This is a genomic window from Prosthecobacter algae (assembly GCF_039542385.1).
Classification (GTDB): domain Bacteria; phylum Verrucomicrobiota; class Verrucomicrobiia; order Verrucomicrobiales; family Verrucomicrobiaceae; genus Prosthecobacter; species Prosthecobacter algae.
Window position 1 is genome coordinate 286,195 of the sequence record NZ_BAABIA010000005.1, and the last position, 56,465, is coordinate 342,659.

A 56,465-nucleotide genomic window follows, 5' to 3' on the forward strand; every position below is an offset into this window, starting at 1 on the left:
TCCGGGCCAGACCGAAATGAGCCCTATCCCGCCGGATCTGCTGAGCCACACCGAGACAGAGGCCAGCCGCATCGCCGCCACTCCGCCTGCCCGACTGCGCGCCGCCGAACTCATCACCGCCACCAATGACTACATCGTCGAGGCTTACCTCAACGGTAAAAAGATCCACGATTCCAAACGCAGCCTCCTGCACGAGCACTTCGGCGCCACGGTGGAACGCATCGCCGTGGACATCCGGCCGGGCGACTGGCTAGTCTTCCAGGTCGTGCACAACCGCCTGCGCTGGGAGGGCTCGCGCTACTTTGCCGTCGCCGGCCTGCTCTCGCCGGACCGCTACGGTTTTGTCTCTGATCCCACCTCGCCCGAATGGAGCGTCTGCGATGATCCCGCCCAGGCCCAGACTTTCATCCGCCAGAAAAACAGCGGCACCTCGCAGCGGGCCAGCAGCATCGCCAAACCCTGGAAGGAGGGCGACGGCTTCATGCAGAAATTCGCCGGCCCCAGCTTCCCTGGCAAAGCTCTCTGGGGCGGCAGCTCCTCCACGTGGATCAAGTATGTGGCGGCAGAAAGCACCCCGCCTCCTGTGGCCCTCGCTGCACTCACACCTACCCCAGGCGCTTGCCGCCCCATGGAAGTCGTTTTGGAAGACCTCCAAAGCCAGCCCCGCCTAACCAAACCTGTTTCAACACCTCCTGCCCCGCCCATGCTTGCGCCCACACGCTGGCCCGTGCAGATCCTCTCCGCCATCTACGGTACCGGCGGTAAAAACGCCGATGTCACCGCTGCGGTGAAAGAGCATGTGGAGGTGAAACGGCGCCTGTTTGCCGTGACCCCTCCCGATCTCGGCAACGACCCGAACCCCTACTGGAACAAGGCGCTGCACATCGTGTACATGAAGGACGGCGTGCGCCGTGAGCAACATCGCGGCGAAAACGAGCACGTGCTACCCGAGAGCTTTTACGGCCCCCAGGACCTGAGCGAGCTACGCACCTGGCTCCTGGCCACCCGCTGGAAAGGTGAAAAGGGCGAGATCCAGTTCCACGCCAGCAGCACCCTCACCGGCCCCGGCCTGGAGGGCGCCCCCACCTGGGAAACCCTGGCTAACAACAAGTTGCGCATCACCTGGTCTGCCGAGCAAAAGACGGAGTATGTCTTCGACTACACCTGGTCCAGCTTCCACCAGCCCGACAATGCCGCCGAGGCTTTCCACTTGGTGAAGTGATCTTGGCTTGACGCGCGATAGGTTCTTTTTGCAGGTTGGGGGGAAATATGCCCTTTCCTCCCATCAATATTTTCAGCCAACACCTGGACCCAGAAGGCACCCTGGCCAAGCTTCTGGAACGGGTGCCCGATGCCAAAGTCACCCGTCTTGCCGATGGCACATGGTCGGAAGTTCATCTGACGTTTAAACGGGGCTGGCTGAAAAAAGCGCTGACCATGAAGGCACGTCATGATCCCGATTATTATGGAGGCGAGGATTGGTCGCGGCAGTTGTTAGGCATGCAGGGTTACTTTCAGACTTTCCCCAATGCGATGGATCGAGCAGACCTGTTTGAATACCTACCGGGCCTACGTTTTGCCTTCAATTTCATGCTGGATGGGGAGCCTGAAGAGGGCGATCCCCGGCTGGCCTTGGTGTATGAAATGGCGAGCCAAGTCCATGGAGTCGTCTTTCTTCCTGGCCGCCTGCTAGACTCGTCAGGCCGTGTCATCTTGGATGCAGATGGCGAGCATGATCCGGAAGCTCAGTTGCCTGAGAACCACTCCCTGAGTGTGGATGAACGTGTTAAAAACATTCTAGCAGCAGCGGGTTACGATGAAGAGGAGCTCTCCGATCCCCCGACTCAGGACCAGATCTTCAAACGCTTTTTGCTGATGTGCAGTTTAACTCAGCGCGGCTTCATGGAAGGGGCTGCCGAGGCTGAAGAATACCGTCAGGAGATGATCGCTCATTTGAAAAGCAACGGTGTGTGGGAGGAGGCCGAACCGTCGGAGGCTGAGGCCCTGGAAACCCCAGTGGATGCTCTGCCTGAAAAATTGAAATGGAAGCTTCCTTGGCAATCTGAAGGGGCCATCATCCTCGCGTGGGCACTGAAGCTAGCGGAACTGCCTGCCTATGACCAGGAAGTCCAGGTGGACGGGCTCTATGAAGTCGCCCATAAAGCCGAAAATGGGCAACTCACCCCTGTACTGCGGAGTCTTGAGGAGCTGGAAGAATTGTCGTTTCAGATGCTCGCCATTCACTGGCGCATCCGGCAGTTCTCGCTGGATGGCAAGGCCATGGACTTTGTCGCCTTTGCCCCCACAGCGTGGTGCGGGCCCATGGATCTGTCTCTCGCACGTTTAAAGAACAACGACCTGGAACTGCATGGCCAAGCCATCGCCGATAGCTCCCCCGAGTCTTTCCGGCGTACGGGCGGGATCATGGAGGAACGGCGCAAAGCCTTGCATTGGGTGCTTGGGCATCATCCTGTTTATTCACAAAACGATACCAGCACCTAAAGCCTCGCCCCGCTCCCTCGATTCCGTCTTTTGAGACCGACAGCAGGCACGCAGGTTAGCGCCTGTCACAAACGGAAGATTTCTGGTTAGCACTTTCCTCCATGCCTTCCCTCAACACCCAAAACCTCAGCTTTGACCAGTTGCAACAGAGCCTCACTGGAAGCACCGACCATCAAATTCGCTCGGATCAGGCAGGTCAGGTGCGGACCAAGGACCACTCCGAAGGTTTCTTTGGTCGCTTTCTAGGCCGCAACGACAAGTTCGACAGGGCCGCTCAGGAAGTGCAGGATGCTCTCCAGCGCGCGACGGGGCAGCCCGTCAGCCCAGAACTGCAACGGCAGATCCGCGCAGGAGTGGCCGGCAAGACGGGTCTCCCCGTGGACCAAATGCTGGGGCAAATCCGCGACTCCTGGCACCAGGAGGCCACGCAAAAACACACCTCCCCGGCTGCCCTCGATACCCACTTTTCACGGGTCGCCGCCCTCGCCCTACGCCCGGAAGGCAAGCAGATGGTGGCAAACGAGGTGCGCGCCGCCATCGCCGAACAAATCTCCCATGCCAAGGCCCAAGGGATCACCCTCAGCGACAACCAAATCAAAGACGCTACCAAGCAAGCTTTTGACTCCGCCGCCCTCAAGGTGAGCCTCCTGGCCAAGAGTGTCACGGACGTGAACGAGCTCCAGGCGGGCAAACGTGGAGAGGTCTTTAAGGTGACCTATGGCGATGGGGCCTCCACCGTGGTCAAATTGCAGAACGAAAATCCTGCGGCCAACGTCGCTGCGGCGCAGATCCTCGCAGAGGCCCAAGTCAACGCACCCGCCATCGCCGCCTATGACAATCCTGCCAGGAATAGCTTGGCAGACCAAGCCGATTCCATCTCACACATCAACCCAGCGGCGCAGAAACTAGCCGAGGGGTTGAGAGCCAACATCCGCCCGCATGTGGTGGAGATGGCTTTCGCCAAAGGAGAGTCCTTGCAAGACCGCCTGGATTCCCCTGGAGCCGCAGCCATGCTGACCCAGCCTGAGTTTCAGGAACAGCTCGGCAAGATCCTCGCAGCCGATGCCTTCATGGCCAATCCAGACCGCGCCTTCGCCGTGGAAAAAAGAGGTAAGCTGGAGGGCTGGTACAATCCAGGAAACCTGATCATTGATGGCACCGGCCCGGATTTGGTGGTGACACCCATTGATAATGAATTGGTGGCTGGGTTGAATGCGAGCAGCAGCAAGCTCTTTGGCATGAAGACGGATGATTGGCAGCATAGCAGTCTGGCTGCGATGAAACCCGAAGAGTTTGAGAAGGAAGTGGCGGCAGTCTTAGACCGCATGATCCAGGAGGGTAACAAGGCCGCAACAGCCCAGGGAAGACCGCCCATCACCCTCACCGATGCTCAGAAGGCTGACTTTGTAAACACCGTCAATCAAAGCGCGCAAGCCTCCCTCGACAAGCTGCTGCAGCATGGTCAGGACAGGAAGCAAAAGCTCGCAGATGCAGGCGTGAGGCAAGACACGATTGATGGATTCGCCGACCATAAACGTGCCATGCGCCTCCTCAGAGGTGAAGGCGACAATAAGGACGTGGATAAGCCCCATATCTCCGTCAAAGAAGCCCTCACCTTGGCCAAGGATCGCGCGGCCTACCGCCAGCACATGGGCAAGGATGTCGGCGGCTCTGGCGGCGGCCAGCACCTCTGAGATCAGACCTCATCGAAGTCTCGCTCACTCCGCCTCCGCCAGCAGATGCTGGACAAGGAAGGCGGTGATGTTCGTCTTGGGCCCTTCTTGATCCTGAAGGACGATGCAGGGCACCTGGGCGGTGACGCATTGCTGATGCACGGCCCGGGCATGGTGAATGCAGTGCAGCCACTCGCCCCGGTTCGTCGGGGCCGCCACCACCTGGGAGTTGTTCACGAGCAGGGGCGGATCATCACGGGTGATCCAGGCCAGCATGTCGCACTCACGCCGGATGGCCTTGCCAGATTCCGTGGTCATCGCCTCGATGGAGGGCAGGTGGTAAAAGAGGGCGGCCTCCAGCGGGCTGGTGCCGAATTCAGGCTTCGCCGGGCCCATGAAGGACTCCCAGCGCGAGACATCGTAAGTCGCCTGCGTGGCATTGCACACGGCGCAGACGAGGCGGGTGGATTCACGCAGCACCGGGTCCTCCGCTTTCGGGTCAGCCAGGTCATCGCGGGTGGCCAGCCAGAGAGATGTGCCTGCACCTGCGGAGCTGCCCATGGAGGCAAAGCGTGTCTTGTCCAAATTCCAATCTCCAGCATGCGCGCGCAGAAACTGCACGGACCGGGCGCAGTCGCGCAGAATGTCCTGGATGGGCTTGTCCGTGAGGAAGGGGTAGTTGATGGCCGCACAGGAGATGCCCCGATTCAGCAGGGCCTGCACCGTCTTGTCACTGGCCCAGCGGCTTTTGTCACCAGCGCGAAAACCGCCACCATGGATCAGCAGCACCAGAGGCGCAGGCGTGGTCGCCTTTTTAGTTAGGTAAAGATCCAACCTGTGCCGCGCATGCGGGCCATAGGCCACATCGGCCACGTCCGGCTTCAGCGCCCCAGGTTTGTTTTCCGTCGGTGTAGGGCCGGGTTTGTTTTTTGCCAGATAGGCCTTCGCCTCCTCCAGAGAAAGAATGCCGTCCTTGTTCGTATCGGCTGCCGGATAACGCTTCAGCCCCTGCCGCAGTCGGTCATTGTTTTCAGAGGTGATCTGGGCATGACCCAGGGTCGCCAAACAGGCGACGAGCAGACAGAGAAGGCGCGGATTCATGATGCTAAAGGAACGATTTGAAACTGGGCACCGTCAGGAAAGTTGCGCGCGATCCTTCGTCCCGATCAGCGCCCCCGCATCTGCGACTGCTTCAGCAATTGCAGCCAGTCCACCAGATTGCGGATGAGTTTCTGGTTCGCCTCGATGCGTTCCGTCTGGCCCTTGTTGGTGGAAATCGCCGGGTCCATGCCCTGGTTCATCCAGCCGCTGCCACCGCCCAGGATGATCACCCAGCCAAAGCCGCGCGGCACCACGGCCAGGCACGGTTCCTTGTCCAGAAAGGCCAGCGGCACGGCCTCGCGATTGGTCAGTTTTAGCGTCGTGCCATGGCAGGGGTACAGCACCTCGATGCCCCGCACCAGGGGATGCTCCTGATCGCGCAATGTGGGCGTGAGGGCGGGGCCTGTGCGTCCTGGCCCCGGCAGCACCTCCACCCCGTAGCGGCTCATGAGGGGATTGTAGAATGGCAGGCTCACCCCTGCCCCCAGGCCGCTGCCGCCGGAAATGACCAGCAGGTAACCGCCGCTGATCACGTAGTTATCCAGCGCCTTCATCACTTCGGGTGAAAAGACGTCCGGCTGCCGCTTGCCCGAGTAACGCCCGTTCATGACCACCAAATCATAGGCTGAGAACTCCGCCTCGGTCAGCTCCTCCGCGCGCTCTAGCACGCGGTGAGATTCCTCCACTTCCGCGCCCTGCTCCTTCAGCACCTGGGCCATGATGGTCTGGCTGAAATTCCTGCCGGGGATCAGGCGCGACTGATGGTGCAGTGTCTCCAGCAGCACGCGGATGACCGGGCGCTCCTGGGTTTCTGCCGCCCAGGCCGTGCCCAGCATCCAGCCGCCGAAGAGAAGTATCGCCCAAAGCTTCATGGCGCGGTTTTATCATGGTGACCGCCTGGGATGCAAGCGCCACCGCAGGCAGATTCAGTCCTGTCATACAAGGACCGCCGCCAAGCCACCCATGCGCGTGCGCTTCCTTTCCCTCCTTGCCTTCCTCCTGGTTTCGTTCCACCCAGCTTCTGGCCAGGCCCCGGTCAAAGACATGCCACCCTTGACGTTAGGCGTGCTGCTGTTTCCCGGCTTTGAGCTGCTGGACGCCTACGGCCCGCTGGAGCTCTGGGGAAACCTGAAGCCGCAGGTCCGCATCGTCACCATCGCCGTCACGGCTGGGCCCGTGGCGAGTGCGCAGGGTCCTGAAACGGTAGCCACCCATGGCTTGCAGGATGCACCGGCCCTGGATCTCCTGCTGGTTCCTGGGGGCTTCGGTGCCTTTAAGGCCCTGAAGGATGAGCCCCTCCTCGCTTGGTTGCGCGGGCGTTCCCGCAACGCACGGGTCACCATGTCCGTCTGCAACGGAGCCTCCATCCTGGCAGCCGCCGGTCTGCTGGACGGACGCCCGGCCACCACCAACAAGGCCTACTGGAAAGCCGCCACGCGCCCGGGCCCGAAGGTGAAGTGGGTGCCCCAGGCCCGCTGGGTGGATGATGGGGACATCGTCACTTCCTCCGGTGTTTCCGCCGGTATTGACATGACGCTGCACGTCATCAGCCGTCTTTACACCCGTCGTCTGGCGGAAAAGATGGCAGATCAAATCGAGCATGAATGGCATCGCGACCCCGCCTGGGACCCCTTTGCCGCCAAGCATGGGCTGGTGCCCGCCAGTCCTTGATCCTTGGTTAGGCCAAGCCACGTTCACCGTAGCTTGCCCGGCGCAGGTTTGGCCAAACAAGTCCAATACACCCAGGCGATGAAGACGGCCTGCAGCGGCAGCCGCGCCCACAGCACCCAGCGCGGGATGTCATGGGCCGCCCAGCCATTCAGGGCCAGGTGCACATTGGCCGGGAAAATGGCGATGAGCAGGGCCACCAGGCCCCACGCGGCCAGCCAGCGCAGGCGTGGAATGAGGATGCCCACACCGCCCGCCACCTCCGCCGCGCCGCTCACCCAGTTCAGCATTTCTGGATAGGGCAGATAGGGCGGGATCATCCCCACGTACACCTGCGGATTCAAAAAATGATTCACCCCGGCAACGACGAAAAACAGGCCTAACAAAAGACGGAATAAAAGCTTCAGAAGCGGTCGGTTCATAATCCAGGGTGAGGAGAGAGGCCGGGGGTCGGCCCTGAATCTCCGCTGACAGATTACGTTTGGTTTCATGAAACCGGCCTTCTTCCTCGAAACCCTGCGGGGCCGTCTTTACCTGTGCTGACCTCACGGCCAAGGCGGATGCCCCACACGATGTAAGGGCATGAGCGACCAACCGCCTGCCGCCAGCGCAGACCCGCCGAAGAAAAACCGGCGCACCCGCCTGAAGGAAGGCTATTTCAACCTGCTGCTGCGGCGCTGGGGCAGGCTCTCCGTGCGTGGCTGGCTGGAGCTGCTGGCCGTTCTCCTCGTCGGCTTCGTCATCTACAGCATCCTCTTTGTGAGGCGGCAGGTCATGGACTACCGCCCGCCGCACACCTTTGCCGTGGCTGATCCCGCCTTCTTTGGCTCCGCCCACGCCATCGCCGATCCCGTGCCCATCGGCGGCAACAAGATCACCCTCCTGCACAATGGCATCGGCATTTTCCCCGCCATGCTGCAGGCCATCCGCAGTGCGAAGAAGACCCTGAACTTCGAGGCCTTCATCTTCCACTCTGGCAAGGTGGGCACCCAGTTCATGGACGCCTTTTGCGAACAGGCCGCCAAAGGCGTGAAGGTGCGCATCCTCCTGGATGGCATCGGCTCCGGCATCGGCCTCAAGAATGAAGAGATTGACCGCCTGCGCCACGCGGGCTGCCAGGTGGCCTACTACCACCCGGCCAAAGGCCTGCGCTTTGACCGCATCAACCGCCGCACCCACCGCCGCGTGATGGTGGTGGATGGGAAAATCGGCTTCACGGGTGGCGTCGGGTTTGCCGATGAATGGCAGGGCAATGCCGATGCGGCGGATCACTGGCGGGAGGTGCATGGCCAACTCGAAGGCCCCATCGTGGCCAAGCTACAGACCGCCTTTCAGCAACATTGGTTAGAGGCTACGGAGGAACTCCTCAGCGGGCCAGATCATTTCCCTGCACTTCCCCCAGTCGGCACGCTCATGGCCCAGGTCGTCACCTCCCGCGCTTTCACCGTGGCCCCCATGCCCGTACTCCAGGCCGTGGCCATCGCCGCTGCGAAAAAGAGCATCTACATCACCAACCCCTACTGCACGCCCAGCGACGACTTCGTGCATCTGCTGGCGGAGGCCACCCAGCGCGGTGTGGAGGTGAAGCTGCTCATTCCCGGTAAGCACAATGACCAGCCAGCGACGAAATCCGCCGGCAGCGAAAGTTATGGCAAACTGCTGGAGGCGGGCGTGAAGATCTACCAATACAGCCCCACCATGGTCCACTCCAAGACCATGGTCGTGGATGGCCACTTCTCCATGTTTGGCACTTCGAATCTTGATCCTCGGTCCTCCCAGATCAATGAGGAGATCGACATCAGCATTTACGATACCGGCTTTGGAGCCGCCATGGACCAGATCTTCCGGGACGACCTGCAAAAGTCGAAGCCCTATCTCATGGCCGATTTCGAAGCCCGGTCCTGGAAGGATCGTTTCCTGGAATGGATCATGATTCCCATCCGCTCGCAGCTTTGAGCCCCCCAGTGCTGCATCGCAATCATCGCATAAAGCGTGACAAAATACGCGCCACCTTATTTATTTCGATTTCAAAATAAATATGAAATCGTGGTGTTTATTCATGCAAATCCACTCTTCGCGCCAAATTCGTTTAGCCATCGCCTGCCTCATTGTGATGCAGACTGTTTCAGCCCCCAGCAACCTCTGGGCTGATTCTGCGTCTCTGCGCTTTTCCCTGTCTCCCACCACCGCAGACGCGGATGCCAGTGGTAAAATGAGCGGCTCCTTTGGAGTCAAAAAGTCCCTTTTCAAAGTTGAGCTCGCCAAGCTGGCTCCGAGCAGCAGTTATGACCTCAAGGTGAATGACCTGGTGCAGGCCACCTTCACCACCACCTCCAAAGGGACTGCCCGGATTGAATTCCGTGCACCGGCCAAATCGGGTCAGGACGCCCTGGATTTTGATCCTCGTGGTGCCTTGGTTTCCATCGTCAAAGAAGGAGTGCCTCACTTGGAAGGCATCTTTTCGGGTGCGGGAGAAAGCGCTGGCTCCACCGTCAACGAACAGGCCTACCTAACCAATCTGACCCAGAACCCGAAAGCGCGGGCCTCGGTCCGCTTCACTCAGGATACCAAGGGCGTGAAACGTTTCACGGTGGATGTGTCCAATGCCCCGGACGGCCTGTGCAAGCTTTTGGTGGGCGGACAAGAAGTGGCGGAAATGACGATCGCTAAAAAACGGGGGAAGCTATTTTTTGAAGCGGGTAGGACGGGCTCCAAAGCCATTCCCCTCACCTTCGATCCTCGGGGGGCCACCGTGGATCTGGTTCAGGGGGAAACGAGCCTCTTCACCGGCACCATGAAGGCCCAATCCTTCGGCGCCAACACGGACAAGAAAGCGGCCTACCTGCTGCCGATCCCTCCGGCCTCCGATGAGACTGTCGGCCAGGCCAAGGCGAAATGGACCGTCAGCGAAAAAGCGGTCCGGAAATTCTCTGTGGAGGTGGAAGGCGTGCCTGCCGGCAGTTATGAATTCAGCGTCAATGGCGCTAGCAAAGGCGTCATCGTGGTGACTGGCGAATCTGGCGAACTGGAATACAGCAATCAACCGGACGGCGAAGCCCTGCTGCTGGATTTCGATCCCCTCTTGGCCACCCTCAGCATCAGCCAGGATGAAACCGTCCTCTTCTCCGGGGTGTTTGACCCCTCCGTGCTGGCCACAAGACCCGCCCCGGAAACCGAGTCGCGTCTGGACGAAAATCTGACGTCCACGGGTCTGGTGCCAGCCGCCAGTGCCAAGGCTCGCTATGAGGTGGACAATAAGGGCTATCACCGGTTCAAGGTGGAGATGGAAGACAGTCCGGTGGGTGTTTACAGCCTGCTGGTCGGCGGAGTGCACCGCGCCTCCATCCGTGTGGTGCAGACCGTCGATGGCCCTGAGGGGGAAGTGGAGTTTGGTACCAAGACGGAACCAGGAAAGGTTTCGCTGAAATTCGATCCACGCGGTCAGCTCATTGAAATAGCCAACAGCAGCAAAGAAGTGCTGTTCTCCCACATCCTGGGCTCGGGTTCTGCCGTCGGTGGTGGCGGTGGGAGTGTCAGCACCCCCCTTCTGGTTCAGGGTTCCTTGTTTGCCTCTTCAGGCGCATCGGGCCTCGTCAGCTTCTCCTTTCAGAAGGACGAAGACGGAGGAGCCAGCTTCAAGCTGCAAGCACGCGGCCTCTCGCAAGGTTCCTACGATGTGGTCATCGGTGGTCTGGCCCGCGGTGTGCTGGTCGTGGAGGAAGACGACAGCGTGACCGAAGGAGAGATCGAATTCGACGACACTCCAAAAAAGGAAGAGGTCCTGTTGAACTTCGATGTGCTGGGCCAGGAAGTCGCCATCAAGCAGGGTGAGACCCTCTTCTTCAGCCGAGTCATTCCGCTGGAGTGACCGCAGGCCAGAGACTCATTGACAGGAAGAGCCGGCCACCCGCCGGCTCTTTTTTTTGGGTGTCTAAAGCTTCCGGCGCGACGGGCGGCTGGGGTCCTCGATGGGCAGCCTTTCACGCGACCGCAGGATTCCACAGGGCCGGGTATGCCAGGCCCTGCGTATTCCAGGGAGCTGGGCTGACGCTTCGGCCCTTGGCGTGACAAGACTCATCCCACCCCCTCATGAAACAACTCGCCGAAAATCTCTGGCTCCTGCAATACCCGCTCACCGTGCTGGGCACGCAGCATGGGCGGAATGTCACCGTCATCCGCCTGCGCTCCGCCCAGACGGTGCTGCACTCCATGGCCCCTTTTACTCCGGCAGATTTGGCCGCGCTTCAGTCGTTAGGCACGCCCGGCTGGCTGGTGGAGGCCATGCTGCTGCATGACACCTATGCTAAAGAAGGCCACGCCGCCTTCCCCGCCCTGCCCTTCCTCGGTCCGCCGGGTTTTTCAAACGTGGTGAAATTCCCCACTCTGCCGCTGCTGCCTGCACCTGCGGAATGGGCGGGCGAGCTGGAGGTCTTCCCCATCGAGGGCACGCCGAAGCTGAAGGAGCACGCCTTTCTCCATGTGCCCACGCGCACGCTCATCGTGGCGGATCTCGTCTTTAACTTTGATCCCAATGAACACGGCTGGGATCGCTTCTTCCACCGCTACATCGCGGGCTTCAAGCGCTACCCCGGCATGAGCCGCATCTTCAAACTCTGCCTTGCGGACCGCCCCGCCTTTCAGGCCTCCCTGCGGCGCATTCTGGAGCAGGATTTCGACCGCATCATCGTCGGTCATGGTCGTGTCATCGAAAGCCACGGCAAGGCCCTGCTGCTGCGCGCCCTGGAGGATGCAGGCGTTTTATAAACCCAGGCGAAGGTGCCCCCAACGTGACAATATCGTCACATGATTGCAGCCATCCTCCGTGACTGGTAGAGGGTGATTCCCGTTCACCATGGCCGAAGCTTCCGCTCCCTCTCCCCTGCATTCCAGCGCCCCTGCTCCGGTCACCGCCAGCACCCTCATCAGCTCCACTGCGGTGGATGTCACCCGGCTGCTGTACATGCTGTATCAGGATGTCGAAAGCCAGATCAACCGGGCCGATCTCAAGGCCCAGATCACCCTCAGCACCTCCGCCATCCTCGCGGCCATGGTTTCAAACATGGGCCTGGGGCTGAAATCGCCTGACATGCATCTCTGGACTGCTACCGAATGGACCCTGCTAGGCATTTACACCCTGTTCATTGCCTTCATCTGCAGCGCCATCGCCCATGCCCTGCTGGCCGCTTTTCCACGCTCGATTGGCAAATCCAAAAAGAAGCCTGAAAACGCCAATCTCTACTTCACCGCCGACATCGTGACCCTTCACCCGGAGACCTACGTGCAGTTGTTCGGTGCCCAGCTCAATTCCGACGTGCGCGAGAATGTGCTGAAGCAAATCCATGCCAAGGGCCGCGTATTGGAGGCCAAACTGGGGCATGTCCGCTGGGGCTTAAAGTTCCTCAGCCTGGGCATGCTCATCTGGCTCTGCGCCCGCGTCTTCCTCGTGGTCAGCTACGCCCGGCTTCCGGTTCATTGAGGGCCCTTTCCCGGCCATCCGTGCCACCACCTTGATGCCATCTTTGGTTAGGCAATTCGGAGCAGTATTTGCAAACGCATACAACCGCCTTTTTGAGCGGGGGCGAATACCAGTGTGCGCAGCCGGAGCCCCGTCAATACGGGCCCACCCAACCGCTGCCGCCCAATCCCCTAACCAATATTATCATCATGAAAACACTGTTCCAATCCCTCGCCTTTGCGTGCCTCAGCCTCTGCCTCGTGAACAACAGCCTCGGCGCTGACGAAAAGGAAAAAGACGCCAAGAAGGCCGAGAAGATGGCCGAGAAAAAAGCCGAGCTGAACCACATCGCCATGAAGGATGGCAAGATGTGGGTCATGAAGGACGGCAAGACCACTGAGCTGACCGAAACCGCCACCCTGATGGACGGCACCCAGGTCATGAAAGACGGCTCTTACCTGGCCAAAGGCGAGACCGAAAAGAAGATGCTCAAGGAAGGTGAAGCCATCACCTGGAAGGGCAAGGTCACCGATCATGACAAGGTCATGAAGGACCTCGAAAAGCACAAGGAAAAGAAGGCTGAGAAAGCCGCCAAGGAAACTGAAAAGGAAGTGAAGGAAACCGTCAAGGAAGCTGAAAAGAAGTAAGCTCCCTGGACTTGGCTTCATCCGCCATCACGCCTGCGTGAGCCGGGTGAAGTGACCTCCGCCAAGGGCGAAGATCGGGCTGCATTCCTGGCAACAGGCGGCGCTGATTTTCGCCCTTGGCCTTTTTGTTTTGATGATGAACCGCCTCCCGAAATCTGGGATGCGGCCTCTTGCAACCTTGGGCTTGAGTCGTCCTGCGGATGTAGAGTGCAGCAGCGACTCCAGAACTGATCAGGGTTTAAAAACCGACAGGGAGCAGCGTGGCCCTAGCCCCCGCTCGCGGGATCGCTCCAGCGGATGTTTCGCCGCAGGCCGACGACGTGGAAATGCGCGTCGGAATCCTGGAGGTAGCCCTGCGCATCCACCCGCATGCCCTCGCCCTCCAGCCGCTGCCGCTGCGTGGCCGCCAGGCTGGCCTCCATGTTCGGGCTGATGCGTGCATCCGCGCTCAGCACCCGGTGCCACGGCAGCCTCTGGGACTCCTCGGGCGTCAGCCGACTCATGACCGAGGCCACGTGCAGCGCCGCCACATTCATGTGCACGGCCAGGGAGCCATAGGTCGTGAACTTCCCCGCCGGGATGAGCCCGACGAGCCGGATCACCTCCGCCCGGATGCGGGTGCCCGCGATGGATTTGGGTTTCGGCATTGCCCCCCACCCATGAACGCCCCCCGGCCCGCAGGCAAAGAAAAGATGCCCTGGAAAGGGTAAGGGCGGGCTTGAGGGCTGTTTCGCTGAAGAGTAGCCCGCTCAGTCCCTGAGCGGAAAGCAGCCTCGAAGCCCCAAGTAGGCCTTTTTCCAGGCTCATCGCGCCGATGGCACCCTGCGCGTGCATCTTCAGTTAGGCGTAGGTCTGTGCCCCTTCGGCACTGCTATCCGCTCAGGGACTGAGCGGGCTACCTTTTGAGCGGTCGGCAGCCGTGATGACCCTGGCAGCCCTTTTCCAGGATCATTGCGCGATGGCACCCTGTGTGTGCATCTTCGGTTAGGCGCAGGTCGGTGACCCTTCGGCACGGCTATCCGCTCAGGGACTGAGCGGGCTACCTTTTGAATCGGCTACCTTTTGAGCGAGCCAGCTTCTCGATCAGGCGACTTTTTGAGCGGGCTTTATTTCCTGATTCCTCGATTCCATTTCGTTTTCCTGACCCAGGCAAAATGGAATCGAGAAACGAGGGCGGCGGCACGTGGGCAGAAAGGTGCGACAATGACACGACAGGGTGGATAAAAACACGCTTTGGGGCCGATCCACCTCCGAAAACAAAAGCAGTGTTCAGCCCGGATCCCAGCTTGCGTACTCTGACAGCATGATGGAAAATAATGTGTGGCCGCTGGCACCTGGAGGTTGGCTTTCACCCTCCCTGCTGGGCCACGCTGAATGATGGATATTCCCGGCCTTTTGGGCCGACCGAACGGCCGCGCCTGCTGCGGCTGAGAGAGAGGGTCCACACCCACCGCCCAGCCCCTTCCTGGAGGCTGCTGGGGGGACTGTGCCTGGATCCGGCCACCCTGCGATTTTTTGATCCATGAACTCTGATGCCACCCCCGACCTGTCCGTGCTGAAGGAGCAGCTCCTCATTCCTGAACTGTGGCAGCACCTGGGCCTGCCAGGGCAGCCACGGGCGAGCTGCCGCAGCCCCTTCCGCCCCGACCGCAGCCCCTCCTTTTCCATCTACGAAGGGGGCCGCAGGTGGAAGGACCACGCCACGGGCGAAGGGGGCGATGCCATTGATTTCCTGGCCCTGGCCTGCCAGGTGGATGCGGCGGAGGCCGTGGGGCGTTTTCGCGATCTGCTGGGCGCTCCTTTGCCACGGCGCTCCGGGCAGGGCCGTGGGCGCTCGTCGCACCCGCAGCAGTGGGTCCAGGCGGCGGCGGCGGTTTCCAGTCCCGGCCCGGTGCTGCATCGCGGCACGGAGGCGGATCTGCAAGCGGTGGCGCGCAGCCGGGGCCTGAGTGTGCAGGCCGTGGCCTTGGCGCAGAGCCTGCGCACGCTCGCCTTTGGCCGGGTATGCGGCCACGCCTGCTGGCTGTTGGGGGATGACTCCGGCCTGGTCACGGAGGCGCGGCGGCTGGATGGCCACCCCTTTCCCGCCCAGGGCAGCCTGGGGGAAAGAAAGGCGCACACGCTGCGCGGATCCCGCAAGGACTGGCCCTGCGGTGCCGCCGTGCTGCGGCGCTACCCGCACTTCCGCACCCTGCTGCTGGTGGAGGGCGGGCCAGACTACCTGGCTGCGCTGCATCTGCTGCTGAGGCTGCAGCGGTGGGACATCCTGCCCGTGGCCATGCTGGGCCGCAGCACGGGCAGCCTCATCTCGCCCCAGGCCCTCGCCCTCATGGCTGGTCGCCGGGTGCTGCTGGTCCCCCATGCCGATGCGGATGGCGGCGGTCTGCTGGCCGCACGGCGCTGGGCCACGCAGCTCCAGGCCGCAGGCTGCCCCTGTGAATTTTTCGACTTCCGGCCCCTCCCGCAGGCCGGGGGACGCGCCGTCAAGGACCTCAATGACGCCGTCCTCGCCACCCCTCACTTATCCAGTGAACTGAAACAAACATTGCAAAACATTATCGAATGAATCTGATCCTACCCTTTGATCCCGCCACCATGTCCGTCCCGCTGCCCGCCCAGGCCGCCCAGGCCAGCCGTGCCGCCGCCACCCCGGCCCCCAGCCGCCGTGGCCCTGCCTGGGATGTGACGGAGCTGAGTCCCCTGCCGCCGGATTTCTCGGCCGATCTGCTCAATGGACTCGAAGTCCAGGAACTGCAGCTCCCCGCCCGGCCCGCCCTCCTGGGCGACTGGCTGAAGCAGGGCGATCTGGGCTACCTCTTCGCCCCGCGTGGTGCGGGCAAAAGCTGGATGTCCATGCTCATCGCCCGCGCCGTGGCCGCCGGCAGTCCGCTGGGCGAATGGCAGGCCGGGCAGCAGCCCCGGCCCGTGTACTACTTTGATGCCGAGATGAACCTTCCCGATGTCCAGGCCCGCATGCACAGCGTGGGCCTCTTCATGCTGAACTTTCACCTCCTCAGCAACGAGGTCGTCTTCAAATCACGCGGCCACGGCATCAACATCGCCAGTGTGGAGCACCAGGTCTCCCTCAGCCAGTGCCTGCAAGACGGCAGCCTCTTCATCATTGATAACCTCTCCACCTCTCAGCTCGGCATGGCAGAAAACGACAACGACTCGTTCGATGCCATCCGCGACTGGCTGCTCTCCCTGCGTCACCGCGCCATCACCGTGCTCATCGTCCACCACGCCGGGCGCAATGGCCTGATGCGCGGCAGCAGTCGGCGGGAGGACATGGCCCACTGGATCCTCAGCCTGAAGGAAGCCGGAGATCCCGGCCAACCCGCCCACCGCACCACCTTCAGCACCGAGTTCACCAAATGCCGCAACTGCACCGGCACCCACGCCCGCCCCCTCCTGTGGACCCTGGATACCTCCACCACGCCGCTGACGCTGGGGTGTGAGTCAAACGAACCTCAGGATGCAATGCTGGGGTACATTCGCGACGGGCTGACACGATCAACCGAACTGGCCGAAGCGCTCGGCGTCCATCAGGCCACTGTTTCCAAATGGGCAGGGAAGTTGCAGCGGGAAGGAAAGATCACCATCAGCAACCGCCAGTACCATCTGGTGAATTGAGGCGGGCGATGCACCGCCTCAGCATTCCCTGGTAACTCATCCCCCCGATGCTCAATGCCCTCCTGCACAGGGGCATCGAGCATCGGGCATTTAAGTTTTACACATTGGGGCTCGTTTTGTTAAACGCTAATATTGCTTAGCCGATATGGACGTATAAACTAGTTAGCATAATCACCAGTTTAATCATGATTGAATCTTGCTATTGGAAAGAGGAACTCATTCGTATTTGCGAGTTAATTCGTCCTGTCGCTAAACCAAAAAAATGGACTGAAAAGCTTCATTGCACAGTAGAAAGAGATATTATGATCGGCTTCTTCATTACCAGGAGAATGATTGAGCTTCATAAAGTTTCCGATTCAATAAAGAACTTTGAGATGCAGGTTTTTTCCATTCCGAATAACGGCAAGAATGTTACGTTGCTGAATAGAGGATCGCCCGACATGATTTACGATATTCAGCGTGAGATAAGACAAACGAAAAAGCCTTTGTATATTTCTAATCAGTTTATTCATGCATACATGAGCTTTGTAACGCGTGACAAAGCTCGAAACTGGGATAGTATTCTTGTCGTGTCAGACTTCGACCGTAATACATGTATTTGGCGTATTCCGATTTTCGTTATCCTTGAGTTATTCAGAGCCGTGGCGAATGATTATCCACATTCGATGTCTTTTGTCTACAACCCTCAAAAAATGGATTATGATGTCACGTAATTTACGTTAGCATTTGTAGCAATTAAATAGTAATTTATATGGGAAGCTACGCTGAATTGTCTATTGATAATCATTCGATTATTTCAATGAAGTCTTATGTGGACCCGGTGGTAATGACTTTCTTTGAAGAATGCGATCGGCAATCGTACCTGCGAAAATGGGTTGAACAGGGGGAGGAATGGGAAGAACATATATTTGAATATGCTATCGCATCACAAAAGTTGAAGCAGCGTTTGGATATCATGGGGTTTAACCTTGAATCTGTTAAAGGATACTTCGACGAACATGTGAATGCTTGTTTAAAGCGGTTCGATAGTGAAGATGAATATATAGAACTACGGTGGATGAATATTCAGGCTAACAAGGATTTTTTCTCAAATTATACCTTTGATCGTTGGGTTAAAGAAGTTCAGAGTTTTTCCTTGTTGGGATTTTGCAAACACGAATTCATATGTAAGTTAGAAACATTGCCAACTTATTTCAGGTTAATCGCAGGGGGTGAAGCAGGCTATAATTGGGGGTTTCCTGAATGTGATATACGCTTGATGGTGCGAGCTTTATTGGAGGCGTTTGCGGATTCGGTAGTCAAGTTAGATTATTCTTCACTAGTATCATCAGGTTATTACGATGGAACAGAAAAGCTGGCCAAAGATGCCAAATATGATATAACACAAGAGTTCATTTGGAGCTCTAGTATTGTAATTCTCACGGAGGGATCTAGCGACGCAAAAATACTTAGGGAATCACTGAAATTACTTTATCCCCATCTTTTCCCTTCATTTTCCTTCTTGGATTTTGAAGGGCCTCGCTTATCCGGTGGGGCTAGTGGCTTAGTTCAGCTTTTAAAAGGATTCGCGGCAGCAAATATTGCTAATAGAGTTGTTGCCGTGTTTGATAATGATACAGCGGCTGAAGAGTCATTGAAAGGACTCGATATAAAATCCCTTCCTCCATCCTTCAAAGTTATTCAATATCCAAATATTGATCTGGGCAGATCTTATCCCACCGTTGGTCCACAAGGGGATGTTATAACGAACATCAATGGACTTGCTGCCAGTATAGAGCTGTATTTGGGGGAGGATGTGCTGAGAGACCCCTCTTCAGGAGAGTTAATGAGAGTCCAATGGAAGGGGTATAATCAATCTCTTCAAAAATACCAGGGCGAGCTATTGAATAAAAACTTACTTATGAAGAGATTCGATCAAAAGTTATTAAGGGCGACGACTGCTAGTGATTATCCTGAGGGGGATTGGTCTTCTTTAAAATCTATTTGGGAAGCTATTATTTCTGCGTGTATAACTGATGTCTAATAAGTGTGTGGTAAATTCAATTATATGCTTAATGCAATGATATAATTTAAATGTTACAAATTTTTCGCGGTCTTTTCGATGCTCAATTCCCGGGTCTTGGTGCGCATTCAGCATCAAGGAACTGAAGAATCACATCAACTCTCTGTGCTGATAGCGTGCCGAACAGTGGCAGATCGGTGAGTGAGTCACGGCACCTTCGCAGGATTGCGCCTCCAGTGACGTGGACAGTCTGGAAAAGGGAGACAGTTGGGGACTTCGAGGCTGCGGATCGCCCAAGGGACTGTGCAGGCTGCGGTTATTCCGGCAGTGACGGCGGAGAAGTTGCGTAGCCGCGAAGTGAGTCTCCTCGCTCCTGCTCGCTGTGGCTTGCCCGTCCCACCCCCCGTTTCCATTCCGCGCGGGTAGGGCGGGAGGAATGGAAATGGGAAACGTCCATCGCATGTCGTGCGTCAGCATCTCGCCTAATGCAAAAGCGCTTGATTCCATCGGTGCTTTCGTCATGAAAGGGGGATGCAATTGCAGGTAATTTACATGGCGGGATATGTCGTAGTGGTCGGGGGCTTTTTTGTGGGGTTCTTTCTTTGGCGGCTTGGACGGCGGACCACGAGGCATCCGCTGGGAGTGGAGGTGAAGGTGAGACGGCAGCCGGGGGAGCATTTGCGACAGCAGATGGGCAAGTCTTTGGAATCCCTGCTGCTGATTTTCCTGGGGCTGCTGATCGCGCCTGCAGGCGTGTTTTTGGCTGCCTACTCTATTTTTAGCTTTTTGCCTGAGTCGTTTTCAGGCTTGAGGGGCCTGTGCTCCCTGGCGGCAGCCGCCATTGCCCTGGGGGTTGGCATGGGGTGGCTTTACCTGGGCATGAGTCGATTCATGAACCTCAAGCTCGGCCTGTTTGGCGAGCGGGTGGTGGCGGATGAGTTGGAGGGGCTGAAGAAGCAGGGGTATGCGGTGTTCCACGATGTGCCCTGCCTGGGCGGCAGCGCGCGGTTTAATCTGGACCACGTGGTGGTGGGCCGGGGCGTGGTGGTGGTGATCGAAACCAAGACGAGACGGAAACCGAAGGGGGACAAGGAGGGCCACAAGCTGAGCTACAATGGCCAGGTGCTGACGTGGCCCGGCGGCCAAACCAGCACGGGCGAGCTGGAGCAGGCCCAGCGCAATGCGGACTGGCTGCGCAGGGAGCTGAAGAAGGAGGAGAAGGTGGATGCCGTGGTGCACCCGGTCCTGACTTTCCCCGGCTGGTATGTGAACGGCGGCCCGCCCCAGGCCCCCGTGACCGTGGTGGCGCATAAAATGCTGGCGGCCACCCTGGAAAAACGCTTCCAGCCTTCACTCACCCAGGCGCAGACGGATGCAGTGGTGCGGCACCTGAACCGGCTGTGCACGAACCTGGAGTATGCGGATGTGGAGTGAGGGAAAGGCGGGCCGGGCGGCAGGAGAGGCGCGCTCGTTTCCCTTCCGCGCAGGTAGGGCGGGCGGAATGGAAACGGGGCATGGATCTTGGGAGAGGCTCCCTTCCTCTCGTTGTTGCATGCAACGGGTATGGAAATAACTGCAACAACGAGCGCAACGAGGTGGGGGCAGGAAGGTAGCCCGCACAGTCCCTGTGCGGATGGCCGTGCCGAGGGGTGGCAGACCTGCGCCTGACCGAAGACGCATGCGCGGGGTTCCATCGGTGCGGTGAAGCTGGAAAAGGGGATGCTAGGGGCGTCGAGGCTGCTGACCGCTCAAGGGACTGAGCGGGCTACCTCTGGCGTTAAAGCGGCGAGGCAGAAAAAGGGCGGCTTCAGAGAGAGAGGCGGGGAATTCTGCGAGGGGCCGGGGAGAGTGACGAATGAAGCTGGCCCTGGGTGGAAAACGCCGGATGGCCCGCCTTGCTTGGAAGATGGGGGCGGTGGGGCTGGAAGGTAGCCCGCTCAGTCCCTGAGCGGATGGCCGTGCCGAGGGGTGGCAGAGGGGCGAGCGACGGAAGGCGTATGCGCGGGGTTCCATCGGTGAGGTGAATTTAGAAAGGGGGATACCAGGGGTTTCGAGGTTGCTGACCGCTCAGGGACTGAGCGGGCTACCTTTTGCTGACCGCCCACGGGACTGGGCGGGCTACCTTTGGCCTGCCTGTGACGGCTGGAAAGCAGCACGTACGCCCACAGCATTTCTCGTTTCCATTTTTCACGGGTCAGGGAAACGTGGATGGAATCGGGGAATTGGGGTAGCCCGCACAGTCCCTGTGCGGATGGCCGTGCCGAGGGGTGGCAGACCTGCGCCTGACCGAAGACGCATGCGCGGGGTTCCCTCGGTGCGGCGAGTTTAGAAAGGGGGCTGCCTGGGGTTTCGAGGCTGCTGACCGCTCAGGGACTGAGCGGTCTACCTTTTGCTGACCGCCCACGGGACTGGGCGGGCTACCTTTCTGAACGCTCACGGGACTGAGCGGGCTACCTTTGGCGCACGGGGCGCTTCCACCCATCACTCGACCTCGACGACGGCGCCGTAGGCGGCGCAGAGGCTGCCGGGGAGGGTGAGGGAGACGGGCCGGGAGGTCTGGCGGGCGAGGGTGGCGGCGAGGGCCAGTTGCAGGGCTCCGGCGGCACCCATGCTTTCGCCCAGGATCTGGCGCGGGTGGTAGTGGGTGGTTTGGCCAGGAGTGGCCGTGCCCGTCTCAGCGGTGGTGGGCTGGTCGGGGCTGGCTGCGGGGGCATCAAGCCGGACGCGGCGCAGCGCGTCCCTACCAGGAGTGGCGGCTTCGCCGCTGAGGTTTTGGATGCGGGCAAGAGTGCCCACGCTCCCTTCGGCTTCGGTGCGGACGGGTTGTGAAGCGGTGGTGAGCTGGTCGGAGGTAGCTTCGGAGGCATCAAGTCGGACGCGGCGCAGCGCGTCCCTACCCGGATGGGCTTCGCTTTCGGACTGGTCGAGCAGGGGGATGCCGGAGAGGCCGGTGATGTGCTGGGCCTGGTTGAACTGGGGGCGGGTGGCCAGGGTGCGGAGGTGGGCGGCTTTTTCGGCCTCGTGGTGGTAGGCGAGGGCGGGGGTGTGGGCCAGGTGCAGGTGGGGTTTCCCCTCGGGGCCGGGGGTGAGGCTGAGGAGGAGGGCCCCGGCGCCTTCGGAGGCCTGGAGGTCGGGGTGGTAGTAGCTGGTGGCCTCGGCCCCCAGCCAGTCGCATTCCTCGGCCCCGATGACGAGGACGTGATCCACCAGCCCCTGGGTGAGCCAGGTGTGGGCGAGGGAGACGGCCTCGATGATGGCGCTGGATTCGCCGATGAGGGTGGTGGCGGGGCCATCCACGCCCAGGAAGGCGGCCACGTGGGAGGCGGGGGCGTTGTAAACGGTCTCGGGGAAGATCAGCGGGCTGGCCAGGGCGGGGGTGGCGATGACTTCGTGGTAAAATTTGCCGCTGAACTGGACGCAGCCATTGAACATGAGCTGGACGATGCCGAGGCGACCGGGGGCGATGCCCTGGGCCTGGGGGTGGCCGGCTTGCTCCAGGGCCTCCAGCGCGGCGGCCATGGTGAATTTGGTGATGGGGCTGGCGCGGCGCAGGCGGGGAAATTTGGGCAGGCGATCCGCCGGGATGGCAGGGGCGGGGCGGGTGAGGCAGGGCCAGTCGCGGGTGCCGACGGTGCGCGGGCTTTCCTGGGTGGGCAGGGTGGCTTTTTCGGTGATGGCGGTGGCCAGGGCGGCGGTGCCCCAGCCTGCGGCGGAGACGGCCCCGGCCCCGAGGATGTGCAGGGGCCGATGGGCGGCGGCCAGGGGGGCGGAAAGGGGGCTGCCGGGGGGACGGGCGCTGGAGAGGCTGCCGACCTCCGTAAAGACGAGGGTGGCATTGGTGCCGCCAAAGCCGAAGCTGTTGGTGAGGGCGACCTTCACGGGGGCTTCGCGGAAGCTGTAGACGAGGTCGAAACAGACGGCGGGGTCGGTTTCGCGGATGTTCAGGCTGCCGGGCAGCCACTGGCCGCGCATGGCCATGAGGCAGATGACGGCCTCGACGGCCCCGGCCCCGCCGAGGAGGTGGCCCATGGCGGATTTGGTGGAGCTGAGGGCGATCTTGGCGGCGTCTTCCCCGGCCCAGGCCTGCACGGCGCTGGCTTCGGCCACGTCGTTGTAGGGGGTGCCGGTGCCGTGGGAATTGATGTAGCTGACCTGGCTGGGGGCGATGCCGGCCATGTGGCAGGCACCCGTCATGGTGCGGATGGCGGCTTTGCCGGCGGGATCTGGCTGGGTGAGGTGGTGGAGGTCTGTGGCGGTGGCGTACCCGGCGGCCACGGCCAGGGCCTGGGCCCCACGCTCGGCAGCGGCGGTTTCGCTTTCCAGGAGGACGAGGGCGGCACCTTCGCCCAGGGCCAGGCCATCGCGGGCGGCATCGAAGGGGCGGGGGATGCCGCTGGGGGCGAGGGCGCGGAGGGTATCAAACCCGGCATAGACCAGCTCGGCGATGGCATCGTAGCCGCCGGCGATCACGCGCCGGGCTTTGCCGGTCTGGATCATGGCCATGGCATCGCCGATGGCATTGGCCCCGCTGGCGCAGGCATTGGAGACGAGGATCATGGGCCCGCGCCAGTCGTACTCCTGGGCGATGGCATTGAGCTGGCGCTGGGGCTGGTAAAACTCCAGGCGGGAGATCTGGCCGGGCTGCTTCACGGGGCTGGCGGCGGCGTGGCGAAAGTAGTCTTGGCCGATGCCCATGGCCCCGGCGGAGGTGCCGATGATGATGGCATCCACACCTTCCAGCCCAGGCATTTTGGCCATGGCCAGGGTCTCCCGCAGGGCCAGGAGCAGCATGCTGGTGCCGCGATCAATCAGGTGCTGGCGGCGCAGCGGGGTCTTCAGGAAAAGGCGCTCGCTGGGCAGATCCACATGCGCAGCGGTCTTGGCGATGCGTTCGCTGACATCGAACATCGTCACCGGGCGAAAGGCGGTGCGATTTGCCCGGAAGGAGGCTTCATTTTCCTGCCAGTCGAGGCCGAGGGGGGAGACGATGCCGGCTCCGGTAATGAGAATGTGCTGGGAGGGAACGGGGACCACTGGAAAAAGAAACGCGGATGACGGGGATATGGATTCCCAGGCTTGAACTCACAGGGGCTGGCTGGCACACTCCTGGCTCAGTCCCTGCGCCGTCTGGTTTAGCCGTGTGCGGTGGAGAGTTCAAATGTTTGCTGATCGCTGGAAACAAATCCTGACCCGTCAGGGCGATGAGATCGCCCTCTGGCATCCTGGGGGTGCGCTGTCCTACCATGCCCTGGAGGCGGCGGCGCGTGCGCTGGTGCCGCAGAGCTGCGGGCGGCTGGGGCGGTACTACCTGGCGCAGGGAGATGGGGCGGAGGTCACCGTGGCCCTGCTGGCCGGGTTTCTCACGGGCAGGCCGGTGCAGGTGGTGGAAAAGGACCGCAGCCGCCGGATGCCCACCTGCTGCGTGCCGCGCAATACGGCGCTGGTGAAGCAGACCGTGGGCAGCAGTGGCGTGCGGCGTTGCCAGTTCTTCACCTGGGCGCAGGTGGCGGCGGATGTGGACGGGCTGCATGCGGCCCTGGGCCTGGGGCGCTGCGCCGTGGCCCTGGCCCCACTGAGTGTGGCGCACAGCTTTGGCCTGACGACGACGGTTTTGCAGACCCTCCTGCACGGCCTGCCCACGCACTGGCTGCCCACGCCCTTTCCCACCGGCATGGTGGAGGCCCTGGCCCTGCATGAGCGCGCCTTTCTCCCCGGCGTGCCCGCCATGTGGAAGGCCTGGCTGATGACCCGGCTGGACCTTTCCCGCGTGGCCCTGGCCGTGTCCGCAGGGTCGCCCCTGACGCTGGAGCTGGAGGCCGGCGTGCGCGAAACCTTCGGCCTGAAGCTGCACAATCTCTACGGCACCAGCGAGACCGGGGCCATCAGCTACGATGGGACGGAAACGCCCCGTACGCAGGCCGGGGACCTGGGCACCCTGCTGCCGGGCGTGCGCGCCACCGTGGTGGAGGGGCGCCTGCTGGTGGAAAGCGCCGCCGTGGGCCTGGGCTACGACACCGTGCAGCCTGGCGAGCTTTTTTCCCTGGGCCGCCACCGCACCTGGGACCGCGTGATGCTGGCGGGCGAGGCCCTATCCTACGTCTGCTGCGAGGGGCCGGGCATCAATGTGGCCAGCCGCAAGCTGAGCCCCGCCGCCATCGCTGAAAAGATCCGCCAGGCCACCGGCGTGCGCCACGTGCGCATCCACGGCCAGCCCAGCCGGGACCCGGAGCGCATGCAGGACGTGGTGGCCTGCATCGGCATCCCGCCGGATCAGCTCACCAGCGACTTCAAATCCCGCGCCTGCGCCGCCCTGGCCCCCTGGGAAGTGCCACGCCACTGGCGCATCGAAAACCCCGCCCGCCCCACCAGTGGAGACGACCCCGCTGGCGGCCTCGAAGGCCTCGCCGCGCAGTTGGCGTGATGAGGGGGGGCTGCTGGCCCGGTTAAGCAATGTCTCCACTGGCGGTGCACCGGATTGCGGCCTTTCAAAAAGGTTGTATTTCGCAATGTGCTAGCTGCCCCGCTTGCATGATCTTCAAAGCTCTTTCGCTGACCACCAGTCGTGCATCGTCGGTCAGTCCCAGGTCGTTTTCTCCCGGTGACCCTTCAATGTGAAGCCATAAAAAAACCGGTGCAGGGATGCCCGGACAAAAAAGGCCGAAGTCTTCGGAAATCTCGTTTTGCAAGGGGGTTAGTCGCATGCCAGTGAAACCTGCCCCTAAAAGTCTTTTCCCGAGATCTTCAGTCACCATGTAGCAGGGATAGGTCTGCACCAGGTCATCCCCTAACCAGTTCGTGAGGATGAAGTGCAGGTGTAAAACTTTCGGGGGATGGCTGCCGTTGTCCAGCAGAGTGCCCGGGCCCATTTCACCTGGCACTTCTGGATCAAGAAGGAAGTAGGTCATGGAAGAGTGGGGACGAACAGATGACCGAATTTGCGATCCATTTCAGTTGCCTTGTCCAGGAGGGACTGACGTGTCACTTTTGTTGCAGGGGTACTCCGGTAAAAGGAATCCCATTCTTTCCGCAAGATGCTTTTGTGAAGCGTACTATCCAGATTTAAGGGAATGCCCCGAAGGTTTTCCAATGAATGGATTTCTTCGCTGGAGAAGATGCCGGGATAACGGGTGAGAGTCTGTTGTTCCAAGGCGTGATGGACCACCACTTGACCTTTGAGCTGAGGGTGACTTGTAAAAAAACTCAGCCGGTAGTCTGAATGAGATGCCTTTCCGAGCTGGAGGGTGCGTTTCCATGGGCTTGGTGGCAAGGCCCTGTTCAAACGCCTGTAAGTAGATTCCATCTTCTCACCCATGTTAGGGAAGTACTGAGCTGCCCTGATCAGTGTAGCTAGATTGCGCCCGCCCCAGGTTCCGCTTGTAGAGGGCAGGAATGCTCCGCCTACCTTGGCCGCCTTGACCGCCACCTTCGCCATTTGGGCGGCCTTGCCTCCCACTTTCACCTGGGCTACGGGGATCAGCATTGTCAATATTTCAACAGAGGCTTGCCCACCAAGCTTGGTGAAGGCTTCCTTTTTAATGAGGATGAGACCCTCGCTGGTTTTCAGGTCGAAGTAGTCGACATCGTGGCTGGACGCCGCTTCAAACATGCGATTCTCTAAGAAGGCTTCCGCAAGTTCCGAAACGTCCTTTTTTATTTGAGCAGCAGGGGTGTTGCTCAAATATTGAGACAAATGAATGCTGCCGTCCTTCAGAGCAAAGGCGGTATCCAAAGGGTGTCTTGCCATTTCCCACACCCCCTCTACCAACCCGGTCACTCCATCTTGTGCACCTTTCAACGCCTCCGTGCCGAGGGAGGCTCCTTCATTGACCATCTTGACCTCTTTCACAAAGCTGTGGAGGCTCTGGGCGTCGCAGCCGAAGCGCAGATGGGTTTCGGATTCAAAACCTTCGGTGGATAGGATCTGCACCGATACTTGCGCAAGCTTGGTTTCAGGATCAAAATAAAGAGGCTCAGCGATACTGAAAAGAGTGCCTTGGCCCATCAATGTTTCCGGCGTAATTCCGGGCAAATCCTTCAAGTAAATGAAGCGGCCCTGTGTCGAGCTATGGCTATAATAAAAATACCAAGCCAGCGCCGCCAATAATCCAGCAACGAGAATGCATGAAAGCCGAAGCCACGACCATTTACTGGCTTTTTCGGAGGTGGTACGGGTAGGCATTTTCAGGAGTATAGTTAATAAATAACTGGCCACAGTTTGATGGGGCTTCTCGGGAGGTCAAGTGCCCCCTTTTTGTTGAAAGTGGTATCGCCTGTATGCCGAGATCAAGGTGGCCTCCAGGCTAGGCTCCTTCACCGTCCCCTGCCTGTCGGTGGTCACCATCTTGATCGTGCATTGGAGCCGCAGGCTTTGTTTGCTCGGGACTGTCGCGGTGAGCTTATGGCTGTTCTATTTTTCCCCACGCATCTAGGAGGAGGCATGATCTCGCAAGTCCCCTGGCGCAAAGCCTGCTTTTGACTGATAATAAAGGCTGCCCCGGCGACGTATCCCTCTCTTCACGATGTCCAAAATTCTTTCCCGTCGAACTGTCTTGCGTGGCCTGGGGGCCACGGTGGCGCTGCCTTTCCTGGATGCCATGCGGCCACGCGCGGTGCGGGCGGCCGCGGCGGTGAAGGCCCCCACGCGCATGGGCTTCCTGTTCATGCCGAACGGCGTGCGGGAAGATCGCTGGACGCCGGAGGGGCAGGGGACGGACTTTAAATTTTCGCCCATTTTGAGCCCGCTGGAGGCGCACCGGAAGGACATCACCGTGGTGACGGGCCTGGGCAACCGCGCCTCCCTGGCCGGGGACGGGCACTACGCGAAGACGGCGAACTGGCTGACAGGCACGCCCATCGCCAAGACCACGGGCAAGGACCTGCACTGCGGCATCTCCGTGGACCAGGTGCTGGCCAAGGAAAAAGGGTATCTCACACGCTTCCCCTCCCTGGAGCTGGGCACGGAGCCGATCATGAGCGGCGTGGACCGCAATGTGAACTACACCATGCTCTACGGCAGCCACATCGCCTGGCGCACGCCCACCAGCCCCATCCCGGCGGAGATCAATCCGCGCTTCGTCTTTGACCGCCTCTTCCGCGAGGATGCCGCCCAGCGCCAAGCCAGTGCCGAGGAAAACAAAAGCGTGCTGGACCTGGTGCTGGCCGATGCCAAATCCCTGCGCGCCAAAGTGGGCAAGGAGGACCAGCAGCGCCTGGACGAATACCTGGAAAGCCTGCGCCACATCGAGCGCCGCATTGATGCCGACATCGCCCGCGTGGCCAGCGGGGAGAACCTGGACCCGGCAGCGAAGGAAGCGATGGCGCGCCTGGACAAACGCATCGCCGAGGCCATGGCCGCCAACCCCAAGGACGCGGGCTCCCGCCTGCGGATGGACCACACGGAGCACTGCCGCCTAATGCTGGACCTCATGGCGCTGTCCTTCCAGACGGACAGCACCCGCACCAGCACCTTCATGTTTGGCTGGGCCGTCAGCGGCAAGAATTTTTCCTTCCTGCCCGGCGTGGAGGGCGGCCACCACCAGCTCTCCCATCACGAGGGCAAGGCCGACAAGCTGGACGCCTACGAGAAGATCAACCGCTGGCATGTCGACCAGTACAGCTACCTCATCGACAAGCTGAAAAGCATCCAGGAAGGCGAGGGCAACCTGCTGGACAACAGCCTCATCCTCTTTGGCTCCAGCATCCGCGATGGCAACAAGCACGACCCTCGTAACCTCCCCCTCGTCCTTGCCGGTCACGGCGGCGGTGTGAAAGGCGGCCAGCATGTGGTGGCGGCCAAGGACACCCCGCTGTGCAACCTCTACACCGGCATGCTAAATCGCGCCGGAGTCGAAACCCCCTCCTTCGGCGACAGCTCCGGCATTCTGGAAGTGTAAGCCTTGGCGCGAGGCTACGCCAGCAGGCGAGGGGAGCGCGGAGACTCCTCTCCGCATCCATTCATCCGCGGCGCAGCCGCCAAGATCCTTCCATGAACGGACGGAAACCCAAAGCCCCACGCCCTGGCGGGCGCAGCTACAGGCTGTAGCTGCCCGCGCCAGCGGGTGGTCCGGCGGATGCTCTCACATCCGCGAACTTCCCCACGCCCCCAAGGAGCGGGACTTGCCAAGTCCCGTTGCTTTGAACTCCGAATGTCCTCACGTCTCCACCTCCTCCAAAGCCCCACGCCCTGGCGGGCGCAGCTACGGGCTGTAGCTGCCCGCGCCAGCGGGTGGTCCGGCGAAGGCTCTCACGTCCGTGAACTCCCCCTCGCCCCCAAGGAGCGGGACTTGCCAAGTCCCGTTGCTTTGAACTCCGCCTGTCCCCACGCCTCCTCCAAAGCCCCACGCCCTGGCGGGCTGTAGCTGCCCGCGCCAGCAGGTGGTCCGGCGAAGGCTCTCACATCCGCGAACTTCCCCACGCCCCCCAAGGAGCGGGACTTGCCAAGTCCCGTTGCTTTGAACTCCGCCTGTCCCCACGTCTCCACCTCCTCCAAAGCCCACACCCTGGCGGGCGCAGCTACGGGCTGTAGCTGCCCGCGCCAGCGGGTGGTCCGGCGAAGGCTCTCACATCCGCGAACTTCCCCACGCCCCCAAGGAGCGGGACTTGCCAAGTCCCGTTGCTTTGAACTCCGAATGTCCCCGAGCCCCACGCCCTGGCGGGCGCAGCTACAGGCTGTAGCTGCCCGCGCCAGCGGGTGGTCCGGCGAAGGCTCTCACGTCCGCAAACCTCCTCCAAAGCCCCACGCCCTGGCGGGCGCAGCTACAGGCTGTAGCTGCCCGCGCCAGCGGGTGGTCCGGCGAAAGCTCTCACGTCCACGAACTTCCCCACGCCCCCCAAGGAGCGGGACTTGCCAAGTCCCGTTGCTTTGAACTCCGCCTGCCCCCACGTCTCCACCTCCTCCAAAGCCCCACGCCCTGGCGGGCGCAGCTACGGGCTGTAGCTGCCCGCGCCAGCGGGTGGTCCGGCGAAGGCTCTCACGTCCGCGAACTTCCCCACGCCCCCAAGGAGCGGGACTTGCCAAGTCCCGTTGCTTTGAACTCCGAATGTCCCCTCCCCTGCGCCTAACCAAAGACGCACGCGCAAGGTGCCATCGGCGCAATGAAGCTGGAAAAGAGGACGCCAAGGAGCTTCGCGGCGGCTGTCCGCTCAGGGACTGAGCGGGCTACCGTTCTCCGCCTGCGACAGTTGAAAAGCCGCCCGCTCCCCCCCTCGTTTCTCACCTTTACAAAACAAGCTGCAAACCGCTCCGCCCGTGCTACGGTGGCGATTCCCACATGCTCACCCTCCGCGACGTCACCAAGACTTTCAATGCCCGAACGCTGTTCACCGGGGCCAACATGACCGTGAACTACGCCGAACGCGTGGCTCTCGTCGGCCCGAACGGTGCGGGCAAGTCCACCCTGTTTTCCCTGATCCTCAAGGAGGATGAGCCGGACGCGGGCGAGGTGATCCGCGATGAGTGGACCACCCTGGGCTACCTGCCGCAGGAAAGCGAGCCGGTCGGCGAGGAGACCATCCTGGACGTGGCCACGGGCAAGGCGGGCCTGATCGAGGAGCTGGAAAAGATCCTCCGCGAGTACGAGGAACGCGGCGATGTGGCGGCCCCGGAATACAACGAGGCGCACTCCAAGCACGATGCGCTGAATGATCCCCAGGCCGAAGCAAAGGCGAAGAAGATCCTGAAAGGCTTTGGCTTCAAGGAAGAGGATTTCAGCAAGCCCGCCCGCGAATACTCCGGCGGCTGGGTGATGCGCGCTCACCTGGCCCGCATCCTGGTCATCGAACCCGATCTTCTCCTGCTGGATGAGCCCACCAACCACCTGGACCTGCTGTCCCTGATGTGGTTTAAGAATTACCTGAAGAACTATCCGGGCGCGATCCTACTGATCTCCCATGACCGCGACTTCATGGACGAGCTGATCGAGACCGTTTACGAAATCGAAGAGAGCAAACTGGTGCAGTACCAGGGCAACTACAGCGAGTACCTGAAGCAGAAGGAAGCCAACTGGGACCGCGCCTACCAGGCCTGGAAAAACCAGCAGAAGGAAATCGAAGCCATCCAGGAATTCATCGACCGGTTCCGCTCCGTGACCTCCAAAGCCGCGCAGGCGCAAAGCCGCGAACGCCAACTGGAAAAGATGGAAAAGCTGGACCGGCCACGGCCCCTGCGGAAGGCCTTCCGTTTCAACTTCCCGCAGCCACCACGCGGTGGCCAGCGCGTCATCGCGCTGACGGACATCCATCAGGCCTACGGCGAAAAGAAGATCTATCAGGGCCTGGACCTGGAAGTGGAAAAGGGCGAGCGCACCGTGCTGGTGGGCCCCAACGGCGCGGGCAAGTCCACCCTCATCAAGATCATGGCCGGCGAGGTCCCCTTCCAGAAGGGCGAGCGCCGCTTTGGCACGAACATCAAGATGGGCTACTTCTCCCAGCACCGCGCCGATACGCTGGACCCAGAATGCACCATCCTGGAAGAACTGAAACGCTGTGCGCCGGAGCTGCGCGAAGACGATGCCCGCAGCATCCTGGGCAGCTTCCTGTTCAAGCGTGAAGACGTTTACAAGAAGTGCAAAGTCCTCAGCGGTGGCGAAAAGAGCCGCCTGAACCTGGTGAAGTTCCTGGTGGATCCGCCTAACCTACTTTTGATGGATGAGCCGACGACGCACTTGGACATCTGGGCCATCGAGGGCCTGATCCTGGCGCTGCAAAAGTTCGAAGGCACGCTGGTCTTCATTTCGCATGACGTGCACTTCATCCGCAGTCTGGCGACCAAGGTGCTGCACATCAATGCCGGAGTGGTCACGCCTTTCAGCGGCGGTTACGACTACTACCTGGAGAAGACAGGCGCCGAAGAGAATGCACGCGCAGCCGTGATCGCGGGCTGAGGTCAGTCCACCCCCACCTGCACACGCACGAACTTGGCCCTCTGCAGGCCGAGTTCAGGCATCACCCGGACCTGCACGGTCTCGGTGAAGCCGTCGTCATTGGGCGTCACGGATTCCTCCACCACATCCTGGCCGGAGGCATCCCACTCGGTGAGGTTTTCACTCGTTTCCACGGTGTATTGCAGGCCGCTGCGTTCGATGTGGCGGCGGTAGGTGAGCAGCAGGGATGCCTCCCCTGTGACCAGGCTTCTCCGCTGAAAGGCATGCGGCAGCCCCGACGAGCCCTGGCTCACGGCGGGCGGGATGCCCAGGGCATGATCCAGCAGATCCGCGATGCCATTGCCATTGTGATCCCCCGCCGGATCCGCGATGCGGTGAATGCGGCTGATGACGGTGGTGCTGTTCGGCGGGCTGGCGCGGTCCGTCGCGGTGATGGTGAAGGTGTGCGCCCCATCCTGCAGGCCCGTGAGGGACTGCTGCCAGGCGGCATAACCATGGATGCTCAATAAAGGCTGGCCATTGACGGTGACGGAGGCCAGGCCGCTGCCCGCATCTGAAGCCAGACCCGCGATTTCTGCCGTAGTCCCGGAGATGTGGCGGATGGCGGGCGTCAGCAGCTCCAGCGCAGGCGGTGTGGAATCCTGCGTGGATGAAACGGTGGCGGAAGGGGCGGAGTAAACAAAGGCCGGCAGCGGCAGGTGACTGACGGACCAGGACAGCGCACCCGCAGCCTCGCCTGTCACACTGCTGGTTAGGCGAGCACGCAGGCGGATGGCGGGGATGTCCGCCCCGCCGGTCAGGGCATGCAGATCCGTGCCCGATGGCACCGCCGTGGCCAGCACCTCACCGGACGGGGCCAGGATATCCACCGCGACAGCCGTGTGCAGCGGCTGCCCAGGGCTGAAAACCAGCGTGCCCCAGCGATGCAGCGAGGCGGGCTGGATCACGGGCGATTCAAACGTGCCCGCACTGGCGGCACCGATCTCGCTGGAGCTCCAGGTGACCTCTGCGGCCGTCACGGCCTGCGTCCAGGTTTGCGGAGCTACCGTGCCCACGGCCACACGGCTGCGGGCGCGATAGTGATAGGTCTGCCCATCCACCAGACCGCCGAAGGTGTAGCTGGGCGCAGGCAGCCAGGGGCTGAACTGGGCCTGGGTAAAGGCGGCATCCACAGCGGCCTCCACCTGAAATTCCACCTCGCCAGCGACGGCAGGACCGAGCACCTGATTCGCCACACCGGAGGTGAACAGCGGCTCCGGATTCAGCACGGGCACAGGCACCACCAGCCCCCCAGGGACCGTGGCCGGATTCACATCCAAAGGCGGCGACAGAGATACCAGCCCCCCGGGCGTGGTGATGACGAGAACCACGCCCCCACGCGCCTCCCCCAGGCTGATGGCACCTACCCAAGTCCCCTGCACAAAGGTGATGGGTGCCGCCGGAGTGACGGGCAGCCCATAGGCCCCGGAACGGGCGGTGAGAAGGGCCGTGCCATGGTAGGGGATCAGCGCCCCGGTTTCATCCACAGCCGTCAGGGTGAGCTGGATCTCTGCGCCCTGCACCTGGGGCGAAGCGATGGGGCTGGCCACGATGCGCGCAGGCTCATCATCCAGCACCTGCACCGCCACCGCGCAGCCCAGCAGACCCTCGGCACTCACTCGGATGAGCGCGGCCTGCTCGCCATCGCGCAGCAGATCATCCACGGGCGATACCTCAAACGAAACAGCCACCTCCCCCGCAGGAATGACCACCGTCGCAGGGACGGTCGCCTCGCCGGGATCGCTGGTGGTCAGCTCCAGCACCGTCGGCACAGGGCGCGGGCCAGAAAGGCTGAGGGTGATCTCGCTGGCCGTGCCGCCTTCCCGCAGCGGCGCGGGCTCCGTCATCACCATCTGGCGGCTTTCATTGTCCAGCACCTGGACGCTGGCCGTGGCCGCCTGCACTCCGTTCGCACTTGTGGTTAGGCTGATTTCCTGGCTGCCGTCGAGGATAGGATCATCCACCGCCGAGATGGCAAAGGTGGCTGTGTCCTGACCCGCTGGAATGCTGACCACGCTGCTGACGACGCCCAGTTCCTCCGGACTGGCGGAGGCCAGATACACGGGCACGGCCTGTGCGAAAAAGGAGGACAGCCGCACCGTGACCGCCGCCGCCGGATTCCCCTCTGTCACCGAGGCCGGGACGGACAGGCTCAACGAGGTCACCTCATCATCCAGCACGCGGATGTTGTGATAGCTCGACGGTCTGCCAGTGGCCGTGACGGAGATCACCACGGCCTTGCCCAGATCCGTGATCTGGTTTTGCGGCGCGCTGATCATCGCCGTCGCGGTCGTCTGCCCAGCCGGAATGATGAGGGGGGAATTCAGAATGCTCAGTCTGGCTCTAGCATAACTGGTTAGGCTCACCGTGGTGCTGGTGGCGGAGGCCGTGGGCAGGGTGATCTCCACCGGCACATTCAGGCTGCCCTCCATAATCACCGGCGGCAGGGCCACCCTGACCGCCGAGACGGGATTTGCCCGGATGGCGATGCCATCAATGGCGATGCCGTCGCTGCCGATGGCCTGATCATCATACTGTGAAAAGCGGATCTTAAAGCTGGCGTTGTAGCTCCACCCCAGGTGCTGAACGATGGGGTCCAAATACACCCGCGTGGCCAGGCTGCCATAGCCCGAAGTGAGCGTGGTGAAGGAGGCGATTTCATGCCAGGTCACCCCGTCCTGGCTGATGGCGATGCCATCAAAATTGGCGTCGGAAGCCAGGGTGCCCAGCGGCCCACTGGGCTGGGCGGGGTGGCTTTCATCCTGAAACTCCTTCGCATACCATTCCACGGAGACATGGCTGCGCCCCGCCAGATTCACCGTCAGCGTGGGGCTATTGCGAACGAAGCTGCCGCCCGTGGTCGTGGGCGCATCCAGCGTGAGATGGCGGCTGCCCAGGCGCGGGGTGTAGGCCGTGGTCACTTGCGCCCGTGCCGTGGGGCTGCTGTCCGCCGTGCTCCACTGCGGCCCCAGGCTGCCCGTTTCAAAACTTTCGAAAAGCACGAGGTCCGATGCTGTAAACACCGGCGGTGTCATGAACCAGATCGGCGAGCTGAAACCCACCACCCCGGACGGTGCCTGCGCCCGCAGCCAGACGGCATTGAGGGGAGATTGCGGGAGGAAGGTCTGCACCGCCGCCGTACCTGCGGTGAAGGCCAGGGGCGAATCCGCCACCGCCCCCATGTTTTGCAGCTCATACAGCAGCAAGGTGGGCAGGCTGTTGCTGCGGACAGGCGCGGGCCCTGTCGCCGCCGTCCACGTCAGGGGATCGCCATGCAGGCCGTCGCTGCTGCCGGAGATCATCCGTGTGGAGGCCGCCGGACTGCCGCGCACCAGGGTTTCCGTGTTCTGGGAGAGGTTCCTGAACGAGATATCCACCAGCAGATTCTGCACGCCGTTGTAAAAGAAGGGGCGCGGAAAGGTGGCCTGGCTGCTGCCGAGCAGAAAGTCGGCATCGCTATAAACAGTCGTCCAGCCGTTCTCCTCCCAGGTGGCCCCGGCCAGGTTATCCAGGTTGCTGTGCTTCAGCCGAATCGTGAAGGAACGCAATGACTTGCCCGTGCTGCTACTGCTGAGATCCAGCCGCCCCAGCCACCGAGCGACGGCCCCCAACTCCGCCGCCGTGTAGAGGATCTGTACGCGCGAATCCGACGCCGTTGTGTTGTACACACTTGAGATGTTAGGCTCCACCGTGGTGGGGCCCACCGTCCGCGTTAGTGCCGCCATCCACGTATCCACCACCGTGGCTTCCTGATAGCTGGCGATGGCCACGCCCTGATCATCCACCGCCGTCACGCTGCCACTGATGGGGACATCCGGCAGCGTCTGCGCTGGCAGGCCCGTCCACACAAAGCCATCGTGCTGCACCGCCTCCACCGCAAACGGCGCACTGATGCCCAGCCGCCCAGTCGCATCCGTGGCCGTGAGCGTCATGGACGGAGACGTGCCCGTCACCACCAGTGAAGCCACCGCCACGCCCTGGGAGAACTCCGACAGCGTGGCCACATAAAACGGCACAGGCCCCGATGCCGAAGCACTGATGAAGTCCAGCCCGCCACGATGGCCGGTGATCACCTCTCCCTGCACATCCAGCGCCGTCAGCGTGGCCATAAAGGGCTTGTGCCGCTTTTGCGGTGAAGCGACCATGCTGAAGCTGTAACGGTCCACCTCATTGTCCGCCACAGTCACCGTCCGACTCGCAGCGGCATAACCAAGGATGCTCGCAGAAATGAGCACCTGCTGGCGGCCATCGCGCAGGTCATCATCCAGCACGGTCACTGGCACTACCACCTGGCTCTGCCCGGCAGGAATCGTCACCGTCGCAGGCACGGCCAATTCCGAAATATCGCTGCTGGCCAGTTGCATCACTACATCGGTGGCATGCAGCGTGTTCACCGTTGCCGTCAGGGTCAGGGCACCGTCTCCTTCGCTGGCTGAGTCGGCCCCCGTGAGCATCACCAGCGGGCTGTCATCCTCCGTCAGCATCACCTCGCATTCACCCGCGCTCCAGCCCGGAACCGTCGCCGTCAGGGTCACCGTCCGGTTGCCCTCGGCCCAGGCATTGTTCGGGGCGCTCATCGTCCACGTCACTGGCGTGGTGCTGCCAGCAGGCAAGGTCACCACCGCTGGCAGCGATAACCCCGGCACGGAGGACGTGAGCCGCACCTGCACATCCCGCGCAGGCGGGCTGCTGACGCTGAGCTGGCCCGTCACGGGCAGAGCTCCTTCGTGGACATTCGCAGGCGCAGTCAGCACGAGCGTGGCCGATTCATTGTCCGTCACCGCCAGCGTTTTCACACCAGGCGCAATGCCGGGCGAGGAGGCCGTGATGACCACGCTTTGGCTGCCATCCACCAGAGCATCATCCATGGGCTGAAGGGTGAAGCTTTGACTGACCTGCCCAGGCTGAAACGTGAGGGTGGCAGGGACCACCGCAGCCGTGGCATCGCTGGAAGTGAAGGTGACCGTAACTGGCTGCGGGCGAGGCGCATCCAAATGCACCAGGCCCGTGATCGGCGCGGCATTTTCCACAACCGACTCGGCCAGCTCCAGCCTGAGCTCCGTCTGCGGCTCCGCCAGAAACTGTACATCATCCACATTCCATCCGGCATAGTTGCCCGCATTGGCCAGGGGCCGGTAGCCCCAGCGCACCTGCACCCCCTGCCGCCCATCGGCCAGGGAGGAGATGTCATAGTCCATCGGCTGCCATTCGCCATCCGTAGTCTCCGTGCTGCCATTGACAAACACCTCCCGCCACGGTGTGCCCTGCGACCGCACCTCCACCGTGATTCGATTGTTTGTTAGACCGGGCGCATTCAGCCAGCGCTGGAAACGCAGCCGGGTGCTTTTGTAAGCGGTGAAATCCAGCGCCGCCGAGGTGAGGTAAAAGGGGCCGCCAGCGGTGCTGCTGGGATTGCCAAAAAGGCTGGCCCCATAGACCTTCGTGCCCGTGGCCCCGGCGGTGGGATCCGGCTGGCCACTGCCGCCGGTGACGATGCCACCACTGCCCGCAGGCACCCCATGGGCCCACTCGCCCGTCGTGGTCCAGCCCGCCGGGGCTTCGTCCATCGTGAACTCCTTCACCACCGGGGCTGCCACGTAAAGGCGCACCCCCACAGGCTGCGTGAAACCTGTGGCCAAATTTTGAAACACCACCTGGCCGCTGTGAAAACCCGCCCTTTCCGCCCCGGCCTGGGCACGCACCGTCACCACCACCTCCGCCCCTGGTTGCAGGCTGCCGCCAGCAGGCGTGCACACCAGCCAGGGCACCGTGCTCGCTGCCGTCCAGGCAAAGGGTTCCGCTCCATCATGGCGCAGGGTCAGCCGATGCTCCGCAGGGGCAAAAGGGCCGCTCTTGCTGCCCGTGATATTCCACCCACTGCGGTCGCTCAGTTCGAGGGAGTCCGGGACGCGGTAAGATTCCGTGATGCCCGTGGTGCTCGTGCTCGCAGGTGCGGTGGCCCCTTCCCCCAATCCGCGTTTGGCAAAGGCGGTCCACACCTCCCCGACATCTTCGGGATGGTTCACCAGGGCAGCCTGGAGGATACCATCCCGCGCCTGCACAAAGTTCGGGTTGGCAGGGCCCAGCTTCATGCCCTCGGTGACCAAAAACAGCGCCCTCTCATTGCCAGTGGCAAAGCCGTGTTTCATGACCAGATTGGCCCGCATCTCCCACAGCATCGTGCACCACACCGTGCCCTGATAATGCACCTGGGTGGCATCCTGAGTCGCTGCGTGCGTGGGGCTGCGCAGCACATCCGTGTGCCAGTCCACCTGCGTGGGATCAATGTCGCGAAAGGTGTGTGGATTCTTCCGCAGGTCCGTGCTGTAGCTGTAGCGCCGCCCCCCATAATAATAGTTTTCGGAAAACCAGCCCATGAGCTGTTTGCGGGCATAGCCCCCATGGGCCCAGTTGCCCTGCGGATTTTCCCCAGCCTCGGCCGTGAGGGCCATGCCGTAAAAGTCCGACCACCCCTCTCCCATGCCGCGGCTGCTCAAGGCCGTGATCGTGACCGAAGGCCCGCCCACCAGCCGATTGCTCAGCCCGTGGGCATATTCATGCAGGACGATTTCGACATCGAAGGTTCCGTCCGTGTCCGGTGTGGTGAAGGTCCAGTTAAACATCTGCATCCGGCCACGGCCTCCATCCACTGGCGTGGAAAAATTCGCGTTGTTCGTGCCGGAACCATCCTGCGCCTCCGCGTTCACGGGATCACTGCCCTCGCCACCCCGGCCAAAATTATCCAGTTGGAAATTGCCCGCCGCTTCCGTGAAGCCCAGTTCGTAGAGGCGGTCGTGAGCAAAGTTGGTCCAGTAAAAAAGCTGCGTCACGGAGGCATCCTTGTGGGTCCAGGGCTCCTGGGTCAGATCCAGCGGAAAATCGAAAACGCGCTCTGGGCCACCCTCCGTGCGCGGCAGGTCGGCCACATTGTCCGCATTGGCATCGGTGTAGGCATCCGCATTGTTGCCGGTGGTGATGTTTTCATCCGCTGCCAGCCAGCCCGCAGGCGAGGCAGCAGGCACCAGCGCGGCGGTTTTCACCAGCGCCCGCTCCACCAGCGGTGGCTGCAGGCTGAAGACCGACTCATGCCCAGGCGACATCGGCGTCGGGCTTTCGGTGGTGAACACCCGATAGCTAGCCTCGGCATTGTAGGCCGTCAGGGACTGGCGCACCAGCACCGCCGCCGTTTCGGCATCCACCAGCACCCGGTACATTTCCCCACGCACTCGACTGGTGAGGGTGACATCCCACGCAAGCCGTAGGGTGGTGGCATCCATCGGCACCCACACCAGGCCCGCCTCCGCATCCGTCAGCATCGCAGCGCGGAAGGTCTGTCGGCGGTCGGGGCGGTCTGCCGGGGGAGCCTGCGCCTTCACCCCTGAGGCGACCACTTTTTCTCCCAAATGCTGCCCGGCCTGGGCCACGGCGGCCTCCACCGTCACAGGCGGGGCCGCCACCTGCGCGGCCCGGCCCTGCCCACCTGCGGCCACCGTAGGCTCGGCGATGAGCTGACTGCCCACATTGATCAAGCTGCCATCTGACGTCAGGTTGGCCTGAAACACCGCCTCAAAAATGTCAATGCCATCCAGTTGCTGATGCCACACTACCTTGCGTGTGCTGCTGCGCGCGGTGCGATAGTCCGTGACCCGCCGCGCCTGCTCCAACACTTCAGGCCCATGGCCAAACAGGTCCCGCTGCGCCTCAAGGAAGCGCAGCACCGGTGCATCTGCATTTTGCTCGACTTGGGCCTCCTCACGGCCTGCCAACAGCGTTAATGCAGATCCGATCCATTTGGGTGACTGACTGATGGGGTCAAAATCCACGGACAGCCCTGGAATCTCCGCCTTCAGCCGGGCCACCGCCCTGGCCTGGCGAAGGGAGATCTGAAGCGCCTGCCCAGCCAGCCTGCTCTGGCGAAGATCGTAGTCAGGCAAGGTGCCCCTCCCCTTATCCTCACTGGATTTGTAGGGGATTGATCCACCAGATCCTTCAGAAGCCCTGATTTCTTTTATTTGTTGATTCCTCGGGTTCAGTAAACTCGGGATGACCTGCCAAAGGACCACTAATAAAGCCAACAGAGCCAGCAGAACTGCATATGGGCGTGTTGGATGAGTTTTCATGGGACGGCCTCAGGCCACATCCCTGTAAATTTATCCTATATATTATAATTTCCACAAGCCAAAACACATAACGGAAGGCTTGTAGCCATCATTTCCCCCAATGTAAGTAATCGTTTTTTATCTTAAGTTCTTATGTTTGCATAAGAATTTAGCACCGATCATTACACTCAAAATATGACAATTTATGTTAGTCAATGAGGTCCAAATCGTGCTGATTGCGGCAGCTCGAGGAGGCTGGTCTAACCTCTGGGACGGCCAAAAGCTCGGCATCCCCTCTCAACTTCAACAGAGCTGACAGTTTGAGACGGTTTTGTGAGACTAAATGCACGATTCGGCGCGCAATGCCCTGCATCGCAGGGGCTGCCAGCCGGGACGACCAGACCCGATACTCGCGCAAAGCCCACAAGCAGACCACCCAGGCCCCCGCCCCCTGCCAGACTTCGCCCGTATCGGCCATGACGAGGATCTCCTGATCGGCCTGCAAATGACGGATGCCCGGAAGCCGCACCGCCGCCTCTGGAGAATCGTAAGGAAGAAACTCCAGCCGGACATACGCAGGCTGACGACTGAGCCACTGCCGTGCCTGCGAGCACAGCCCGCAGCGGGCATCATAAAACAGAGTGAGGGTAGTCATAGGGAAGAGGGGATTGGGGTAGTGACTCGCAATGAAGGCGACTAGGATAACGGCGGACCACATGCAGGCTGGCGACAAGTCCGCACACTGCGGACACAGGGGCCACGATCAGCATTTCACTGGCCTCAGCCCGCAAACCAGGAATGACCATTGGCAAAAACGCACTGAGAAAGCCTGCCAAAGCCCCGCAGCCCGCTGCCTTTCGGGAATCTCGCAAGGATGAGGACTCTTTCACTGCGAGATCCACTGGCAGGAAGATTAACAGCCAAGCAAGGAACACGATCACCGCGCTACAGAGAGTCACATGCATCCAGGAGAAAAGAGTGAAGCTAAAACTGGCCTCCGGAAAACTGAACGCCAAGACCAGCAGGCACGGGTTGCAGGCCACCCATCCCCAGAACATGGCGACGAAAGTGCGACAGAACTTGTGCTTCAGCTTCATGATGATGGTTGGTTAGGCCACACCCGCCTGCACCCACGGGTTCAGGCGGGAAAGCAGTAGGTTTTGTCAGACTTCCACCTTCAGCATCGGTGGCACAGGCGGCGGCATGCTGGCGAGCTGACCACGCCGACGCATTTTGGTGAAGACCACCAGGTTGAAGAAGTGCATGCCGCCCAGCACCAGCAGCACGATGCCCATCTTGCCACTCAGGGTCTCAAAAACTCCCTGCGCCCCGGCCACGCTATCTGAAGTCTTCAAATACAGCGAAACAAAGCCGATGTTGATCAGGTAAAAGCCGACCACCAGGAGATGGTTGACGCTGTCTGCAAGCTCGGTGTTTCCCTGGAAACATTCGACCAGGAAAATACGGCCGTTTTGATGAAGGGTGCGTGCGACCCAGACGGTCATGCCGATGGCAAGGACCAGGTAGAGAGCATAAGTGAGGGTGGTTGCGTTCATGTTGTTGGTTAGGTTTGGGCTTGAAAGGGCATCACCAGGCAAAGAAGGCCGTAGCGCGGTGTTTGGCAGTCGGGGTTTCCGAAGGGAGGAAGATCTCCCAGACGAGGGCACCCAGAGTGCGGAGGTTTTCCCAGGCGGGCGGGCTTGCCGCATCCCGGGTGATTGGCTTGGGCAGTGGAGTGAGTTTGTTCATGAGGTTATCCTTTTATCTATTGTACTTTCAGTAACTTGTGAAACATCTGGGCAAAAAAAGAGACGAGCTTAGCTGAGCAGACGCATCGCCCACTGGAGAGCGGAGGAGTGTTTCATGCCGGAAACGGTGTCTGAAACCTTCATGCCAAATTCGACGAACTCCTGCAGCTCCTTCATCTGCTTGTGGAAGTCCTTGCCTGGGCCCGGACCTTCTTCCTTAGTCTGTTCGGCGCAGTTTTTCAGGACGGACAGGGCAGGATCCAGCTCCCGCCGCTTGCGCTCACGGGCGATGGTGATGAACATCTTCCAGACGTCCTTTTCAGCCTCGAAATACTCGCGTCGTTCGCCTTTTTTCAGCACGCTGCGCACCAGCCCCCAGCCCACCAGCTCCCGTAGGTTGGTATTCGCATTGCCACGGCTCACATGCAGCCGTTCCATGATCTCCTCCGTGTGCATGGCCTCCGGCGCAGTCATCAGCAGCGCGTGGATCTGGGCCATGGTGCGATTGATGCCCCAGTTGCTGCCGAGGGCCCCCCACTGCGCGACAAACTCCTCTCGCGAAGTTTCCCAAGTGGCAGTTTCCTCTTTCATCCTACTTTCAGATAATACTGAAAGTTCATTCCAGCAAGAACAAATGCAGGCAATCTGAAACCGCAGAGACGGTGTCCTTTGCGCCCTGAAAACAAAACGTGCCCGGCCTTTTCAGACCGGGCACGAAGGGCTAGTGGAATCCGGATTCACCGGCCGCTGTCTGATTAAAACTTGAAGCGCACGCCTGCCTGGGCACCGAAGACATCGTCAAAGGCATCGCCATTGTCGAGACCGACGTTGCCGCCAACAAAGAGGTCCACCTGAGGAGCGACTTCGAACATGAGGCGGACGAAGGCATTGTACTCAGAGGTGATGACGTCGTTGCTGTTGTAGGTCACGCCGACGTGGGTTTCGAATGCACCCCACTTCATGCGAAGATGAGGGGTCACATAGACGCCCCAGTCATCCGTGCCGACATCGAAGTCAGCGAGGGAAAGATCGGCATAGCTGGCACCCACTTCAGCGACGAAATGGATGTTTTCCGTGATTGGGATGTACCCACCGATGCCGGCATTGCCCTGCCAGTAGTCGAAGTCCACACCTGCGAAATCAATGTCTGTCCAGGAACCGCGAACGGCGAAGTACAGATGGTTCACAGGAGAGAACTCCAGGCCAATGCCAGCGCCGTGACCGTCCACATCAAAGCCGAGTAAATCGGCCGAGCTGTAGTTATAGCCCAGGGAAAGGTTGGAGTAGGAGATCAGGATTGGCTGCTCCACTTCGGCGGGTGGCTGCGGCGCGATGGGTGCCGTGCCTGCGTGGGCGGAGGCGGCCATCAGTAGGACCGCGAGGGAGGTGAGGGATTGTTTGATCATGATCGTGTGTACTTAGCGGATGGGTTGGTGACAGAGGCCTTGCCTAGCCAATAAAATTGAACAGATGAGGCCCCGCTGTGTTCTAAGGAGAACGTCAGCATGGATAGGATCGCAGGAGCGACCGCCACCGGATGTATCCCAATGAAAAAAGCCGATCAGGCCACCTGCACTTCGGGCAGGCTCAGCACGGAGAGAATGGTGCGACGGAGCTGATTCATTTCAATCGGCTTGATGAGGTGGGCCTGGAAACCCGATTTGCGCGAGCGGTCCACATCTTCCTCCATGCCGTACCCGCTCAGGGCGATGCCACGCAGCCCATGTTGGTCGCGCAGCTTTTCCATCAGTTCATTGCCACTGCCATCTGGAAGCCCCAGATCGCTGATGACGAGGTCAAACCGGTTGGCCTCCGCCTCAGATTTGGCGGCGGTGATTGTGTTTACGGAGGTGACCCGGTAACCGGTGCGGATGAGCAGGCGGGTGAGCACCTGAAGGGTGGCATCGTGATCCTCGACTAACAAAATGTGCAGAGGCGGTACGCTTCCCATCTCCTCCGGTGTGCAGCCTTGTGGAGAGGTGCCATTGCGCCTTTCACCGTTGTTGCTGATGCCTGCCGGTGCCTCCGTGGCGCCAGGAAGCTGAACAATGAAAGTGGCCCCCTGATCCGGCCCGCCGCTTTCCGCACTGATGCGGCCCTGATGCAGGTCCACAATCGCGCGTGCAATGGATAGACCGAGGCCCAGCCCGCCAAAGCGGTGCTCGCCCTCATGTGCCTGCTCAAAGGGCTGGAAAATGCGCTCAATCGCCCCTTGGGCAATGCCGATGCCGGTATCCGTCACCTCGATGCGCAGACTGGGTGCCTCTCCCGCCACAGCTTCATCCCGTGTGCGGATGGTGATCTTGCCGCCTTTGGGCGTGAACTTGACGGCGTTGCGCAGCAAGTTCCAGATGACCTGCTGAAAGCGCGAAGGATCTGCCATGAGCCCGCACTTCTGAGCATAGAATTCCCGCTCCAGCACGAGACCCTTTTCATGGGCATCGTCCCGCACGATCTCCATGGCCAGGCTGATGAGCGAGTGAGAATCGCAGAGCTGCGGCCTCAGTGGTAGCTTGCCCTTGGCGATGCGGGTGAGATCCAGCAGGTCGTCAATGAGACGGGCCTCCAGGCCGATGTTGCGCTCGATCATCCCCAGTTGGGTGCGCACGTCCTCCGGCAGGCGCTCATCTTCACTCAGAGAAGCTGCCGCCATGAGCACCGGGGTGAGCGGGGTGCGCAGTTCATGAGAAAGGGCAGCGAGGAAGTTGTCCTTGGCACGGCTGGCCTGTTCCAGTTCACGCGCTCGGTCCTTGAGCATCTGCTGCCAGTGAGCCGTCTCGGCCATCAGGCCGCACTGCGCGGCCACCCACTCCACCATGCGGAAGCAGTCCTGCGTCCAATGCGTTTCCACCGTGCTGCAGACCACCATGATCCCATGCGTGGCCCCGCCCATGCGCACCGGCGTGGCTAGAATGGAGCGCACCGCCCCCGATGGACCAAACGGAGCCGCCAGCTCAGGAGCCTGCACGAAGTCTGAAACGTAGGCTGTGCGGTCCTGCTCGATGACCTTTTCCCCCAGCGAATCTTTCAGCGGCCAGACCTGCGGGAGTTCCCCCACTTCAGGATTCTTGACATGGGCCACCATCTCCAGCTCTCCACCATTGCGCTGCAGCACGGCCACGGCGGCGGCAGGGCTGCCCAGGATTTTCAGCAAGTGCTGGCAAAGATTGCCCAGGGCCTGTGCCTGGGAGTCCTGGTTGCGCGTGGCATCCAGCATGCCTTGGAGGATGTCTTCCCGGTTGTTCAGCCTCTGGTTCGCCTCCACCAGCTCTTCATTCTGGCGGGAGGCCTCCTCCGACTGGGATTCAATCTCTTCCTTCTGCTGCTCCAGCTCCTCGTTCTGGGCTTTGATCTCCTCGTTCTGCTGGAAGAGCTCTTCGGCCTGGACTTCCAGCTCCGAATTTTGCGCACTGATCACCGCATTCCGATGCTCCAGCCCGTCCCGCAGGCGGATGATGGCGTGGACCACCGCCGCGCCCATGAGACTGTTGAAAATCGTGGCCGCGAGAAACCAGTTCTGCTCCGATGAGGACAATACATGGTCAGGGAGGATCCACAGGATCTTGCTGACCGAGGCCGTGACAAACAGGGCAGCCATCGTCCACACCTGCCACTTCATCCGGGTCCACACGCACACCATCAGCGGCAGCACATAGGTGAGGGGAAACACCATGTCCTGAAAGACATAGGTGCGGATGTAGATCCACAGGAACGCGATGCCAAAGGCGGCGATGGAGGCTGGAAAAGCCGTGGGGCGGGCGAGGCTCATCGGCGTGCCCCTCCTTGTTTTTGGTAGAGGCAGGAGGCCACGCGGGCCAGGCCCAGGCCGGGCGGCGGATAGTCCGCCTTGCCCACCAGCAAGTAGCCGCCGGGTTTCAGTTCCGCCACCAGGCTCTGCCACACGGGGTAGGCCGCTTCGCGTTCCAGATAAATAGCCATGTTACGCCAGAGGATGAGATGCCAGGGACCTGCCTCGGCCCCAGAAAAGAGATTCGCCTGTTTCCACTGAATGCCCTGGCGCAGCCTTTCCTGCACCCAGCCGCCGGTGCGGTCGGTACGGAAATGTTTGCCCCTCACCGCTTCCGGCAGCCGGTCCAGTTCCTCAGGCCGATAGCGGCCCGTCTGGGCGCGACCGATGGCTTCGGCGCGGATGTCCGTGCCCAGCAGCTCGGCCTCCGGCAAGATGCCCAGGTCATCCAGCACACTGGCCACGGTGTAGAGCTCCTGCCCATCGGAGCAGGCCGCACTCCACACCCGGATTTTCTCCCGGGCGGGCAGCCAGCTTTGCCGAAAGTGCCCTTCCGCCTGCGCGAAGACCTCCTCGTCCCGGTAAAAATCCGTCACGCCCAGCAGGACTGCGCCCAGGATCTGCGATCTCGCCTGGGGCTGCGCCCTCAGCCTTGCCACGCCCTGCGCGACATCCGGCACCTGCAAAAAGCGCAGGCAGGCCGACAAGCGCCGCTGCAAAAAACCAGGCCGGTAGGCCCCGCGCGGCAGCCCGGCGAGGTCAAAGAGCTCGCCAAAAAAGAGGTCGCATTCCTCGCTGTTTTCCATCGGCAAAAGACGTGCCGGGCGGCCGGATGGGGACGGCCGGATGGATCGTCCCGGTTTAGGGACTGGCAGGGTGCCTTCAAAAAACAGGTACGCGGACATCGCTTGGGAGGAGGAGGATTCGTCGAGTTTGCTGAAATCAACCCCTCCGACAGGACAACAGGTGCCATCAACTGCCGAAGGAAGCCTCAACAGGCCAGTCATACCGCTCCTTTCAAGCCCCTTTCTTCTTGGCGTTGCATCATATCGCGGATCTCGGTGAGCAAGGCCACATCCGGTGGCATCGCAGCAGGGGGCTGCTCCTTTTTCAGCATCAGGTCCAGCAGCTTGTTCGTCGGTTTCACAATGATGAAAAAGACAATGGTCGCGGTGATCAGAAACCCCACCACCGCCCCCATGACAGAGCCGACATCCAGCAGCACGGGCATCAGCTTTTCGGTTTTTACCTCCACCCCGTTCACCTTCTCCGTCACGGTGGTCATGCGTTCCCAAATCCTAAACTTCAAGTGCGAGGTCCCCAAATCGCTGCCCCCAATGATGGCCAGGATGGGCTCCACCACGCCTTTGGTGAAGGCCGTCACGATGTTGTTAAAGGCGGAGCCGATGATGACTCCCGTGGATAGGCTGACCACGTTTCCTTTCAGGACGAATTTCTTGAACTCCTCCAGGACGGGCGGCGTTGAAAAGTGGGGCAGTATACTCATGGATGACTCAAAGTGACAGGCAGCCCCGTCACAGCGGGAGACTGCCCCATGCAATCGGATGTGCCTGCCCGGCTGCGCGTGCCTAATTGCGGGCAAAGTTGCAGACCGCCCACATCCGCAGCCCCGCCAGACTGCGAACTCTGTGGACATGGACATTCCCCCTGAATCATTGAAAGGAAAAACGGCCCTCGTCACCGGTGCCGGGTCAGGCATCGGCGAGGCATCCGCCCTGGCACTCGCCCGTGCAGGGGCCGCTGTGGCCCTTGTCGGCACCACCGCTGAAAAGCTGGAGGAAACCGCCGAGAAAATCCGCCAGGCAGGCGGCCAGGCCCTCGTGCTGGCAGCCGATGTCGCCAAGGCCAGCGACATGCAGGGCGTTGCCGCCGCTTGCAAAGAAAGCTGGGGGCGGCTGGACATCGTCCACCACAATGCCGGCACCAACGGAGTGTGGGCCCCTTTTGCCGAATTGGAAGAATCCGAGTGGGATGCCACCCTGAATATCAATCTGAAAGGCACCTTCCTCAGCCTCAAACATTGTTTCCCTCTGCTGAGCCCGCAGGGAGGTTCGGTCATCGTCACCTCATCCGTCAACGGCAACCGCATCTTCAGCAATGCCGGAGCCTCCGCCTATGCCTGCTCGAAGGCCGCCCAGTTGGCCCTGGTGAAAATGCTGGCCCTGGAGTGGGCCCAGCATCGCATTCGGGTCAATGTCATCTGCCCAGGCAGCATTGACACCGCCATCCACCAGGAAACCGAAGAGCGGAACCTGGATAGCATCCGCGTGCCGGTCAAATTTCCCGAAGGCAGCATCCCACTGAAAAAAGGCCAATCTGGCACGGTGGAGGAAGTGGCCCAGCTCGTCTGGTTTCTGGCCTCGGACCTCTCCAGCCACATCACCGGGACGGAGATCTACATTGATGGCGCACAGTCGTTGATCGAGGGCTAACTAACCAACAACATCGCAACGCCATGAAAGACTTCTTTGCCAAGATGGCTACCCATGCAGCCCGTGCCCTGGGACATCCCTTTGCCTTCCTGCTAGCCGTCGCCCTCGTGCTCGGCTGGGCGTTCATGGGCCCGGTTCTGGGCTACTCAGAGACCTGGCAGCTTTTTATCAACACCTGCACCACCATCGTCACCTTCCTCAGCGTCTTCCTCATCCAGAACAGCCAAAACCGCGAATCCATGGCCATGCAACTGAAGCTGGATGAACTCATCCGCGCCGTGAAGGATGCACGCAATGAGATCATTGATCTCGAAGATCTTCCTGAAGAGCAGCTCGAAAAACTGGCCGAACAGTTTCGCCGAAAATCCGCTGAATCCGAATCACAAAAGTCCTGAATCCCATGAACCTTCGATGCCTTTCCTTGGTGGCCGCTGCCACCCTCACCGCCGCCTTGCTTTCCTCCTGCACCTCTGGCAAAAATCTGCCGCCTCTGGCAACCGCCGGCCCGGTGGATCTGCAACGTTACTCCGGACTGTGGTTCGAGCAATTCCGCCTGCCCAATTCTTTCCAGAACGATGAGGCCACCGCTGAAGCCCGCTACACTCCGCAGCCCGATGGCAGCGTGCGTGTGGTCAATACCGAGGTCCGCCCCGATGGCACTCGCAAGACCGCCACCGGCACGGCCACCGCCGTCCCAGGCAGCCGCAACAGCCGCCTACGCGTGAAGTTCGACGGCCTCGCCGCTATCGTACCCGCCGCCAAAGAAGGCAATTACTGGATCATCCGTCTCGCCCCCGATTACTCGGCGGCGCTCGTCGGCACACCCGACCGGAAATTCCTCTGGCTGCTCTCCCGCGACCGCAACCTCACGCCAGCCCGCCGCAATGAATACGTGCAAGAGGCTAGGCGGCAGGGCTTTGACACATCCCGCCTTCTCAGCCGCCCCTAGCAGTCTCAAAAACAAACCCAACCCACGTCATGAATCCGAACACCCACCAAGAACCCACCCCTGATCAGGAACCCGACCTGGACGAATTGCCCGTGCACCAGCCGGACGAACTCGAAGACGTGCCCCTGCCCCGCAAGGTCACCCGCGAAACCGATGCCACAGGCGACAAGGAAGACCTGAACCACGGCGACGAAGGCATCGACGATACGCCACCACAGTCGGACGAAATGGGCGACTAGCCTAACCGTACATTCAACAAAAAGGCTGGCCATCCTCGCGGGTGGCCAGCCTTTTTTGCATTTCTCACTCAGGCAGCGCTAGCGGAAAAAGATCACCAGCAGCACTATCAGCAGGATGATACCACCGCTTGGATAGTATCCCCAACCTGAGCTGTATGGCCAGGTGGGCAGTGCACCAAGGAGCAGCAAAATCAAAAGGACTAAAAGAATCGTATTCATGGTTAGGTAGGGTTGACATAAAGAGATCGCGCCCCTCCACCCGATTGGATGTGCATGCTCATTCCAGCCCTGACAAATCATGGCAGCCAATGCGGCGTCGACTCGCGATACCTCCTTGCCATGAAAACACCCTTAGGCACCAAACATGTCGCCATCCTAGCCACCGACGGCTTTGAACAGTCCGAGTTGGAACAGCCTCTGCAGGCCCTCGAAAAAGCGGGGGCAAAAGTCAGCATCATCTCCCCGCAGGCAGGCGAGATCCAGGGCGTGCACCACGATGAAAAAGGCGATACCTTTGCCACCGACATCCGGCTGGACCTGGCCGACCCGGAAGACTTCGACGCCCTCGTCCTGCCCGGTGGCCTAGCCAACCCAGACAGCCTGCGGGCGCTGCCCGAGGCAGTGGCCTTCGTCCGCGACTTCGGCCTCCGCGGCAAACCCATCGCCGCCATCTGCCACGGTCCCTGGCTGCTGATTGAGGCCGGCCTCGTCGAGGGGCGCCGCCTCACCTCCTGGCCCGCCATCCAGACCGATGTGCGCAATGCGGGCGGTGACTGGGTGGATGAAGAAGTCGTGGTGGATGGCCAACTCATCACCAGCCGCCAGCCCGAGGACCTGCCCGCCTTTAATCAAAAGATGATCGAAGTCTTTGCCCAAGGTGAAGGCGAGCCCATGGGAGCCGGGGCTGTGCCGCCGCAAGATGGCTGAAAAGACCACAAATCCTGCACCCGGCGGCATCCGGCGGAAACCAGCCACGCGAAGCAATAGACGATGCAATCTCCAGACCCCGTGCAGCAAAATACTGACGAAGCTCTAAACTCGCAGATCGAAGCCCACGCAAAGCTGCGTGTGGGCGGGATCTCCATTCAGTCCGAGGATGAAATTTCCCGCCGGATCGAAGCTCTGGACCAGGAGTGGGACATCGAACGCTGGTTGCAGTTCAATGCCTCGGCCCTGGCCTTCTCAGGCCTGCTGCTGGGCCTCGTCCGCCACAAAAAATACTTCCTCATTCCCGGTGTGGTGTTGCCGTTCCTTTTCAACCATGCCGTCAACGGCTGGTGCCCGCCCATCGCCGTCCTGCGCCGTCTGGGCATTCGTACTCGGCGGGAGATTGACCATGAAAAATATGCCCTCAAGGCCCTGCGCGGCGACTTTGCAGGCATCCCCCCATTCAGCGAAACCGGTGCCAGCATGACCGCCAGCCAAGCCTGGCAGGCGGCTCGCCCCTAAGTCAGGGCCACATGCCCCCCCAAACTTTATTTTGAGAAACCAGTAAACGCAGATTCCGCCTACACGCCGAATGAGAAAGATGTCTCCTCCAACCTTTCCTGAGACCTCCTCCAGGTCCATCATTCGCATTGCCGTCGTTGACGATCACTCGATCATGAGGGCGGTTTACCGCAGCCTCATTGATGACTCTCCAGAGCTAGACATGGCCTGGAGCGCCGCCACCCTCGAAGAAGCCAGGCTGCACATCGAAAGGGATGATATCCCCGATGTCATCATCCTGGATGTGACGCTGCCCGATGGCACCGGCTATGAACTGCTCCGCGAGATTCTGCACGAATTTCCGAACCTGCCCGTGCTCATGGTATCTGCCCATGAAGAACAGGCCTATGTCACCCAGGCTGCCGAGGCAGGCGCGCGAGGTTACCTCATCAAGGATTCCTCCCCGGCCGAACTCATGGATGCCCTGGAGACCGTGATCAACGGGGAAACCTACTTCAAGTCGGTCGCCTAAACGGCCTGGCATGCCACCTCATTCTGCCCATGTCTGCCTCCACCTTGTGGCACGATTTTAAAGCCAGCCAGCCTGGCCGACGATTTCAGGACTTTTACGAAAAGCGCCAGGAAGACCGCAGCGATGGCCACGGATGGCGGCGGGCTCTGTATGTCGGCCTGGGGGTGGTCATCGCCCTCAGCGGCATCGTACTTCTCGGTATGCCGGGGCCGGGCTTGCTCGTCCTAGCTTTAGGGCTGGCCTTGGTCGCAGGCGAGTCTGCCCTGATGGCACAGGGGCTGGACAGGCTGGAAGTCTGGCTGCGCGCCCTTAGCCAGAAATTCATTCAGTGGTGGCGGCATCTGCGGCCTTATCAGCAATACCTGGGCATTGCAGCCGTCATTGCACTGGCTCTCGGCGCCGCTGGCTGCGTTTACAAGGTGCTGTCCTGAAGCTCCCTGCCGCGGTGCCGGGAGAAAAAGATCTCCCCCGGCAGCAGCAGAACAGTCCTGACCCTCAGGACCTCATGTCACTGCGCATGATCTGCCAGGCCAAAGAAATGCCGCCCCCAGTGGCCAGCAAAAAGAGAAGCATGGCAAAGCCAGGATAACCAAAGAGGCGGAAGCTCGTCTCCACTCGCATCAGCATGGAGGCACCGACGATCAGCGAGGCAAGAATGAGGCCCAGCGTGATGCGGTTCGCCACCTTTTGCAGGCCGGTCATCACCACCTTTTCATCAATCGTGTCCAGATGGATCTTTAGCTTGTTGTTGGCCACCACTTCCAGAAACTGGTTCAGCCTGCCGGGCAGTTTCTCGATGAGCTCTTTGGCATCCAGCACGGAGTTCAGCAGGTTGCCTAACGAAAGGCTCTTCAAAGTTTTCGCCCGCATCAGCTCGGCCGAATTTCGGCGGATGGATTCATTCGGATCAAAGGTGGGGTCCAGCGTGCGGCCCACCAGATCCAGATTCAGCAGGGTCTTGCCCAGCATCGTCAGCTCCTCCGGCACGCTGAGTCCAGTGCGCGCAGCCACCTGGGTCACATGCATGACGATCTTGCCCACCTCCAGATTCTCCACCGTGGCCCCCTGCTGCTGGCTGACGATCTCCGCGATGTCGCGGCGGAAGGCGGCTTCATCAAAATGATCTTTCTCCGTGCCCATCGCCTGCGCCACTGCAGCGGCGCGGTCACTCTGCCCGTCGCTGATGGCCAGCAGCAGCTTTAGGAGCTGGTCCTGCATCTGCGGGCCCACCCGCGCGATCATGCCAAAGTCCAGCAGGGCCACCTTGCTGTTGTCCGCCGTCAAAAAAACATTGCCCGGATGCGGATCCGCATGAAAGACCCCGACGATGAGAATCTGGTGCAGGTAGGAGCGGAAGACTTCCTCCGCCAGCGCCCGCCCATCCACCTCCATGCGCACGATCGGGTGCAGCTTGGTGATCTTGGTGCCGTCCACATACTCCATCGTCAGCACCCGGCCAGAGGAGTAGTCATCAATGGGGGCCGGAATCACCAGACGGGTAAAATCTGACAGCTTTTCGCGCATCAGCTTCATCGTCTGCGCTTCCTGGCGGTAATCCAGTTCCCGCAGCAGCGCCTTGCGCAGTTCCCCCACCATCTTGGTGAATTCAAAACGACGACCGGTGTCTGTGTGGCGATCCAGAAACTCGGCGATTTCTGAGATCGCCGCCAAGTCGGTCGCCACCAGTTCCCGCACATCCGGGCGCTGCACCTTCACCGCCACCTCCTGTCCGCTGCGCAGCACCGCGTAGTGCACCTGCCCTAGCGAGGCCGCCGCCATCGGCACCGGATCAAACGATTGAAAGGCCTTGGAAATGCGCGCGCCGATCTCCACATTCACGATGGCCTCCACTTTTTCATAAGGGAAGGGCTGGATGTTGTCCTGCAACATGCTCAGGGCCTCCATGTAGGCAGGAGGCACAAAGTCGGATCGGGTGGAAAGCAACTGCCCCAGCTTGATGAATGTCGGCCCCATCTGCTCCAGATCCTTGGCCAGTTCACGCGCTCCCGGCGGCACGGGCGGCGCGGGTGCAAACTCCAGCGGATCATCCACAATCGGTGCCGCTTTCACCAAGTCTCCGTGACCGTATTTGATCATCAGGCCCAGGACTTGTTTATATCTTTTTAGGTGTTCCGGATGAAGGGAGAGTGTCATAGTAAGCGTGTCGTGCATTTGGCCATCGTGCCTCGCCCGTCGCTTGGTCGTACCATTCGAATGCACGCAGATGCCCGTCCTCCTTCGATGATGAAAGGATGACTGCTCAAAGCGTACAAAACTTTCAATCGTGGTTTGAGGCGCTGCACACCACGGAGAAGAGCCAGGTGGCCATGATGCGGCTGGAACCCGGCCAGGAATCCGGGCCCGAACCTGAAAGCCACGCTCACAGCGACCAGGTGCTTCTCGTCCTGGAAGGAACTTTGGAAGGAGAAATTGCCGATGAGCGCATTTCCATGGCGAAAGGCGATTTCATCACAGTGCCCGCAGGCACTCTCCACCGTTTCTACAATGCGGGGGAGTCCTCTGCCCTAACCTTTAATGTCTATGCTCCGCCTGCCTATCCCCCCGACGCCCGAGGATGATGCCGGGTCTTCCAGCAACGGCCACGGCCTGGCCACTCTCGCAGTAACGGCCGCTATCAGCGGCACGCTGGCAGTGATCATCAGCAAAAATTTCCTGGAGACGGAAAAGAAGATCACTCACCACATCGAGACCGATTACGCGGTCTGTGACGAGGCCTTTGCCCGCACCATGAGCCATCTCCTGGGCCCGCCCCTGCTGAGCGGCAACAAGGTCACCGTCTTGCAAAACGGAGCCCAGATTTTCCCGCGCATGCTGGAAGTCATCCGCCAGGCCGAGCGAAGCGTGACCTTTGAAAACTTCGTCTGGACCAAGGGCCAGATCGTTGAGGAATTTTCAGCCGCCTTTGCCGAATGCGCCCGCCGAGGCGTGAAGGTTCACTTTCTCCAGGATGCCATGGGATCCAACTGCCTGGACAGCGACTGCATGAAGCAGATGCGCGAGGCCGGTGTGGAGGTAGAGATCTTCCGCCGTTACAATCTGGCCAACTTCAACCACCGCACCCATCGCAAGATCCTGGTGGTAGATGGCCGCATCGGCTTTGTCGGCGGCGTAGGTATCTCCGATCTGTGGGACGGCCATGGCAATAAAAGCGATCACTGGCGCGACACCCAGTATGAGGTGGAAGGGCCCGTGGTCGCCCAGATGCAGCAGGCCTTCATGGACAACTGGATGCAGACCCGCGCGCGGGTGCTGCATGGCGATGACTACTTCCCGAAACTCGTTCCCTGTGGCGACACGCAGTGCCAGATATTCACCAGCTCCGTCAGTGAAGGTGCCGATAGCGCCCGCCTCATGTTTCTGATGTCCATTGCCGCAGCCCGCCAGTCCATCCGCATCGTGAACCCCTACTTCGTTCCTGACATGCTGGTGCTGAACCTCCTGAAAAAGGCCTGCGAACGCGGCGTCAGTGTAGAAATCATCGCTCCGAGTGAGCGTATTGACCAAAAGGTGGTCCGCTACGTGGGCCGTGCCCGCTGGGGCGGACTGCTGCGCGCAGGCGTGCGCTTTTATGAATTCCAGCCCGCCCTTCTCCACTGCAAATATTTCGTCGTGGACGAACAATGGGTGTCCGTCGGCTCATGCAACCTGGATGACAGATCCCTGTGCCTAAACGAGGAAGCCAACCTCAATGTCTGGGATCGCGACTTTGCACGCCAGCACCTGGAAGTCTTTGAAGTGGACAAAAAACGATCCCGCGAAATCACCTGGCAGGATTGGAAGAACCGTCCTTTCCGGGAGAAGGTCCTGGGCCATGTCGGCGGCATCTTTCGTTCCCAGCTTTGATCACCTAACCAACAAGAAGTTCACACCGATCTCTCACATCGCTTCAGCTTCCGGGCAGATCACCAGATCTGCCACCAGCGGCAGGTGGTCGGAGGCGATCTGTGTCTCCCGGCTATTCAGCACCTCCACCTTGTGCGCCTGCAGCCTGCTGTTCATAAAGATGTAATCCAGCCGGGTCACCGGCCACCGGGAGGGAAAGGTAGACCGGGGCCGACTGCGCAAGGTCCATCTTTGCACGTCCTTCAGCCGCCGTGTGATGGTCCGGTAAACCAGCGACCCCGGAAAGGCATTGAGATCTCCGCACAGTACAAAGGGATGCGTGCGGATGCTGCCATCCATCCAATCTGGCCCCAGCAAGGCGGTGACCTGTGCCAGCCGCTCGCTCCAGCTCAGTCCCAAGTGGGTGTTAAGCACATTCACAGGCTGCCCTTGCACATCAATCTGCACCAGGATGGCCCCCCGCGGCTCAAAAGCCAGCCGGGAGGATGAAGTGGGTAGCATTCCCTGATGCAAAAGGGTCATCGGCAAACGGCTGAGAATCGCATCCCCGTATTGCTCCGACATCTGGGTAACAGCCGGGTGAAAATGGAAGTCCATTTTCAGCGTGTCAGCCAGATGCCTGGCCTGGTGCAGTCCTCGGCTGCGACGCCGCTCCACATCCAGCTCCTGAAGGGCCACCACATCCGGTGCGGCTTCGGCGATGATGGCGGCGATCCGGCTTTCGTCCAACGCTCCATCGGTGCCCACGCAGCCATGCACATTGTAGGTCATCACGCGCAGCGTTGGCGGTTTCACCGGATCAGCCTCCTTCACAAGTTTTGGCTCCCCCGAGTAACCGGCTGGTCCAGAGGAGTTTCTGGCGTGGCCGGAGGCGCCATCTTGTGCATCTGTTTCAGCGCTTGCTCGCGGTCCTTATCCGTCACTCGCTCACGGTCGTCTTCCACGGCAATGTCGGCAGCGAGTTGCTCGATCTGGTCGGTTGCGCCTAACTGATCGAGTGTGTCATCATCTTTGTGTGCGGCAGTATTTTTCATGGCAGAAGAGTATCAACCAGGATTCGCCGGGGAGCCCCTTAACGGCCCTGCACATTTTGTTATACTGCATATTGCCCGTATCAGATTTGCACACATCCACAACCCGTCGCGTCGGCGAATTCTTCACAGCAGCTCGGCCCGGCATGCGACACGGGCAACAAGCGCTGCAAAACAACCCAAACATAAAAAAGTTCTATGAAATCATCCCTCGTTACCGCCCTCTTTGCAGGACTCTCCATGCTTGCCATCACTGTGCAGGCTGCTGACCCCAAGAGCACTCTCAACTCCGCCGATGAAAAGTTTGTGAAGGCAGCTTCACAGCATGGCATGGGCGAAGTGCAAATCGCCGCACTGGGCGTCAAAAAAGGTGCCCGTGCAGACGTGAAGGCCCTGGCCGAAAAAATGGTCCTGGCTCACACCACCCTGAACACCGAACTCACCGGCCTGGCCAAAGCCAAGGGCGTTGAGATCTCCACCGTCACCGATCCGGCTGACACCGAAACCCTGAAGGAACTCGAAAACACCAACACGGGCGACGCCTTTGACAAGGCTTTCCTGAATCAACTGGAATCCGGCCACAAGGAAGCGATCGACCTCTTTGACAATGCCGCCGAAGAGTCCAAAGACGCTGAAGTGAAGGCCTGGGCTGGCAAGGCCCTGCCAGAACTCCGCAACCATCTTGATGCTGTCCAGACCGCCCTGAAGAAATAATTCCTCGTTACTGTTTTACGGAGGTCTCCGGGCCTTCGTCACGCTGGCGGTGATGGTGG

50 protein-coding genes (1 of these 50 running past the window's edge) are annotated in these 56,465 nt (G+C 60.8%); 29 read left to right on the top strand and 21 right to left on the bottom strand.

Translation table 11 applies throughout. The annotated features are described in order from the left end of the window. The 3 genes from ABEB25_RS13500 to ABEB25_RS13510 all read left to right on the top strand — a co-directional run. Window positions 1-1,222, top strand: partial view of a hypothetical protein gene (locus ABEB25_RS13500; RefSeq protein ID WP_345736939.1) — the 3' portion only. Its footprint begins 470 nt before the window's first position; the window shows 1,222 of its 1,692 coding nt (coding positions 471-1,692); its start codon lies beyond the left edge, outside the window; the stop codon is at window positions 1,220-1,222. Window positions 1,223-1,269: 47 nt separating this feature from the next. Beyond that, the gene (locus ABEB25_RS13505; protein WP_345736940.1) at window positions 1,270-2,502 is read left to right on the top strand and encodes a DUF4272 domain-containing protein; all 1,233 of its coding nucleotides are present in this window, start codon (window positions 1,270-1,272) and stop codon (window positions 2,500-2,502) included. 101 nt (window positions 2,503-2,603) lie between these two features. Next, window positions 2,604-4,196, top strand: coding sequence for a hypothetical protein (locus tag ABEB25_RS13510; RefSeq protein WP_345736941.1), 1,593 nt, complete (start codon window positions 2,604-2,606; stop codon window positions 4,194-4,196). Between the two features lie 24 nt (window positions 4,197-4,220). Here the strand turns inward: ABEB25_RS13510 and ABEB25_RS13515 are convergent, their stop codons facing one another. Then, a complete protein-coding gene (locus ABEB25_RS13515; protein WP_345736942.1) occupies window positions 4,221-5,276 on the bottom strand; it encodes an alpha/beta hydrolase fold domain-containing protein in 1,056 nt (351 codons plus the stop codon). A 65-nt stretch (window positions 5,277-5,341) separates the two neighbouring features. Continuing rightward, entirely contained in the window at window positions 5,342-6,148 is an 807-nt protein-coding gene (locus ABEB25_RS13520) for a hypothetical protein (RefSeq protein WP_345736943.1), read from the bottom strand. A gap of 91 nt (window positions 6,149-6,239) precedes the next feature. Here ABEB25_RS13520 and ABEB25_RS13525 point away from each other — a divergent pair, with 91 nt between their 5' ends. Further along, window positions 6,240-6,947 carry a DJ-1/PfpI family protein gene (locus ABEB25_RS13525; protein ID WP_345736944.1) on the top strand — a complete coding sequence of 236 codons (708 nt, stop codon included), beginning with the start codon at window positions 6,240-6,242 and terminating at the stop codon, window positions 6,945-6,947. Window positions 6,948-6,970: 23 nt separating this feature from the next. On the opposite strand, the gene ABEB25_RS13530 is transcribed toward ABEB25_RS13525, so the two are convergent. Further along, complete coding sequence (locus ABEB25_RS13530; protein ID WP_345736945.1) at window positions 6,971-7,366, bottom strand: DoxX family protein; 396 nt, start codon at window positions 7,364-7,366, stop codon at window positions 6,971-6,973. Window positions 7,367-7,526: 160 nt separating this feature from the next. Here ABEB25_RS13530 and ABEB25_RS13535 point away from each other — a divergent pair, with 160 nt between their 5' ends. From ABEB25_RS13535 to ABEB25_RS13555, 5 genes are all read left to right on the top strand, one after another. After that, a complete protein-coding gene (locus ABEB25_RS13535) occupies window positions 7,527-8,900 on the top strand; it encodes a phospholipase D-like domain-containing protein (protein WP_345736946.1) in 1,374 nt (457 codons plus the stop codon). Between the two features lie 103 nt (window positions 8,901-9,003). Next, window positions 9,004-10,812, top strand: coding sequence for a hypothetical protein (locus ABEB25_RS13540; RefSeq protein ID WP_345736947.1), 1,809 nt, complete (start codon window positions 9,004-9,006; stop codon window positions 10,810-10,812). 221 nt (window positions 10,813-11,033) lie between these two features. Further along, on the top strand, window positions 11,034-11,708 hold the full coding sequence (locus tag ABEB25_RS13545) for an MBL fold metallo-hydrolase (RefSeq protein WP_345736948.1): 675 nt from the start codon (window positions 11,034-11,036) through the stop codon (window positions 11,706-11,708). 88 nt (window positions 11,709-11,796) lie between these two features. Next, window positions 11,797-12,420: a Pycsar system effector family protein gene (locus tag ABEB25_RS13550; protein ID WP_345736949.1), complete on the top strand. Its 624-nt coding sequence runs from the start codon at window positions 11,797-11,799 to the stop codon at window positions 12,418-12,420. Between the two features lie 188 nt (window positions 12,421-12,608). Beyond that, window positions 12,609-13,046, top strand: a complete 438-nt coding sequence (locus tag ABEB25_RS13555) for a DUF6799 domain-containing protein (RefSeq protein WP_345736950.1) — start codon at window positions 12,609-12,611, stop codon at window positions 13,044-13,046. 266 nt (window positions 13,047-13,312) lie between these two features. Here ABEB25_RS13555 and ABEB25_RS13560 read toward each other — a convergent pair whose 3' ends face one another. Beyond that, window positions 13,313-13,693 (bottom strand): MGMT family protein, encoded by a 381-nt coding sequence (locus ABEB25_RS13560; RefSeq protein ID WP_345736951.1) that lies wholly within the window; start codon window positions 13,691-13,693, stop codon window positions 13,313-13,315. Between the two features lie 875 nt (window positions 13,694-14,568). Here ABEB25_RS13560 and ABEB25_RS13565 point away from each other — a divergent pair. The 5 genes from ABEB25_RS13565 to ABEB25_RS13585 all read left to right on the top strand — a co-directional run bounded on the left by ABEB25_RS13565 (window position 14,569) and on the right by ABEB25_RS13585 (window position 20,115). Then, the gene (locus tag ABEB25_RS13565; protein WP_345736952.1) at window positions 14,569-15,612 is read left to right on the top strand and encodes a hypothetical protein; all 1,044 of its coding nucleotides are present in this window, start codon (window positions 14,569-14,571) and stop codon (window positions 15,610-15,612) included. Continuing rightward, complete coding sequence (locus ABEB25_RS13570; protein ID WP_345736953.1) at window positions 15,609-16,679, top strand: AAA family ATPase; 1,071 nt, start codon at window positions 15,609-15,611, stop codon at window positions 16,677-16,679. The genes ABEB25_RS13565 and ABEB25_RS13570 overlap by 4 nt, the downstream gene beginning before the upstream one ends. Window positions 16,680-16,864: 185 nt before the next feature. Beyond that, complete coding sequence (locus ABEB25_RS13575) at window positions 16,865-17,392, top strand: hypothetical protein (RefSeq protein WP_345736954.1); 528 nt, start codon at window positions 16,865-16,867, stop codon at window positions 17,390-17,392. 38 nt (window positions 17,393-17,430) lie between these two features. After that, entirely contained in the window at window positions 17,431-18,702 is a 1,272-nt protein-coding gene (locus ABEB25_RS13580) for a HEPN/Toprim-associated domain-containing protein (RefSeq protein WP_345736955.1), read from the top strand. Between the two features lie 669 nt (window positions 18,703-19,371). Beyond that, entirely contained in the window at window positions 19,372-20,115 is a 744-nt protein-coding gene (locus tag ABEB25_RS13585) for a nuclease-related domain-containing protein (protein WP_345736956.1), read from the top strand. Between the two features lie 1,047 nt (window positions 20,116-21,162). On the opposite strand, the gene ABEB25_RS13590 is transcribed toward ABEB25_RS13585, so the two are convergent. Then, window positions 21,163-23,715: a beta-ketoacyl-[acyl-carrier-protein] synthase family protein gene (locus ABEB25_RS13590; RefSeq protein WP_345736957.1), complete on the bottom strand. Its 2,553-nt coding sequence runs from the start codon at window positions 23,713-23,715 to the stop codon at window positions 21,163-21,165. A 124-nt stretch (window positions 23,716-23,839) separates the two neighbouring features. Here ABEB25_RS13590 and ABEB25_RS13595 point away from each other — a divergent pair, with 124 nt between their 5' ends. Then, on the top strand, window positions 23,840-25,102 hold the full coding sequence (locus ABEB25_RS13595) for an AMP-binding protein (RefSeq protein WP_345736958.1): 1,263 nt from the start codon (window positions 23,840-23,842) through the stop codon (window positions 25,100-25,102). Window positions 25,103-25,166: 64 nt separating this feature from the next. Here the strand turns inward: ABEB25_RS13595 and ABEB25_RS13600 are convergent, their stop codons facing one another. Beyond that, a complete protein-coding gene (locus tag ABEB25_RS13600; protein WP_345736959.1) occupies window positions 25,167-25,586 on the bottom strand; it encodes a hypothetical protein in 420 nt (139 codons plus the stop codon). Then, window positions 25,583-26,860 carry a hypothetical protein gene (locus tag ABEB25_RS13605; RefSeq protein WP_345736960.1) on the bottom strand — a complete coding sequence of 426 codons (1,278 nt, stop codon included), beginning with the start codon at window positions 26,858-26,860 and terminating at the stop codon, window positions 25,583-25,585. The genes ABEB25_RS13600 and ABEB25_RS13605 overlap by 4 nt, the downstream gene beginning before the upstream one ends. 340 nt (window positions 26,861-27,200) lie before the next feature. Here ABEB25_RS13605 and ABEB25_RS13610 point away from each other — a divergent pair, with 340 nt between their 5' ends. The 3 genes from ABEB25_RS13610 to ABEB25_RS13620 all read left to right on the top strand — a co-directional run bounded on the left by ABEB25_RS13610 (window position 27,201) and on the right by ABEB25_RS13620 (window position 31,562). Further along, window positions 27,201-28,574 carry a DUF1552 domain-containing protein gene (locus tag ABEB25_RS13610; RefSeq protein ID WP_345736961.1) on the top strand — a complete coding sequence of 458 codons (1,374 nt, stop codon included), beginning with the start codon at window positions 27,201-27,203 and terminating at the stop codon, window positions 28,572-28,574. 252 nt (window positions 28,575-28,826) lie between these two features. Next, entirely contained in the window at window positions 28,827-29,039 is a 213-nt protein-coding gene (locus ABEB25_RS13615; protein WP_345736962.1) for a hypothetical protein, read from the top strand. Between the two features lie 912 nt (window positions 29,040-29,951). Further along, window positions 29,952-31,562: an ABC-F family ATP-binding cassette domain-containing protein gene (locus ABEB25_RS13620; RefSeq protein WP_345736963.1), complete on the top strand. Its 1,611-nt coding sequence runs from the start codon at window positions 29,952-29,954 to the stop codon at window positions 31,560-31,562. A 2-nt stretch (window positions 31,563-31,564) separates the two neighbouring features. Here ABEB25_RS13620 and ABEB25_RS13625 read toward each other — a convergent pair whose 3' ends face one another. The 10 genes from ABEB25_RS13625 to ABEB25_RS13670 all read right to left on the bottom strand — a co-directional run bounded on the left by ABEB25_RS13625 (window position 31,565) and on the right by ABEB25_RS13670 (window position 46,703). Then, entirely contained in the window at window positions 31,565-39,535 is a 7,971-nt protein-coding gene (locus ABEB25_RS13625) for a M36 family metallopeptidase (RefSeq protein ID WP_345736964.1), read from the bottom strand. 373 nt (window positions 39,536-39,908) lie between these two features. Then, entirely contained in the window at window positions 39,909-40,355 is a 447-nt protein-coding gene (locus tag ABEB25_RS13630) for a thiol-disulfide oxidoreductase DCC family protein (protein WP_345736965.1), read from the bottom strand. Then, entirely contained in the window at window positions 40,330-40,797 is a 468-nt protein-coding gene (locus tag ABEB25_RS13635) for a hypothetical protein (protein WP_345736966.1), read from the bottom strand. The genes ABEB25_RS13630 and ABEB25_RS13635 overlap by 26 nt, the downstream gene beginning before the upstream one ends. 66 nt (window positions 40,798-40,863) lie before the next feature. Continuing rightward, window positions 40,864-41,256 carry a hypothetical protein gene (locus tag ABEB25_RS13640; RefSeq protein WP_345736967.1) on the bottom strand — a complete coding sequence of 131 codons (393 nt, stop codon included), beginning with the start codon at window positions 41,254-41,256 and terminating at the stop codon, window positions 40,864-40,866. A gap of 31 nt (window positions 41,257-41,287) precedes the next feature. Beyond that, window positions 41,288-41,449 carry a hypothetical protein gene (locus ABEB25_RS13645; RefSeq protein ID WP_345736968.1) on the bottom strand — a complete coding sequence of 54 codons (162 nt, stop codon included), beginning with the start codon at window positions 41,447-41,449 and terminating at the stop codon, window positions 41,288-41,290. A gap of 68 nt (window positions 41,450-41,517) precedes the next feature. After that, entirely contained in the window at window positions 41,518-42,039 is a 522-nt protein-coding gene (locus ABEB25_RS13650; protein ID WP_345736969.1) for a GbsR/MarR family transcriptional regulator, read from the bottom strand. Between the two features lie 164 nt (window positions 42,040-42,203). Next, on the bottom strand, window positions 42,204-42,854 hold the full coding sequence (locus tag ABEB25_RS13655) for a hypothetical protein (protein WP_345736970.1): 651 nt from the start codon (window positions 42,852-42,854) through the stop codon (window positions 42,204-42,206). A 155-nt stretch (window positions 42,855-43,009) separates the two neighbouring features. Next, the gene (locus ABEB25_RS13660) at window positions 43,010-45,217 is read right to left on the bottom strand and encodes a hybrid sensor histidine kinase/response regulator (RefSeq protein WP_345736971.1); all 2,208 of its coding nucleotides are present in this window, start codon (window positions 45,215-45,217) and stop codon (window positions 43,010-43,012) included. Then, the gene (locus tag ABEB25_RS13665; RefSeq protein ID WP_345736972.1) at window positions 45,214-46,101 is read right to left on the bottom strand and encodes a CheR family methyltransferase; all 888 of its coding nucleotides are present in this window, start codon (window positions 46,099-46,101) and stop codon (window positions 45,214-45,216) included. Before ABEB25_RS13665 ends, ABEB25_RS13660 begins: the two co-directional genes overlap by 4 nt. Before the next feature lie 98 nt (window positions 46,102-46,199). Further along, window positions 46,200-46,703 (bottom strand): MscL family protein, encoded by a 504-nt coding sequence (locus tag ABEB25_RS13670; RefSeq protein WP_345736973.1) that lies wholly within the window; start codon window positions 46,701-46,703, stop codon window positions 46,200-46,202. 148 nt (window positions 46,704-46,851) lie between these two features. Between ABEB25_RS13670 and ABEB25_RS13675 the strand changes: the two genes are divergently transcribed. The 4 genes from ABEB25_RS13675 to ABEB25_RS13690 are packed head-to-tail and all read left to right on the top strand — an operon-like array spanning window position 46,852 to window position 48,837. Next, entirely contained in the window at window positions 46,852-47,649 is a 798-nt protein-coding gene (locus ABEB25_RS13675) for an SDR family oxidoreductase (protein WP_345736974.1), read from the top strand. 23 nt (window positions 47,650-47,672) lie between these two features. Then, window positions 47,673-48,044 (top strand): low affinity iron permease family protein, encoded by a 372-nt coding sequence (locus ABEB25_RS13680; RefSeq protein WP_345736975.1) that lies wholly within the window; start codon window positions 47,673-47,675, stop codon window positions 48,042-48,044. A gap of 5 nt (window positions 48,045-48,049) precedes the next feature. Then, window positions 48,050-48,598, top strand: a complete 549-nt coding sequence (locus ABEB25_RS13685) for a lipocalin family protein (protein WP_345736976.1) — start codon at window positions 48,050-48,052, stop codon at window positions 48,596-48,598. Between the two features lie 29 nt (window positions 48,599-48,627). After that, a complete protein-coding gene (locus tag ABEB25_RS13690) occupies window positions 48,628-48,837 on the top strand; it encodes a hypothetical protein (protein WP_345736977.1) in 210 nt (69 codons plus the stop codon). Window positions 48,838-48,915: 78 nt separating this feature from the next. Here ABEB25_RS13690 and ABEB25_RS13695 read toward each other — a convergent pair whose 3' ends face one another. Continuing rightward, window positions 48,916-49,056: a DUF3309 family protein gene (locus tag ABEB25_RS13695; RefSeq protein WP_345736978.1), complete on the bottom strand. Its 141-nt coding sequence runs from the start codon at window positions 49,054-49,056 to the stop codon at window positions 48,916-48,918. Window positions 49,057-49,176: 120 nt separating this feature from the next. On the opposite strand from ABEB25_RS13695, the gene ABEB25_RS13700 reads away from it, so the two are divergent. The 4 genes from ABEB25_RS13700 to ABEB25_RS13715 all read left to right on the top strand — a co-directional run bounded on the left by ABEB25_RS13700 (window position 49,177) and on the right by ABEB25_RS13715 (window position 51,228). Then, the gene (locus ABEB25_RS13700) at window positions 49,177-49,764 is read left to right on the top strand and encodes a type 1 glutamine amidotransferase domain-containing protein (protein WP_345736979.1); all 588 of its coding nucleotides are present in this window, start codon (window positions 49,177-49,179) and stop codon (window positions 49,762-49,764) included. A 63-nt stretch (window positions 49,765-49,827) separates the two neighbouring features. Next, entirely contained in the window at window positions 49,828-50,286 is a 459-nt protein-coding gene (locus ABEB25_RS13705) for a hypothetical protein (protein WP_345736980.1), read from the top strand. 79 nt (window positions 50,287-50,365) lie between these two features. Beyond that, window positions 50,366-50,797: a response regulator gene (locus tag ABEB25_RS13710; protein ID WP_345736981.1), complete on the top strand. Its 432-nt coding sequence runs from the start codon at window positions 50,366-50,368 to the stop codon at window positions 50,795-50,797. 29 nt (window positions 50,798-50,826) lie between these two features. Beyond that, the gene (locus ABEB25_RS13715) at window positions 50,827-51,228 is read left to right on the top strand and encodes a PGPGW domain-containing protein (RefSeq protein WP_345736982.1); all 402 of its coding nucleotides are present in this window, start codon (window positions 50,827-50,829) and stop codon (window positions 51,226-51,228) included. A gap of 64 nt (window positions 51,229-51,292) precedes the next feature. On the opposite strand, the gene ABEB25_RS13720 is transcribed toward ABEB25_RS13715, so the two are convergent. Continuing rightward, window positions 51,293-52,951 (bottom strand): ABC1 kinase family protein, encoded by a 1,659-nt coding sequence (locus ABEB25_RS13720; RefSeq protein ID WP_345736983.1) that lies wholly within the window; start codon window positions 52,949-52,951, stop codon window positions 51,293-51,295. A gap of 98 nt (window positions 52,952-53,049) precedes the next feature. Between ABEB25_RS13720 and ABEB25_RS13725 the strand changes: the two genes are divergently transcribed. Continuing rightward, entirely contained in the window at window positions 53,050-53,376 is a 327-nt protein-coding gene (locus ABEB25_RS13725; protein ID WP_345736984.1) for a cupin domain-containing protein, read from the top strand. Further along, complete coding sequence (locus ABEB25_RS13730; protein WP_345736985.1) at window positions 53,339-54,661, top strand: phospholipase D-like domain-containing protein; 1,323 nt, start codon at window positions 53,339-53,341, stop codon at window positions 54,659-54,661. Before ABEB25_RS13725 ends, ABEB25_RS13730 begins: the two co-directional genes overlap by 38 nt. A 33-nt stretch (window positions 54,662-54,694) precedes the next feature. Here ABEB25_RS13730 and ABEB25_RS13735 read toward each other — a convergent pair whose 3' ends face one another. Together ABEB25_RS13735 and ABEB25_RS13740 are read right to left on the bottom strand one after the other, a co-directional pair. Continuing rightward, the gene (locus ABEB25_RS13735) at window positions 54,695-55,474 is read right to left on the bottom strand and encodes an endonuclease/exonuclease/phosphatase family protein (RefSeq protein ID WP_345736986.1); all 780 of its coding nucleotides are present in this window, start codon (window positions 55,472-55,474) and stop codon (window positions 54,695-54,697) included. Further along, on the bottom strand, window positions 55,471-55,695 hold the full coding sequence (locus tag ABEB25_RS13740) for a hypothetical protein (protein WP_345736987.1): 225 nt from the start codon (window positions 55,693-55,695) through the stop codon (window positions 55,471-55,473). Before ABEB25_RS13740 ends, ABEB25_RS13735 begins: the two co-directional genes overlap by 4 nt. Before the next feature lie 195 nt (window positions 55,696-55,890). Between ABEB25_RS13740 and ABEB25_RS13745 the strand changes: the two genes are divergently transcribed. After that, window positions 55,891-56,406: a DUF4142 domain-containing protein gene (locus ABEB25_RS13745; RefSeq protein WP_345736988.1), complete on the top strand. Its 516-nt coding sequence runs from the start codon at window positions 55,891-55,893 to the stop codon at window positions 56,404-56,406. Window positions 56,407-56,465: the final 59 nt, after the last annotated feature.

Bases quoted from the DNA above. Each gene is read 5' to 3' on its own strand.
- ABEB25_RS13600 (WP_345736959.1), bottom strand. From the start codon at position 25,586: ATGACCTACTTCCTTCTTGATCCAGAAGTGCCAGGTGAAATGGGCCCG.
- ABEB25_RS13695 (WP_345736978.1), bottom strand. From the start codon at position 49,056: ATGAATACGATTCTTTTAGTCCTTTTGATTTTGCTGCTCCTTGGTGCA.
- ABEB25_RS13615 (WP_345736962.1), top strand. From the start codon at position 28,827: ATGTCCTCACGTCTCCACCTCCTCCAAAGCCCCACGCCCTGGCGGGCG.
- ABEB25_RS13570 (WP_345736953.1), top strand. From the start codon at position 15,609: ATGAATCTGATCCTACCCTTTGATCCCGCCACCATGTCCGTCCCGCTG.
- ABEB25_RS13710 (WP_345736981.1), top strand. From the start codon at position 50,366: ATGTCTCCTCCAACCTTTCCTGAGACCTCCTCCAGGTCCATCATTCGC.
- ABEB25_RS13650 (WP_345736969.1), bottom strand. From the start codon at position 42,039: ATGAAAGAGGAAACTGCCACTTGGGAAACTTCGCGAGAGGAGTTTGTC.
- ABEB25_RS13525 (WP_345736944.1), top strand. From the start codon at position 6,240: ATGCGCGTGCGCTTCCTTTCCCTCCTTGCCTTCCTCCTGGTTTCGTTC.
- ABEB25_RS13550 (WP_345736949.1), top strand. From the start codon at position 11,797: ATGGCCGAAGCTTCCGCTCCCTCTCCCCTGCATTCCAGCGCCCCTGCT.
- ABEB25_RS13675 (WP_345736974.1), top strand. From the start codon at position 46,852: ATGGACATTCCCCCTGAATCATTGAAAGGAAAAACGGCCCTCGTCACC.
- ABEB25_RS13585 (WP_345736956.1), top strand. From the start codon at position 19,372: ATGGGCAAGTCTTTGGAATCCCTGCTGCTGATTTTCCTGGGGCTGCTG.
- ABEB25_RS13510 (WP_345736941.1), top strand. From the start codon at position 2,604: ATGCCTTCCCTCAACACCCAAAACCTCAGCTTTGACCAGTTGCAACAG.
- ABEB25_RS13555 (WP_345736950.1), top strand. From the start codon at position 12,609: ATGAAAACACTGTTCCAATCCCTCGCCTTTGCGTGCCTCAGCCTCTGC.
- ABEB25_RS13515 (WP_345736942.1), bottom strand. From the start codon at position 5,276: ATGAATCCGCGCCTTCTCTGTCTGCTCGTCGCCTGTTTGGCGACCCTG.
- ABEB25_RS13630 (WP_345736965.1), bottom strand. From the start codon at position 40,355: ATGACTACCCTCACTCTGTTTTATGATGCCCGCTGCGGGCTGTGCTCG.
- ABEB25_RS13635 (WP_345736966.1), bottom strand. From the start codon at position 40,797: ATGAAGCTGAAGCACAAGTTCTGTCGCACTTTCGTCGCCATGTTCTGG.
- ABEB25_RS13720 (WP_345736983.1), bottom strand. From the start codon at position 52,951: ATGACACTCTCCCTTCATCCGGAACACCTAAAAAGATATAAACAAGTC.
- ABEB25_RS13715 (WP_345736982.1), top strand. From the start codon at position 50,827: ATGTCTGCCTCCACCTTGTGGCACGATTTTAAAGCCAGCCAGCCTGGC.
- ABEB25_RS13530 (WP_345736945.1), bottom strand. From the start codon at position 7,366: ATGAACCGACCGCTTCTGAAGCTTTTATTCCGTCTTTTGTTAGGCCTG.
- ABEB25_RS13575 (WP_345736954.1), top strand. From the start codon at position 16,865: ATGATTGAATCTTGCTATTGGAAAGAGGAACTCATTCGTATTTGCGAG.
- ABEB25_RS13680 (WP_345736975.1), top strand. From the start codon at position 47,673: ATGAAAGACTTCTTTGCCAAGATGGCTACCCATGCAGCCCGTGCCCTG.
- ABEB25_RS13690 (WP_345736977.1), top strand. From the start codon at position 48,628: ATGAATCCGAACACCCACCAAGAACCCACCCCTGATCAGGAACCCGAC.
- ABEB25_RS13620 (WP_345736963.1), top strand. From the start codon at position 29,952: ATGCTCACCCTCCGCGACGTCACCAAGACTTTCAATGCCCGAACGCTG.
- ABEB25_RS13660 (WP_345736971.1), bottom strand. From the start codon at position 45,217: ATGAGCCTCGCCCGCCCCACGGCTTTTCCAGCCTCCATCGCCGCCTTT.
- ABEB25_RS13645 (WP_345736968.1), bottom strand. From the start codon at position 41,449: ATGAACAAACTCACTCCACTGCCCAAGCCAATCACCCGGGATGCGGCA.
- ABEB25_RS13740 (WP_345736987.1), bottom strand. From the start codon at position 55,695: ATGAAAAATACTGCCGCACACAAAGATGATGACACACTCGATCAGTTA.
- ABEB25_RS13520 (WP_345736943.1), bottom strand. From the start codon at position 6,148: ATGAAGCTTTGGGCGATACTTCTCTTCGGCGGCTGGATGCTGGGCACG.
- ABEB25_RS13535 (WP_345736946.1), top strand. From the start codon at position 7,527: ATGAGCGACCAACCGCCTGCCGCCAGCGCAGACCCGCCGAAGAAAAAC.
- ABEB25_RS13580 (WP_345736955.1), top strand. From the start codon at position 17,431: ATGGGAAGCTACGCTGAATTGTCTATTGATAATCATTCGATTATTTCA.
- ABEB25_RS13725 (WP_345736984.1), top strand. From the start codon at position 53,050: ATGACTGCTCAAAGCGTACAAAACTTTCAATCGTGGTTTGAGGCGCTG.
- ABEB25_RS13560 (WP_345736951.1), bottom strand. From the start codon at position 13,693: ATGCCGAAACCCAAATCCATCGCGGGCACCCGCATCCGGGCGGAGGTG.
- ABEB25_RS13685 (WP_345736976.1), top strand. From the start codon at position 48,050: ATGAACCTTCGATGCCTTTCCTTGGTGGCCGCTGCCACCCTCACCGCC.
- ABEB25_RS13670 (WP_345736973.1), bottom strand. From the start codon at position 46,703: ATGAGTATACTGCCCCACTTTTCAACGCCGCCCGTCCTGGAGGAGTTC.
- ABEB25_RS13700 (WP_345736979.1), top strand. From the start codon at position 49,177: ATGAAAACACCCTTAGGCACCAAACATGTCGCCATCCTAGCCACCGAC.
- ABEB25_RS13605 (WP_345736960.1), bottom strand. From the start codon at position 26,860: ATGCCTACCCGTACCACCTCCGAAAAAGCCAGTAAATGGTCGTGGCTT.
- ABEB25_RS13540 (WP_345736947.1), top strand. From the start codon at position 9,004: ATGCAAATCCACTCTTCGCGCCAAATTCGTTTAGCCATCGCCTGCCTC.
- ABEB25_RS13745 (WP_345736988.1), top strand. From the start codon at position 55,891: ATGAAATCATCCCTCGTTACCGCCCTCTTTGCAGGACTCTCCATGCTT.
- ABEB25_RS13610 (WP_345736961.1), top strand. From the start codon at position 27,201: ATGTCCAAAATTCTTTCCCGTCGAACTGTCTTGCGTGGCCTGGGGGCC.
- ABEB25_RS13640 (WP_345736967.1), bottom strand. From the start codon at position 41,256: ATGAACGCAACCACCCTCACTTATGCTCTCTACCTGGTCCTTGCCATC.
- ABEB25_RS13665 (WP_345736972.1), bottom strand. From the start codon at position 46,101: ATGTCCGCGTACCTGTTTTTTGAAGGCACCCTGCCAGTCCCTAAACCG.
- ABEB25_RS13545 (WP_345736948.1), top strand. From the start codon at position 11,034: ATGAAACAACTCGCCGAAAATCTCTGGCTCCTGCAATACCCGCTCACC.
- ABEB25_RS13505 (WP_345736940.1), top strand. From the start codon at position 1,270: ATGCCCTTTCCTCCCATCAATATTTTCAGCCAACACCTGGACCCAGAA.
- ABEB25_RS13705 (WP_345736980.1), top strand. From the start codon at position 49,828: ATGCAATCTCCAGACCCCGTGCAGCAAAATACTGACGAAGCTCTAAAC.
- ABEB25_RS13565 (WP_345736952.1), top strand. From the start codon at position 14,569: ATGAACTCTGATGCCACCCCCGACCTGTCCGTGCTGAAGGAGCAGCTC.
- ABEB25_RS13655 (WP_345736970.1), bottom strand. From the start codon at position 42,854: ATGATCAAACAATCCCTCACCTCCCTCGCGGTCCTACTGATGGCCGCC.
- ABEB25_RS13730 (WP_345736985.1), top strand. From the start codon at position 53,339: ATGCTCCGCCTGCCTATCCCCCCGACGCCCGAGGATGATGCCGGGTCT.
- ABEB25_RS13595 (WP_345736958.1), top strand. From the start codon at position 23,840: ATGTTTGCTGATCGCTGGAAACAAATCCTGACCCGTCAGGGCGATGAG.